Below are 57,671 nucleotides of genomic sequence, written 5' to 3'. Positions count from 1 at the left end.
CATGGGCATGGCACAGCGGCAGGCCGGACTGGGTCGTCCAGAATCCGTCCGGCCAGCCCTATTCCAGCCACTACGGCCCGATCGCCTTCACCAATGTCGCTCAGCCCGAGGTGCGCCGCTACAACATCGATCTCGCGGTGGAAGCGGCCAGGCTCGGTTTCGACGGCATCATGTACGACTACGTCCGCCGCCCGGACGGCAGCCTGTCCAGCATGCGTTTCCCCGGACTCGCCGACACGCCCACCGACGCGGTCGCGGGTTTCGTCGCCGAGAGCCGCTACCCGGTCCACGCCGCGGGCGCGCACCTGAGCGCCGCCGTGTACGGCATCGCCGCCACCCGCCCCGACCAGATCGCCCAGGACATCCCCCGCATCGCCCGCCACGTCGACTACGTCGCCCCGATGGTCTACCCCTCACACTGGAACCCCGGCGAATACGGCGTCGCCAACCCCAACGCCCAGCCCTACGACATCACCCTCGCCTCCCTCCGCGACTTCCAGACCACCACCGCGACCACCGGCGCGAAGGTCGTCCCCTGGCTCCAGGACTTCACCCTCGGCGTCCCCTACGGCGACAACGAAGTCCGAGCCCAGATCGACGCCACCCGAGCCGCGGGCATCGACAGCTTCTTCCTCTGGAACGCCGCCACCCACTACCACCCCAACGGCATCCCACCCGCCTGATCGCCGCTCAAGCCACCCAGGCGATGGCGTCGGGTTCGGCGGTGACGGGGAAGACGCGGATTTCGGCGGGGATGAGGAAGGCGAAGAGGTGGACGGCTTCGCCGAGGGTTTTGTGGTCGGTGACCAGGGCTATGCGGCCCCAGGCGCTGCGGGGGACCTGGACGAGTTTCAGGTCCTGCCACATCGCGTCGAGGGAGTAGCGGTCGAAGTCGGGGCCGAGGACGTAGACGACGTTCACCGGCTGCTGGTGCTCGAGGGCGGACTCGATCGCGGGATTCAGCTGGGTGGTGTAGTCCTCGGCGGTGACGACGCCGGACGCGCGGAAACCGATCGTCGCGGCGGGCAGGTCGGGGATCGGTGTCAAAGGCATGAGGCGACGGTAGGGCCGGACCGTCGGCGCGGCGTCATGCGTTGTGGGTGAATCCGGCGCGGGGAAGCGCCGAATCCGGTGCTACTTCGGGTCGCGCTCGGGCAGCGGGCGTTCGACGATGTCGGGGCGGCCGAGAGAGGTGCGGACGCGGCGCTTGGCGGCGGAGTACACCTGGGCGGTCTCGGCGGCGACCACGTCCCAGGCGAAGTCGGCGGTGAGCCGTTCGCGGGCGTTGAAGGCGCGGTCCTGGGCGGTGGCGGGATCGTCGAGGACGGCGCGGGCCGCGTCGACCAGGCCGTCGACATCGGCGGGTTCGAAGGAGGCGCCGGTGACACCGTCGATGACGGCCTCGCCCAGACCGCCCGCGGTGGAAGCGATCAGCGGCACGCCGGCGGCGGCGGCCTCGAGCGCGACGATCCCGAACGGCTCGTAGCGGCTCGGCAGCACGATGGCGTCGGCGCCGTGCAGCCAGCCGAGCAGTTCGGTGTGGCCGAGGCTGCCGACGAAGTTCACGGCCCTGGCGACGCGGTGCACCCTCGCGCGCTCACGCAACCACTCGAACTGGGTACCGACCCCGGCCACTGTCAGGGTGGTGCCGGGATGCGCGCGACGGATGCGGGGCAGTGCCGCGATCGCGTCCTGCACGCCCTTCTCGTACTCGAGCCGTCCCACGTACAGCAGCTTCGGCGGCCCGCTGCGCGGCGCGCGCGGCCGGAAGGTCCACGCGCCGACGTCGATGCCGTTGCGGATCACCGTGATCGGCGAGAGCTCGGGCCCGTAGAGCCGTTCCACCTCGTCCTGCATGGAGGTCGAGCAGGTGATGAGCTGATCGGCCTCGTTGCACAGCCACCACTCCACCGAGTGGACCTGCTTGTTGACCCGCCCCGACACCCAGCCGCTGTGCCTGCCCGCCTCGGTGGCGTGGATGGTCGCCACCAGCGGCACGTCGTAGAACTCGGCCAGCGCGATCGAGGGGTGCGCGACGAGCCAGTCGTGCGCGTGCACCACGTCCGGGGTCCAGCCCTCGCCCACGCCCGGCTTGCCCAGCGCGACACCGGCCCGCACCATCGCGTGCCCCATCGCCAGGGTCCAGGCGAGCATGTCCTCGCCGAAGTCGAAGCAGGGCGGGTCCTCGGCGACGGCGACGACGAGCACACCGTCGGCGACATAGGAGTGTGTGGGATGGGTGAGCGAGTCGGTGCCCGTGGGCCTGCGCGCCAGCACGACCACCTCGTGCCCGGCCGCGGCCAGTTCCACGGCCAGGTGGTGCACGTGCCGACCGAGCCCGCCGACCACGACCGGCGGGTACTCCCACGACACCATCAAAATCTTCATGCGAATCCTTAAGGGGCGGCCGACGGGACAGCCGTCGGCAACCGCCGCGCGTCCAGACCAGGGAAGAATCCGTCGGCCAGGCTCCATCCTGCCGCGAGACGGGTCGCTTTGGCGAACTGTCCGGCCCCGATGGCCTCGGCGAGTTCACGCACGGCGTGCGCGTGCTGGTGCGCGCGGTCGCGGGCGTACCCGGCGGCGGAGTCCTTGCTGACCATGAACGCCCAGTCGCTGGAGACGGTCAGGATCGCCTCGCGCAGCAATTGATCGGCCACCGGATCGCGCAGCGCGCCGTCGCGGCGGACCTTGTCCAGGGTGTCGAGCGCGAGCCGGACGACGTCGGCGTTGAGCGCCACGAGGTCGGCGACCTGGTCGCCCGCCCACACCCGCCAGTCCTTGCCCGAACCCCACGACGAGTCGTTGAGCTGCACGGGATCGCCCACGTACCCGTTGTCGCGGGCATCGGCGAGGGTGCCGACGGTGACGCCCGCCTCGGGCAGCGCGCGCAGCACCTGCTCGAGCCACTCGGGGCCCTCGTGCCACCAGTGCCCGAACAGTTCGGTGTCGAACGCGGCCACCACGAGGGCCGGTCGGCCGATCCGCGCCGACTCCTCGATGAGCCGGGTACGCACGGTCTCCACGAAGTCGGCGACGTCGCGGGTGATCGCGGTGGCGGCGAGCTCGGGATCGTAAGGGGCCTTGTCAGGTCCGGCGACGGTTTTGCCGGTGACGCGCGAGGGTTTGAGACCCGTCGCGTGGTCGTAGTGGTGGAAATCACGGTAGGCGCTCTGCCCGGGGTAGCCCTGTTTCGGCGACCAGACCCGGTAACTCACCTGCAGATCGCGGCCGAACGCGAGCACCTCGGAGTCGCGCACCGGCCTGCCGAGGGTGGTGTCGCCGCGCAGCGAGGGGCCGTCGACCATGAAATGCGTCACACCCGCGTCGTCGTAGCCGCGCTCCATGCCGGGGGTGTAGCCGCACTCGGGTGCCCAGATGCCGGTGGGCGTGGTGCCCCAGCGCTGCCGCGCGTCGGCCAGGCCCTCGGTGAGCTGGAACCGGCGCAGCCGCTCGTCCAGCAGCGGCTGGAACGGATGCGCCAGCGGGCCGCCGAGCAGCTCGATCGCGTCGGCGTCGATGAGCGAGCGCCACACCGGTGAGCCGCCGTGCCGCCAGTCGCGTTCGAATTCGGTCAAAGCCGTTGCGGCGAGCCGATGTTCGTGCCGGCCGAGGGCCACGTTGCCCGACATCGACGCCTCGTCGGCGCGCAGCTGCCAGTTGCCCAGCCAGTGGTGCATGCCGGCCAGGCAGTGCGGGTCGTCGAGCTGGGCGGCGAGCACGGGCGTGATGCCCAGGCTCAGCAGATGCGTACGGCCTTCGGCGGCAAGGTTTTTCAGCACTCGGACCACGGGCAGGTAGGAGGCGGCCCAGGACTGGTAGAGCCACTCCTCGCCGACCGGCCAGCGCCCGTGGTGGGCCAGCCAGGGCAGGTGGGAGTGCAGAACGAGCGTGAACTGGCCCGGCACGGCGCCGGACCGGGCGGAGCGGGAATCTGTCAACGCCGTGCCTTCTGCGCGATCGCGACCAGGTCCAGGCTCGCGTCGATGTCGCCTTCGCGCAGGTCGAAGTCGTCGATGGTCACGGCGGCGACGTCGGCGGTCAGGTCGGCGGGCCACGGCTCACCGGCCAGCGCGCGCTCGATCTGGGCGTCGATGAAGGACCCACCGTGCTTGGCGTCGAGCGCTTTCAGGCTCGCGCCGTGGTGCACGCCGAGCATCAGCTCGACGGTGAAGCCCGCCTCGACCAGCAGTTCGGTCAGCTCGGCGGCGTTGAGCTCGCGCGTGTGGAACGGGTTGAGCGGGGTGTCGCGGCCGGGGGAGAAGGTGATCCGGTTGGGGGTGCTGATCAGCAGCTGACCGCCGGGGCGGAGCACTCGCAGGCACTCCCGCAGGAACTGCGCCTGATCCCAAAGATGTTCGATCACTTGGAAATTCACCACGACGTCGACCGACTCGTCGTCGAGCGGGAGCGCGGCGAGGTTGCCCTGGATCATCTCCACCCGCGGGTAGCGCGCGCGCACGTGCGCGACGGCGCCCTCGTCGTAGTCGACGCCGACGACACGCGCGGCGACCCCGGCGATCATGTCGGCGCCGTAGCCCTCGCCCGAGCCCGCCTCGAGCACGGTCTTGCCGGTGCAACGATCGAGCAGGCGGGCATAGGCGATCTCGTGCCGACGGAACCAGTAGTTCTCCTCGGCGATGCCGGGCACGGTCCGCTCGCCGGTCAGCGGCAGTGGTTCATGTGTGGCGGCCACGGGTGCGGCAGGGATCACAGCCTCGCTCATTGCTCCGACGTTACTGGTACCGCCGGTTCGCGCAGGAGTCAGGGATCCCCTTGTCATGTAGGTTACCCACGAGTAACTTAGCGTAGGGTAGTGTTCCGCCCTGAGCAGTTTTCTCACACGGACGTACGGCCCAGCTCGTGCGGCCACCACACACGTGTACTCAGAAGGAGGTCGACGAAGACCGATGCCGAACATCGTCGTACTCATCAAGCAGGTCCCCGACACCTGGTCCGAGCGCAAGCTCACCGATGGTGACTTCACCCTCGACCGCGAGGCTGCCGACGCCGTCCTCGACGAGATCAACGAGCGCGCCGTCGAGGAGGCGCTGCTGATCAAGGAGGCGCAGGGCGGCGAGGTCACCGTGCTGGCCGCCGGTCCGGATCGCGCCACCGAGGCCATCCGCAAGGCGCTGTCCATGGGCGCCGACAAGGCCATCCACATCAACGACCCGGCGATCCACGGCTCCGACGCCGTGCAGACCGCGTGGGTGCTGGCCGGCGCGCTCGGCCAGGTCGAGGGTGTCGAGCTGGTCATCGCCGGTAACGAGGCCACCGACGGTCGCGCCGGTGCCGTGCCCGCGATCATCGCCGAGTACCTGGGCATCCCGCAGCTGACGCACCTGCGCAAGCTGACCGTCGACGGCGACAAGATCACCGGCGAGCGCGAGACCGACGAGGGCGTCTTCAAGCTCGAGGCGAACCTGCCCGCCATCGTCTCGGTGACCGAGAAGATCAACGAGCCGCGCTTCCCGTCCTTCAAGGGCATCATGGCCGCGAAGAAGAAGGAAGTCACCGTCTTCACGCTGGCCGATCTGGGCATCGACCCGTCGACCGTCGGTGTCGCCAACGCGGGCACCCAGGTCACCGGTTCCACCCCGAAGCCGCCGCGCACCGCGGGCGAGAAGATCGCGGACGAGGGCGAGGGCGGCAACCAGATCGCGTCGTACCTCATCGGTCAGAAGATCATCTGATCCGGCCGTCCGAGACTTCCCCAAGGAGAAAGAACAATGGCTGAAGTACTTGTGCTCGTCGAGCACGCCGACGGTGCCGTGAAGAAGGTCAGCACCGAACTGCTCACCGCCGCCCGCACCCTGGGCGAGCCCGCCGCCGTCGTCACCGGCCCGGCCGGTACCGCCGAGAAGCTGGCCTCCGCGCTGGCCGCCGCGGGCGCCGAGAAGATCTACGTCGCCGAGTCCGACGACGTCGACGGCTTCCTGGTCACCCCGAAGGTCGACGTGCTCGCCGGTCTGGTCGAGTCCGCCTCGCCCGCCGCCGTGCTGGTCGCCGCCACCGCCGAGGGCAAGGAGGTGTCGGGCCGCCTCGCCGCGCGCATCGGCTCCGGTCTGCTCGTCGACGTCATCGGCGTCAACGCCGACGGCTCGGCCGTGCACTCCATCTTCGGTGGCGCGTTCACCGTCGACGCCAAGGCCACCGGCGACGTGCCGGTGATCTCGATCCGTCCGGGCGCCATCGAGGCGGCCGCGCAGGCCGGTGCCGGCGAGCAGGTCACCGTGGCCGTGCCCGCGCAGGAAGAGGGCGTCGTCAAGGTCGTCTCCCGCGAGCCGATCGTCGCCGGTGACCGTCCGGAGCTCACCGAGGCCGGCATCGTCGTCTCCGGTGGCCGTGGTGTCGGTTCCGCCGACAACTTCTCGGTCGTCGAGGCGCTGGCCGACTCGCTCGGTGCCGCGGTCGGCGCCTCGCGTGCCGCCGTCGACTCGGGCTACTACCCGGGCCAGTTCCAGGTGGGTCAGACCGGTAAGACGGTCTCCCCGCAGCTCTACATCGCCCTGGGCATCTCCGGCGCCATCCAGCACCGCGCCGGCATGCAGACCTCGAAGACCATCGTCGCGGTCAACAAGGACGAAGAGGCCCCGATCTTCGAGATCGCGGACTACGGCATCGTGGGCGACCTGTTCAACGTCGCCCCGCAGCTGACCGAGGCCGTGAAGTCCCACAAGGGCTGATCGCTGCGGCGCTGAACGCGTAGGTGGCCCCGTCCGGTTCTCCGGACGGGGCCACTCACGTCTGGCGGTGGTCGGTGCCATATCCGGGTTCATTCGGAGCCCGCCCACGTGTCGCGCTCATTTATGATTGCGACATGTCCCTGCCCGGTATCGATCGTCCTGACCTGCCCGAATTCATGACGTGGGAGCAGTTGGCGGAACTTCCGGAGGAGATCGCCGAGCAGATCGAGCTGTGGGAGGGCAGGGTCGTCTGGTTACGGCGTGGCCCCGGCGAGCATCAGATCTTCACGCGCCGCCTGACCAATGCGCTGGAGCGGTCCGCGCGGGACGACATGACGGCACATCCCGACCGGTGCTGGGTGGCCAACCTCGAAACGAACGTCTTCCTCGGTGCGACCGGCAAATCGGATTTCGTCACCCCGGACTTCTTGGTCCACCGCTGCCTTGACGGCCCCTACCGCGATGTTCGTGCCGCCGACACCGTCATGGTCGGCGAAGTCCTGTCGCCATCGAATACCTCGGCCCTCATGCAGGCGAAACGAGCCCGCTACGCGGCGGCTGGGATCCCCTGGTACTGGGAGGTGATTCTGGAGCCGGACACCAGCGCGATCGCCGTCATTCAGGCGTACGGACTGGACACCGCTCCGGCGCGCCTGCCGCACGGGGTGAGTCCCCTGCACCCCGTCGACTACCGTCTTGTCGACGAGTGGATCAACGACGACGGCGCGGTGGTGGCGTTCCCCCAGCCCTTCTCGATCGAGATCCCCTGGTCCGCGCTCAGCTTCTGAGGGTGGCGCCCGTCATTACACTGCCCGCGTGGAAATCTTGTGGTGGGGGAGTCATCGCCGAAAAGCCTTCAGCGACGAGGGGATCGCCGGGGATCTCGTTCGCGGTGCGCCGGTTGACGTCACGAGGCAGCCTCGGCAGGGTGAGCGCATGACGCTGGGACGAATGCCGGTGGTGTTGCCCGCCGAGGTCGAGGACACCGTCCGGGAGGTCTTCGGTGAGCCGGGGGCGCGGTGGATCGAGGCACTGCCCGGGGTGGTCGCCGAGTTGGCCCGCCGGTGGGAACTGACGGAGTTCTCGGCGCCGTTCAGCGGCGGAACGCACGCCTATGTGGTGGCCGTACGGCGCGCGGACGGGTCGTGGGCGGTACTGAAGGTCCCGATGGTGGACGAGGAGAATCTCGCCGAGGCGAGCGCGCTGCACTGCTACGGCGGTGACGGCGCGGTCCGGCTGCTGGACTTCGATCCGGACAGTGGGGCGCTGTTGCTCGAATGGGCCAGGCCGGGAACGGAATTGCTGACTCAGCCGGGATTCCCGAGTCTCGAGGGCAGGCCGGAGAACCGCGACAAGGTGGCACTCGCGTGTGCCCTGTACCGCAGGCTGCGCCGTCCGGTGGTCGCGCTGCCGCCGAAGTTCCCTGCGTTCCCGCTCGCCACCGATCTCCCCGCCGGACTCCGCGAACGGCTCGGTGAACCGAATCATGAACTGGCACAGCTGCTCTCGACGCCCCTGCGGGACCTCGTCGAACACTGGTGTGGCGAACTGGCTGAACCCGACGGCCCGCCGCTGATCGTCAACCGCGACACCCACCTCGGCAATATCGTTGCCGCCGAACGGGAACCGTGGCTGCTGATCGATCCGAAACCCTGCCTCGGTGAGGCGGCGTTCGACGCGGGCTTCCTGCTCATGATCCAGGTGCAGTCCGACCCCACCCGCGAGCACGCGGACGCAGTCGTGCCCATCACCGCCGCGGCGCTCGGCGTCGATCCCGTCCGCGCCCGCGGCTGGGCGCTGGTCCGCGCGGTCGAGGAGATGACCTGGGCGATCGAGGACGAGGACCCCGAGATGCTCGCCCTGCACACCGCGGTCGCCTACGCCCTCGCCGACCTCCCGTTCGCCGACCGACCGCAATGACCGTCCGGTCACGCTGAGCACCCGGCCGGCCCACCGTCATCGCCGGTGCAATGCGTCCAGCAGCGTCTTCACGATCGGATTCTGGCGCCCGTCCTCGCGCAGCACGGCCGAGACCGGGATCCGGAGGCGGTGATCGGTGAGGTCGAGCGTGAGCAGACCTCGGGTCGGCCCCTCGTAGAGGATCGTCCAGGACTCCGGCCGGTTGAGCAGCTCCATCGTGGCGGTGTGATCGGGCGGGATCGGCGGGCCGAAGGTCGGGCCGGTCGGGAGGTCGGCGAAGGCGGAGCGGATCAGGGTGTGCAACAGCACCTGTTCCTGCTCGGGCGGAAGCAGCAGGGGATAGGGCGCCAGATCGGCGAGGGTCACCGCGCCGCGCCCGGCCAGGGGGTGACTGCTCGAGATCGCGATCACCAGATCCTCGACCCACAGCTGTTCCACCGCCAGGCCGGGCTGCTCGACGCTGCCGCGGATCAGCGCCAGGTCGCAGTCGCCGTCGGCCACCGCGGTGATCCGCTGCCGGAACGGTTTGATCACGTACTCGATCTCGGCGTCGGGGTGCGCGGCCCTGGCGGCGGCGATGGCCGAGAGCGAGCGCGCCGCGAACGACATGTTGGCGGCCAGTCGCACGCGCGGGCCGGTGGTGCGCACCGCCGCGCGGATCGCCGACTCGAGGCTGAGCATCTGCTTGGCCAGCGGGAGTAGGCGCAGGGTCGCGTCGGTGGGGACGACGGCCCTGGTGGTGCGCTCGAACAACTGGGCGCCGAGGTCACGTTCCAGTCGCGCGATCTGGTGGCTGATCGCGGATTGGGAGATGAAGCAGCGGCTCGCGGCGCGGCTGAAACTGAGCTCCTCACAGACCGCGACGAAGTAGGCCAGCTGGCGAAGTTCCACCAGGTCCCTCCTATTTATTAGTCATACAGATAAGAGTCATCTTCAGTATGCGCCCAAACACTGGAAACATCTACGTTCCGCATCGCGTTTACTCATATGAAAGGACTCATTACCCGATCTTGGAGCGCGCGATCATGGAACACACGGATGTCGTCATCGTCGGTTCGGGCTTCGGCGGACTCGCCGCTGCCAAGCAACTGAGCAAGTCACGAATCAACTACGTCCTGATCTCGAGCACGCCCGAGCACCTCTTCCAGCCCCTGCTCTACCAGGTCGCGACCGGGGTGCTCGCCTCGGAGGAGATCGCCCCGCCGATCAAGAACATCCTGCGCCGCCACGAAGGCGCCGACGTGCGACTCGGCAAGGTGACCGGGATCGACGCCGAGGCCGCCGTCCTCACCTACGAGACCGCCGAGGGTACCCGCCAGATCAGCTACGGATCGCTGATCGCGGCCACCGGCGCCAGCCAGAGCTACTTCGGTCGCGACGACTTCGCGGAGAAGACCTTCTCGCTCAAGACCATCGACGACGCCCAGCGCCTGCGCGACCAGATCGCCTCGGTGTTCGCCGCCGCCGAGCATGCCGACGCGGCCACCAGGCAGAAGCTGCTCAGCTTCGTCGTGGTCGGCGCGGGCGCGACCGGTGTCGAGGTGGCGGGCCAGATCAAGGAGCTCGCCAAGCGCCACTTCCACCAGGAGGTGTCGGTGACGCTGGTCGAGGGCGCCGGCGAGGTCCTGCCGCCGTTCGGCGGCGGACTCTCGGAGTACGCCAAGCGCTCGCTCACCGACAGCGGCGTCGAGGTGCTGCTCGGCACCTTCGTCACCGACATCGACGAGGGCAAGGTGACCGTGCGCGACCGCGACGGCATCGAGCGCGGCATCGCCGCCGAGACCGTGGTGTGGTCGGCGGGCGTGCAGGTCGGCGGGTTCGCGAAGCTGCTGGCCGAGGCCACCGGCGCCGAGACCGACCGCGCGGGCCGCATCCTGATCAACCCGGACCTGACCGTCGGCGGCCACGCCGACATCTACGCGATCGGCGACATGACCTCGCTCAACGGCTACCCGGGGCAGTCGCCGGTGGCCATGCAGGAGGGCCGCCACGCCGCCGACATCATCCGCCGCAAGAAGGACGCGGGCACCCCCTTCGTCTACTGGGACAAGGGCAGCATGGCGGTGATCAGCCGGTTCAGCGCGGTGGTGAAGCTCAACGAGCGCATCACCTTCCGCGGCACCATCGCCTGGGGGATGTGGCTGGCGGTGCACCTGCTGTACCTGGTGGGCTTCCGCAACCGCTTCGCCGCGGTGGCCTCGTGGCTGGTCGCCTTCCTCGGCACCGGCCGCCCCGGCTTCGCGGAGGTCCGCAAGGCCGCCCCGGCCCGCGACCGCGAATCATTGCCGCAAGCGGCTTGATCCGCCCCGACCCAACGGCCCGCCGGTGTTCCGGCGGGCCGTTCGCTGTCGTGGAAACAGCAAGTCCGCAGGTCGGCGAACGGTTCGCGGCCGGGTGGTGAACGGCAGGTGTGACCGAAGTCTCGTTCACCGAACCGGCATCGCGTCGACACTTCGCGGTCAGCCCGATGCCGATTCGGGCTGGCTTCATCAGGACCATGACAATTTCGTCCGTGTTGACCGCGCCGGCGCCGGACTCCGGGGTGGGGAAGTCTCGTTACTCGCTGGTCGTCGCGTCCGACGCCGAGCACCGGGAAGCCGCGCAGCGCTTGCGCTTCCAGGTCTTCGCGTCCGAGCCGGGATTCCAGATGCCCGACAACGGTACCGGCCTCGACGCCGACCGGTTCGACGAGCACTGCGATCACCTGCTCGTCCGTGACGAGTTCACCGAACAGTTCGTCGGCTGCTACCGGATGTTGCCGCCGGACAAGGTCGCCGCCGCGGGCGGGTACTACACCGCGACCGAATTCGATCTCGCCCAGCTCGATCCCGAGGGCCACCGGATCGTCGAGATGGGCCGGGCCTGCGTGGTGCCCGATCACCGCAACGGCTCGGTGCTCACCCTCATGTGGGCGGGCATCCTGCACTACATCCAGCTCACCGGCTACGACTGGGTGATGGGCTGTGTGTCGGTGCCCATGCAGGACGGCCCCGAGGACCCCGCCGGGGTCAATGTCCGCGGCGTGCGCGACCTGCTGCTCGGCCGCCACGCGTGCGATCCGGAGCGCCGCGTGCACCCCTACAACCCGGTCGTCGTCGACGGCCTGTCCCTCGACCAGCTGACCCCGCCGAGCCGCCCCAAGCTACCGCCGCTGCTGCGCGGGTACCTGCGGCTGGGCGCCGAGATCTGCGGCGAGCCGGCCCACGACCCCGACTTCGCGGTCGCCGACTTCGTCGCCCTGCTCGGCCTGGAAACCATCAACACCCGGTATCTGGAGCGGCTGCAGAGCGCGGCCGCCAATTTCGACGGGAAGTAACCGCCATGGTGTTCGACGCGCCGCCCGCCCCCCACTCGCACTCGTGGATGCCGTCGAGCCCCTGTGGTTCCGGCTGCATCGAACCGATCGACCAGGTCGGCACCGCCAGGATGTTCGCCCGCCTGGCCGGTGTGCTCGGACTCGTGCTCACCTTCCCGGTGCTCACCGCCGCGACCCCGAGGTCGCGCCGGGAGAACCTGCAGCGCCGCTACGCCAGGGCCGCGCTCGGCTGCCTCGGCATGCGCCTGCGCATCGTGGACAACCGCCCCCCGGAGCAGGTGTCGGCGGCCGGCTTCGCCGATTCCGGCACCGCGGTGATGGTGGTGACCGGCCACATCGGCTGGGCCGATGTAGTGGCGTTGGCGGCCGTGCAGCCGTGCAGTTTCGTGGCCCGCGCCGACATGGTCGAATGGCCGGTGCTCGGCAAGCTCGCCCAGCTCACCAAGGTGATCCCGATCGAGCGCGCCCGGCTGCGGGAACTGCCCGGCGTGGTCGGCCAGGTGGCGGGGCGGCTCGCCGAGGGCAACCGGATCGCGGTGTTCCCCGAGGGGACCACCTGGTGCGGGCGCGCCTACGGTTCGATGCGGCCGGCCATGTTCCAGGCCGCGATCGACACCACCACCCCCGTGCAGCCGGTCCGGCTGCGCTACCTCGACCGGCACGGAACGCCGTGTACCGTCCCCGGTTTCGTCGGCGAGGACACCTTCGCCGATTCGGCCGAGCGGGTGCTGCGCAGCAAGGGCATGGTTGTCGAGATCGTGCTGGAACCACACGAGCACCCCGGACTCGACCGCCGCGATCTGGCCCGCCGGTGCGAGGCGGCCGTGCGCGGCACCGACCGCTCCCGGCACGGCGTGCTCGACACCGAATGGATCGAGGCGGGTTCCACCCGCGTACAGGATCCGTCGGTGGATCAGCGGATCCCCGAGGCCGCCACGGCTACTGCCTGGTAATCGACAACAATTCGCAACCCTCCGGACCGGAGACCGCGTGACGTGGTCTCCGGTCTTTTCGCTTTCCGTGGAGTTAGCCGGAAATTCGCAGGTCATCGGCGGGGGCGTGGCAGCGCCGAAATGTGAAAAGCAACCGTCCGCTCGCGAGGTCGTTTCCCCTGCGTAAGAGGTGTCTATGACCTGGATTACATACTGAGCGGTTGGCTATACCCAATCCGTGGGATGTCAAACCTTCGAATTGCCCATGCGCCGAAATTGATGAGATATTTCCGGTACCGTCACGCAGGATTTTCCCGATACCCCGGTAGAGCCGAGAGTCCCGGCGACGTTCGAACAGGGCGAATGCCTGGGTTCTCCATGGTGAAGGGAAGCGTTACCGGTGTCCGAGCAAGCTTCTGGCGTCCGCCCTCCTGCCGTGCGCCGGGTGCGCCGCGTGTCCGGCGCTACCCTGCCCCGACTGCTGATGGCCGCCGTCGAGCGCGCCCCCGAATCGACGGCCCTCACCCACGCCGGACTGTCGTTCACCTACACCGAACTCGACCAGCAGTCCTCGCAGCTGGCCCGCGTGCTGATCGGGCGTGGCGTCGGTCCCGGCGACCGGGTCGTGCTCGCCCTGCCCAGGTCGACGGACGCCGTCGTCGCGCTGTGGGCGGTGGCCAAGACCGGCGCCGCGTTCGTCCCGGTCGATCCGCGCTACCCGGCCGAGCGGGTGGCCCACATGCTCGCCGATTCCGGCGCCGGGTTCGGCGTCGCACTGGCCGCCGACGCCGCCCGGCTGGACGCGGGACTGCGCTGGTTGGCCCTGGACTCCGCCTCGTGCCGCGAGGAGCTGGCCCTGGTCTCGGACGCGCCGCTGGCCGCGGCCGACCGCACGCGCAGGCTCTTCGGCGACGACATCGCCTACGTCATCTACACCTCCGGCTCGACCGGTGTGCCGAAGGGCGTCGCCGTCACTCACACCGGCCTGGCCGGGCTGTGCGCCGAGCAGGTCCGCCGGTTCGGCATCACCGGCGCCGCGCGCACCCTGCACTTCGCCTCGCCCAGCTTCGACGCCAGCATCCTCGAGCTGCTGCTCGCCGTCGGCGCCAGCTCGACGATGGTCATCGCGCCGCCCGACATCTACGGCGGCGACGAGCTGACCGAGCTGCTGCGCGCCGAACGGGTGACGCACGCTTTCATCACCCCCGCCGCGCTGGCCGGAGTCGACGGATCGGGGCTGCCCGACCTGGCCGCGATCGTCGTCGGCGGCGAGGCCTGCCCGCCCGATCTGATCGCGCGCTGGTCGCCGGGCCGGCGGTTCTACAACCTCTACGGCCCCACCGAGACCACGGTGGCGGCCTCCATCAGCGACCCGCTCGCCCCCGGTGATCAGATCACCATCGGCGCCCCCATCCCCGGCATGACGGCCCGGGTCCTCGACGCCCGGCTGCGCCCGGTGCCCGACCGGGTGCCCGGCGAGCTGTACCTGACCGGGCCGGGGACCGCGCGCGGCTACCATGCGCGCGCGGGGCTCACCGCGGCGCGCTTCGTCGCCGACCCGCTCGGCGAGGGCCGCCTCTACCGCACCGGCGACCTCGTGAAGTGGGACCGCGCGCCCGGCGGCGAACCGCAGCTGGTCTTCCTCGGGCGCACCGACGCCCAGGTGAAGCTGCGCGGCTTCCGCATCGAACTGGGCGAGATCGACGCGGTGCTCGGGTCCGACGAGTCCGTGCGCGTGGCCACCACGCTGGTGCGCACCCTGCCCAGCGGCGCCGACGCCCTCGTCGCCTACGTCGTGCCCGCCCCCGGCGCCACCGTCGATCCGGCGGCGCTCACGGCACTGGCCCGGCGGCGGCTGCCGCAGCACGCGGTTCCGGCGGCGATCGTGCCGATCGAGCGGCTGCCGCTGACCCCGGTCGGCAAGCTCGACCACCGGGCGCTGCCGGAGCCGGAGCTCACCGCCCGCGTCGTCGAAGCGCCCCGCGGCGACACCGAGGAAGCGGTGGCCGCGGTCTTCGCAGAGCTGCTCGGCGAAGACCGGATCGGCCGCGCCGACGACTTCTTCGCCCTCGGCGGCAACTCCCTGCTCGCCACCCAGCTGGCCGGGCGCCTCGGCGCGGTGACCGGCGCGCGGGTGCCCGCCCGCACGGTCTTCGAACACGGGACCGTGGCGGCGCTGGCCGACGCGCTCGACGCCCTCGTCGGCGACGCGGCCGCGCGCCTCCCGCTGACCCGGCGCGAGCGCGGCGAGCGGGTGCCGCTGTCCCTCGCCCAGCAGCGCATGTGGTTCATGGCGCGCCTCGACCCCGATTCCAGCGCGTACAACATCCCCGTCGCCCTGCGCCTGTCCGGCCCGCTCGACACCGCCGCGCTGACCGCCGCCCTCGACGACGTCCTCGACCGGCACGAGGTGCTGCGCACCGTGTACCCCGAGCGCGACGGCCAGGGCTACCAGCGGGTGCTGCCGGTGGCCGAGGCGGGCATCGACGTGGCCGTCACCGCGATCGCCGAGCGCGAGCTGCGCGGCGAGCTGGCCCGGCTCACGCTCGGCGGCTTCGACGTGTGCGCGCGAGTGCCGGTGCGCGCCAAGGTGTTCCAGCTGTCGCCGACCGAGCACGTGCTGGCGGTGGTGGTGCACCACATCGCCACCGACGGCTTCTCGCTCGGCCCCCTCACCCGCGACCTGATGACCGCCTACCTCGCCCGCGTCGGCGGCGCGGCCCCGGACTGGGCGCCGCTGCCGGTGCAATACGCCGACTACACGCTCTGGCAGCACGAGATGCTCGGCGCCGCGGAGGATCCCGACTCGCTGCTGGCGACCCAGCTCGGCTACTGGCGCGAGGAACTCGCCGGGGCGCCCACCCTGCTGGAGCTGCCCACCGATCATCCGCGTCCGCCGGTCGCGGGCAGTCGGGGCGCCGCCGCGCACTTCGCGCTCGACGCCGATCTGCACCGGGCGCTGGAGAGTCTCGCGCGCGAGCACAACGCCTCGCTGTTCATGGTGCTGCGGACGGCCCTGTCGGTGCTGCTCGCCCGGCTGGCCGGCACCGACGACGTCACGGTCGGCGCTCCCGTCGCGGGCCGTGGCGAGCCCGAACTCGACGACCTGGTCGGCATGTTCGTCAACACGGTGGTGCTGCGCACCCGCGTCGACGCCGCAGAGCCCTTCGCAGCCCTGCTGAGCCGGGTCCGCGAGACCGACCTGGCCGCCTTCGCCAACGCCGACGTGCCGTTCGAACGCCTTGTCGCCGAACTGGATCCGCCGCGCACCCAGGCCCACCACCCGCTGTACCAGGTGGCGCTGTCGCTGCAGAACTTCGGCGGCGTCCGGCTGGAACTGCCCGATCTGGTGGTGTCGGCGGTCGACCTCGGCGACGAGGTGGCCCCGGTGGACCTGCAGCTGACCGTCGTCCCGCACGAGGACGCCACCGGACCGGCGGGACTGCGCTGCTCGTGGCGCTACGCCGCCGACCTGTTCGACAGCTCGACCGTCGCCGCGCTCGGCCTGCGCCTGGGCGCCCTGCTCGAAGCGGCCGTCGCGGCGCCGCACCGGCCCGTCGGCGACCTGCCGATCCTGCTCGACGGCGAGCTGGTCGAACCGGCCGGCGCGCTGTGCCCGGTACCGGACCCGACGCTGCTCGACGCCTTCCGCGCGCAGGCGCTGCGCCGCCCGGACGCGCCCGCGGTCACCTTCGGCGACCGCACCCTCGGCTACGCGGAGCTGGCGAGCCGGGTGAACCGGTTGGCGCGCTTGCTGATCGCCACCGGCGTCGGTCCCGGCTCGACGGTCGCGGTGGGGATCAAGCCGTCGATCGATCTGGTGGTCGCGATGTACGCGGTGTTCGCCGCGGGCGGCGCCTACGTGCCGATCGACCCGGACTCGCCCGCCGAACGCCGGGCCGACATCCTGGCCGCGGCCGGTCCCGTCTGCCTGCTGACCACCGCGGCCGACGCCGTCACGGCCGACGGATTGCCGGTCGTCTCGGTGGATCTGGTCGCGGATTCCGGTGCGCTGTCGGCCTTCTCGGACGCCTGGGTCACCGACGCCGATCGGCCGCGCCCGCTGCGCGCGCTGGATCTGGCGTACGTGATCTTCACGTCGGGCTCGACCGGCAAGCCCAAGGGCGTCGGGGTGCCGCACGCGGCGATCGTCAACCAGGCGGCGTTCATGGTCGGCGAATACGGGGTGGGGGAGAACGACACCGTCCTGCAGTCGATTCCGTTCACCTTCGACGCGTCGATGATCGGGTTCGCGACGCCGCTCCGGGCGGGCGCGCACATGGTCGTGGCCGCCGCGCACGGCCTCACCGACCCCGCCTACCTGGCCGACCTCATCGCCCGGCACCGCGTCACCGGCACCACGATCGTGCCGTCGGTGTTGCAGATGCTGCTCGCCGACGCCCCGGAGGGCGCGCTGCGCTCGGTGCGCGCGGTGTGGGTCGGCGGTGAGCCGCTGCCCAACGCCACCATCGCCCGCTTCGCCGCCGCCACCGCGGGCAGGCTGCACAACCTGTACGGGCCCACGGAGGCCACTGTCTCGATCACCGGCGCCGACGTGACCGAGGTGGGTGCCGGCGTCGTCCCGATCGGTAAGCCGCACTGGAACTCTCGCGCCTACGTGCTGGACGCCCGGCTGCGCCCGGTGCCCGCGGGCACGCCCGGCGAGCTGTATCTGGCCGGTGCGCAGCTGGCCCGCGGATACCTCGGGAGCCCGGACAAGACGACCGAGCGCTTCGTCGCCGATCCGTTCGCCGACGGCGGTGAACGCATGTACCGCACCGGCGATCTCGTGCGCAGGCTGCCCGGCGGGGACCTGACCTACCTGGGCCGCACCGACGTCCAGCTCAAGCTGCACGGTCTGCGGATCGAGCCGGGCGAGATCGAGGCCGCCCTGCGCACCCATCCCACCGTCGCGGGCGCGGCGGTCGCGGTGCACCACGAGCAGCTGATCGGCTACCTCGTCCCGGTGGCAGGCGCGACGATCGACCTCGCCGACGTGCACGCCGCGATCCGTACCCTGTTGCCGCCGTACATGATTCCGCACCGGCTGCTGGTGCTCGACGAGTTCCCGCTCGGCGCCACCGGCAAGCTCGACCGCAAGGCGCTGCCCGCCCCTGCCGTCGAGGTGCGCGAGTACCGCGCGCCGGCCACCGCCGACGAGCGCGTCGTGGCCGAGGTGATCGCCGAGGTGCTCGGGCGCGACCGGGTCGGCCGCGACGACGACTTCTTTGTCCTCGGCGGCACCTCGCTCTCGGCCATCCGGGTTCGCGCGGCGCTGGCCGAACGACTCGACCTCGAGGTGCCGCTGCGTCTGCTGTTCAGTTATCCGCTGGTCAGCGATCTGGCGCTGGCCGTGCGCGACGAATCTTCGGCTGCGGCGAGCGGGCCCGACCCCGCCGCCGACGCGATCCTCGACGCGTCGATCGATCCCACCGGGTGCGCGCCCGCGCGTCCCGGCGACCCGGCGACGGTGTTGCTCACCGGCGCCACCGGTTTCCTCGGCAGCTTCCTGCTGCGCGAGCTGCTCGAGCAGACCGGCGCCGTCGTCCACTGCCTCGTGCGCGCCACCGACGACGCGGGCGCGGTGGATCGCGTCGTGCGCACCGCCGCGAGCTACGCCATCGACCTGCGCCCCTACGCGGACCGGATCGTCGGCGTCCCAGGCGATCTCGCGCGGCCCCGGCTCGGACTCGACCCGGCGCGCTTCGCCGAACTGGCCACCGGGATCGACGCGATCTACCACAACGGCGCGCTGGTCAATCACCTCGAGCCGTACGCCAGGATGCGCGACGCCAATGTCGGCGGCACCACCGAGGTGCTGCGCCTGGCCACCACCACCCGGCTCAAGCCGATCCACTACGTGTCCACGCTGTCGGTGCTGGCGGGGATTCCGCAGGCCGACGGTGTGCCCGCCGGGCTACCCGGCTACGCGATGACGAAGTGGGTCGCCGAACAGCTCGTGCACACCGCGATCGAGCGCGGCGTTCCCCTCGCCGTGTACCGGCCGGGCCTGATCACCGGTGACTCGCGCACCGGCGTCGCACCGGCCGAGGACGCCTGGTGGACCATGCTGCGCGCCATGCTGGTGCTCGGCGTCGCCGTCGACGTGCGCGCGGTCGGCATCGAGATGGCGCCCGTCGACCATGTCGCGGCGGGCATCGTCGGCCGTTCCCGCGATGCGGGAGCACTGGGCACCATCTATCGCGCGGCGGGTGCGCAGGTGCCGCTGCAGGTGGTCTACGAGGAGATCGTGCGCAGGCACTACCGCTTCGATTTCATCGACCCGATGGAATTCGGCCTCGCGCTCACCACCGCGGCCGAACGCGTCGACGCCGACCCGATCCTGGCGCGTGCCTCGGCGCTGAGCGGCAACTACGCGGCCGCCATCGCCAAGGCCGACCCGGCCACGGTCCTGAGCGCCGTCGAAGCGGCCGCGCCCACCGAGCCGTTCCGCGGCGTCCCGATCGAACTGCCCCCGGTCGACGCCACGGTCATCAGTCGCTACTTCGACCACTACATCGACACCGGGTTCTTCCCGGCTCCCGGGGGCAGCCTCACCCCGGCGTGACCCGATCCCGCGGGAGCCGGTCGACGGCTCCCGCGGCCGGACTCACTTGGCGTAGTCGTAGAAGCCGCGGCCGGACTTGCGGCCGAGGCGGCCCGCGTCGACCATGCGGCGCAGCAGGGCGGGCGGGGCGAGGTGCGGCTCGGCGAACTCGGCGTAGAGCGATTCCGAGGCCGCCAGGGCGATGTCGAGGCCGACGGTGTCGAGGAGGGTGAGCGGGCCCATCGGGTAGCCGCAGCCGCCCTTCATGGCCGCGTCGATGTCCTCGGCGGTGGCGTAGCCCGACTCCAGCATCCGGATCGCGGAACACAGGTAGGGGATGAGCAGCGCGTTGACGATGAAGCCGGAGCGGTCGCCCGCCTGCACGGTCATCTTGCCCAGGGTGTTCTTGGCGTAGTCGGTGACGGCCGCGGCCGCCTCCGGCGCGGTGACCAGGGTCGAGATGATCTCGACCAGCGGCATCACCGGCACCGGGTTGAAGAAGTGCACGCCGACGACCCGCTCGGGGCGCTGGGTCGCGCCGGCGACCTTGATCACCGGGATCGAGGAGGTGTTGGTGGCGAGGATGCCCTCGGGCTTCACGATCTTGTCGAGCTTGCCGAAGATCTCGTACTTCAGCGACTCGATCTCCGGCGCGGCCTCGATGACCAGGTCACGGTCGGCGAACTCGTCCATGTCCAGGGTGACGCGCACGCGCGCGATGGCGGCGTCGGCCTCTTCCTGGGTGATCTTGCCGCGGGCGACGCCCTTGCCGATCGATCCGGCGATGCGCTGCTGCGCGGCGTCGGCGAACTCCTGCTTGGTCTCCAGCACGAGGACCGAGCTCCCCGCCTTGGCGCACACCTCGGCGATTCCCGCGCCCATCGTGCCGCCACCGATTACACCGATCAACTCCACTGGAGAACTCCCAACATCGCATTACCCTGGCTGTCCCGGGGATTATTTCACCCGGGCTGGCACTCAGTGCCACAGGCTGCCGGAACGGGCGTCGGCGCACCACCCCGGCATGCCTCTGGCCAGGCAATTCGTTGGGCTTCCCGGCCTACTTCGCCGCCGGGTACACCGCGTCGACCTCGACTTCGACCAACCAACCCGGCACCGGCAGACTCGCTACCTCAAGGGCGAAGCGGCTCGGCCGGGCCGCGTTGCGGACCAGCGGCGCGGCCGGCGCCGCGGTACCGAGGGGAACCAGCTCGGTGTCGCCGGAGACGAGGTTCGTATTGGCGAAGAACTGCCGGTAGGCGCGGTTCCAGCCGGCGTAGTCGGCGCGATCGGTACCGGGGGCGTTGTCGAGGAACACGCGCATCGAGACCACGTTGTCCAGGGCCAGGCCCTGCGCTTCGAGGTTCTCCCGGATTCTGGCCAGCACCGACATGCCCTGCGCTTCGGTGAGGGTGACACCGGCGGGCAGCTTCGCGTCCGCGAACTGCTGGGTGTCGATGAAGGACTCGGGGCTGCCGGTGGGCGCGGCCTTGTTGGTGGCGGTGGGCCCGAGGCCACTGCTCTTGTAGACGGTGGCGTCGGCGGCGATCGTCACGCCCTGCGCGATCATCGGATTCTCCTGTCCCGCCTCGAGAACCGGGGTACTCGGCGCGGCGGACGGCTTCGACTCGACCGCGTCGGCCGAACAGGAGGTGAGGGCCAGCGCCGCGAGGGTCGCCACGGCCAGCGTGACAGTCTTCTTCATGATCGATACTCCTTGTCGGGTGAGGGACTCAGGCCGCGACGCGCGCGTGCAGCGCGGTCACCACATCGCGGGCGGAGGTGAAGGCGCCGTGCTGCCAGGCGATCGCGTTGGACAGGTGGTCGCCGGCGAAGTAGATGCGCTCCACGGGGGCGAGCAGTTTCGTGTATTCGGGGGTGGCCTCGCCGCCGTGGGAATCGCTGCCCGCCCAGCCGACCCACGCGCCCTCGGAGTACTTCGTCCGCCGCCAGCTGCCGGAGAACGACGAGACGATGTCGCGTCGATATTTCTCGCCGTGAATCGCCGCGCCTTCGTCCACTGCCTTCGCCACCCGTTGCCGGTGCGTGAGTGATTCGAAGGCTTGATGGCGTCTGCCGGTGTTGTAGTAGCCGACCACCACGCCGCGATCGCCGTGATAGTGGTCGTACGGGAACATGATCTGCGCGATGTCCTTGTCGGTATTGCTCGCGCCGCCGTAGATCCGGTCCTCGAGCTCCCACCAGCGGCGCGAGTATTCGATGCCGAGCTTGCCGGAGGACACCGGGATCGCGGCCTTCAGCGCGGTGAGCACGTCGGCGGGCAGGTTGTTGGCCAGGCGACCGACGAGATTGGGCGGCAACGTGCAGATGCAGTAGTCGGCGTCGAGGGTCTTCCGCGCGCCGTCCTGGGTGTACTCGACCCGCACGCCGTCGGGGGTGTTCCGCATCGCCGCCACCTCGGCGCCGAAATGGATTCGCTGCGTGCCGATTTCACGCTGGAAAGCGGCGTAGATGCGGTCCATGCCACCGACCGGGGTCATCATCATCATGGCTTGGTCGTAGCCGAACTCGAAGCTGAAGTTCCGGCCGAGGCCGCTGCGGATCGTGTCGGACATCGGGAACGGTGCCGGGTGTTCGCCGAAGTTCAGCCCGGCACCGGGTTCGGCGGTGTAGCCGCGCCGAGTCGAGCCGAGGTAGCGGCCGTCGCTGGACAGGTCGCCGAAATCGCGCAGGAACGACGACAACGCTTCCTTGTCGTCGCGGGTCAGCACGTCGTCGAGGGCGCCCCGCGACGCGGCCTTCTGCAGCAGCTCGGACAGGTAGCCGTACATGTCGGCCTTGGCCGCGCGGTACTGCACCGACGTCCCGGAGATCGAGGTGGCGCTCTGATAGTTCACCAGGGTGTTGGCGTTCTGGTTGCCGAAGGGCTGCACCTCGACGCCGAGCTCGCGACAGTAGTCGAGGGTGATGTGGCTCTGCGGAATGCGCGTGGCGCCGAGGTTGAAGTAGTGCCCGTCGGCGAAGCTGCAGCTCTGGGTCTCGCCGTTGAGATCGGTTTCGGTGGTGCCGTTGCGCACCGACCACACGCGCCCACCCACCCGCCTCCTGGCTTCGAGCACGGTCACGTCGTATCCGGCCTTGCCCAGTTCGTAGGCCGCGCACAGCCCCGCCGGTCCGCCGCCGAGGATCGCGACCTTGGCCGCGCCGTCGACCTTGCCGATGAGGTCGCCCATGGCGGGCGAGCGAAACGACACCTGCGCGGTGGCGGGTGCCAGGCCGAGAGTCGACATCGCGCCGTAGGCGAGGCCCGCGCCACCGGTGATGCCGAGACTCTGCAGGAAAGATCTTCTGGTGACTGCCATGGGTAGCTCCGTCCGCCGCGATATCCGTTCTGCGACAGCGTCCGTCGACGGTGGGTCGGCGCCGCTACGCCGCGGAAAACGTTCACCGGTCGGCGAGTGGGATCGGCCGCCGTCACTTTCTCGCTCGGTGTCCACCGGTCGACTCGCGCCCGCAATATCGCCGAAACCGGGTCTGGATATCCTCGCCCGCACCGACAACGCTGGGAGGTGTGTGGTGACGGCACTGGCCGAGGCGGTCGCGCGGTCGTTCGCGGTGGGAGAGCCCGAGCGACCCGCGGTGTCACCGCTGCGCGCGCTGGGGCGCGGACAACTCTCGGGGCCGGCGTTGCTCGGGCAGTCGATCGCCACCACGGCGCCGGCGGCGTCCATGGTGCTGTTGCCGGTCACGATGCTCACCCACAACGCCCTGCTACCCGGGCTGGTGACGATCGTCGTCGCGACCCTGGTCAGCACGCTGATCGCCTACTGCGTCGCGCATTTCACCCGGCGGCTGTCCGCGGCGGGCGGCCTCTACACCTTCGTCAGTCATGGCGCGGGGCCACGCGCGGCGCTGACGTGTGGTGTCGGAATGCTGGTGAAATACCTGGGCAGTGCGTCGTTGACGATGTATCACGGGTCGCAGACCGCGCTCGCGTTGGCGGCGCAACTGGGAATCACGGTGCGCGGTTGGCAGATCGGCGCCGTCTGTCTCGGCATCGCGGTGCTGATCGGGGCGGTGCTCGTGCGCGGCGTGCGGTTCGCCGCGATCGCGATCCTGGTGGTCGAGGCGTGCTCGCTGGCCTTCATCATCGGCCTCATGCTGGTCTCGGAGCCCGCGGTCGCCGTCACCCCGGCCGCGCCGGATGTGCCCGCGGTGCTGGCGATCGCGATGTCGGCGCTGTTCGCGCTCGCCGGCTTCGAGAGCGCCACCTTCTTCGCGCCGGAGACGCGGCGTCCACTGGTCACCGTCACCCGCACGGTGCTGGTCACCCCGGTGCTGTGCGGGGCGCTGTTCATCTTCGCGTCGTGGGCGGCCTGGTCCGGGCATGCGGGGGCGGTGGTCGACGCGTACCTGCACGGGACGGCGAGCGGGTCGAGTCTGCTCGTGGTGATCCTGCTCGACGCGGGCCTGACGTGCTCGTGGCTCGGCTCGTCGATGGCCTCGTCGAACGCGGCGTCGCGGCTGATGTATTCGATGAGTGTGGAAGGGGTGCTGCCCCGGGTTCTCAGCCGGGTCGGCACCGTGTTGCGGACGCCGCATGTGGCGTTGGTGGTGATCATCGGCGTCGTCGCGACCGTCGGTGCGGGCTTCGTCGCCCTCGACGGTGTGCCCGCGGCGGCCAAGACCGTCATGCGCACGGCGCTCGCGCTGTCCTACATCCTGGTCGCGGTGAGCGCGGTGCTGTTCCTCGGCCGGATCCGCGAGCTGCGCCGGGTCGATCTGCTCGCGGGGTGGATCGGCAGTGGCGTGCTCGCCGCGGTGCTGGCCTGCCTGACGGTGTCGGACGCGAGCGACGGGGTGCTGGTCGCCCCCGCGACAGGTCTCGCGGTACTGGTGGTGGGCGCGGCCTGGTACCGGTACCTGCGGGACACCCGTCCTCGAAGTCTCACGGCCATCGGCATTTTCGACAGTCCCGAGTCCGCTGACGTGCTGCCCGGTGCCGGGGTGTTCGCCGTCAACGCCCGTGGCGCGATGGCCCTGGTGGGGGCGAACCGCGGCGAACGGTGACAGCGACCACCCGCCGCGACGGCCCGACCGGGCACGAGCCGAGGGCTGTCCAGAAGGCCCTCGCCCTGCTCGAAGCGGTGGCGCGCCTCGGCTCGGGCGCCACTGCGAAGGACATCGCCGCGCAGACCGGCATCGCGCCCGCCACCGCGTACCGCCTGCTGAATCTGCTGGTCGCCGACGGCTACCTGGTGCGGATCGAGGATCTTTCCGGCTTCGCACTGGGCCGCCGCACCCGCGAACTGGCCGGGGCGGCCGAGCCCGGCTCGGGCAATTCCCGGATCCTCGGCGAACTACGCGCCCAGCTGCGCTTCGGCATCCACCTCGCCTCGTTCGCCGACGGCCGGATCAGGATGATCGACAAGGACCCCGACCACGAGCTGACCGGTGAGAAGGTCCTGGTCAGCTGTCCGCACGCCTCCGCGATCGGCAAGATCCTGATGGCGCGCCACCCCGAACTCGCGGTCGACGCGACACTGCGCAAGGTGACGGCCTTCACCCTGACCACACCCGCCGACCTCGCCGCGGAGCTGCGCCGCGTGGCCGCGGACACCGTCGCGGTCGAGGTGAACGAGTGCCGCCTCGGCCGCAGCGCCGTCGCCGTCCCGGTTCGCACCGCCGACGGCACCGTCACCGGTGCGCTGGCCGCGATCGGCAAGACCGGGCGCCTGCCCGTGCACGATCGCGACCTGATCGATCTGCTCACGTCGGCGGCCGATCAGCTGACACTCTGAGGACACGCGCGAACCCGGCGATCAGGGATCGCCGGGTTCGACGGGTGAGGTGGGCGCTAGTGAACCGGCGTCAGCTCCGGTTCCGGGGCATCCGGTTGCCTGCGTCCCAGGATCGAGTGCCTGCGCCCGTAGACGAAGTACACGACGACACCGAGGGCCATCCAGATCACGAACCGCAGCCAGGTCTCGATCGAGAGGTTCAGCATCAGCCACAGGCAGGCCAGCGCGGCCAGGATCGGCACCACCGGGACGAACGGCACGCGGAAACCGCGCTGCAGGTCGGGGCGGGTCCGGCGCAGCACCAGCACGCCGATCGACACCAGCACGAACGCGACGAGGGTGCCGATGTTGACCATCTCCTCGAGCGTGCCGAAGTCGACGAAGCCGGCCAGCAGCGCGCACACCACGCCGACCAGCACGGTCAGCCGGACCGGCGTGCCCTTCTTGCCGGTCTGCGCCAGCGAGCGGGGCAGCAGCCCGTCGCGGGCCATGGCGAACAGCACCCGGGTCTGGCCCAGGTACATCACCATCACCACGGTGGACAGTCCGGCCAGGGCGCCGATGGCGATGATGTTCTTCACCCAGGTCGCGCCGTGGATGGCGAAGGCCGTGGCGAGCGTGGCGTTGCCGTCGGCGAGTTCGGTGTAGGACACCATGCCGGTGAGGATCAGCGAGACCGCGATGTAGAGCACCGTCACGATGGCCAGCGAACCGAGGATGCCGCGCGGGACGTCACGCTGCGGGTTGCGGGTCTCCTCGGCGGTCGTGGCGACCACGTCGAAGCCGATGAAGGCGAAGAACACCAGGCTGGCCGCCGCGAGCAGGCCGTACCAGCCGTAGCTGGTGCCGCCGGAACCGGTGAGGAAGGCGAACAGCGACTGGTGCATCCCCTCGGCCTTCTCCGACGGCTGCGCCGGCGGGATGTAGGGGGTCAGGTTCGACGGCTTGAAGTAGGTCGCGCCCACCACCAGCACCAGCGCGATCACGCCCAGTTTGATCGCGACCGCGATCGCGGAGACCCGCGAGGACAGCTTGGTCCCGGTGGCCAGCAGCACACCGACGATCGCGATGATCACCACCGCGCCCCAGTCGAAGGTCACCGAGCCGAGGTGCACGACCGGTGCCGACGAGCCGAGCACTTCGCCCAGGTATTGCGACCAGCCCTTGGCGACCACCGACACCGCGAGCGCGAACTCCAGGATCAGGTCCCAGCCGATGATCCAGGCGATCACCTCGCCGAAGGTGGCGTAGGCGAAGGTGTACGCGCTGCCCGCGACCGGCACGGTGGAGGCGAACTCCGCGTAACACAGCGCCGTGAGGCCGCAGGCGATCGCCGCGAAGACGAAGGCCAGTGAGACGGCCGGCCCGGCGACCGTGCCCGCGGTGCGCGCGGTCAGGGTGAAGATGCCCGCGCCGATCACCACCGCGACGCCGAAGATCGTCAGGTCCTTGGCCGTCAGGTCCTTGCGGAGCTTGGCATCGGGATCGTCGGTGTCGCGGATGGACTGCTCGACGGACTTGGTGCGGAACAGGCCGCTCGTCTTGATCATCACAGTGCTCGCGGAATGGCGTCGAGACGGCGTTCGGCGAAGCGGTTGGCGGCGGCGCCGGTGCCGATGCCCTCCGTCGTCGCGTCGGCGATGATGTCGCGGCAGCGGCGGTAGATGCCCTCGACCTCGAGTTCCACCTCGGCCGGGGCCGCGCCGCGCAGCTCGCCCGCGACCTGGATCAGGCCGCCCGCGTTGGCGACGAAGTCCGGCACCCAGGTGATGCCGCGCGCGGTGAGCGCCTGCTCCACCTCGGGCGTGGCCAGCTGGTTGTTGGCGGCGCCGCAGATCAGCTTCGCCTCGATCGCACGGGCGCTGGACTCGGTGAGCGTGGCGCCCAGCGCGCACGGGGCGTACACGTCGACGGGCGCGGTGGACACGGTGGAGAGCAGCCGCACCGCGGGCAGTTCGTCGGCCACGCGGCGCAGCGCCGCCTCGTTCACATCGGTGACGCAGACCTCGGCGCCGTCGGCCAGCAGCAGCGCGGTGAGCTCACGCCCGACCTTGCCGACCCCCTCGACGCCGACCGTGCGGCCCGCCAGTGTCGGGGCGCCCCACAGGAATTCGGCGCCCGCGCGCATCGAGTGGAAGACACCGAGCGCGGTGAGCCGGGCGCTGTCCCCGCTGCCGCCCGCGGCGACGCTGCGGCCGGTGACGTAGCGGGTGTGGCGGCCGATCACGTCCAGGTCGTCGGTGTTGGTGCCCACGTCACCGGCGGTGATGTAGCGCCCACCGAGGGTCTCGACGAAGCGCGCGTAGGCGGCGAGCAGTTCCTCGCTCTTGAGCGTCGCCGGGTCGCCGATGATCACCGCCTTGCCGCCACCGAGGTCGACACCGGCCGCGGCGGCCTTGTAGGTCATGCCCCACGACAACCGCAGCACGTCCTGCAGCGCCGCCGACTCGTCGGCGTACGGGTAGAAGCGGGTACCGCCGAGGGCGGGACCGAGCGCGGTCGAGTGGATGGCGATGATCGCCTTCAGGCCCGACTTGTCGTCCTCGCAGAACACCACTTGCTCGTGGGCGCGGGCACTGAGTTCGTGCGATCGGCCGAAGACGCCTGCCTCGGTGTGCACAACGGTCACTGTCGATTTCCTTTCGGGTTCCCGCCTTTCCGGGTTGTGCCCGGGGTGGCGGTGTCGTGGTGCCGCAGGTCAGCGGCGGTTCATCGGTGCCGCTCGGTGCGGCGACGTGTGGGTGGGGCCGGGGTCAGTTCTCGATCCCCAGCTCACGCAGTCCGGCGCGATACAGCTCGACATTGCCGAGCTTGATGTCCTCGTAGCCGCGCACCACATCGGTGAGCGCGGCGGCCGCGGTCGCCGTGTCGTAGTTCCCGGCGGTCAGGCCCTCGGCCAGCCGCCGCACCATCGCGGTGTAGTCGGCCAGCAGTTCCCGCTCGACCCGGCGGACGTGCGCGTAGCCGAACGGATCGAGCTTGGTGCCGCGCAGGAACTTGCCCTTGGCCAGCATCCGCAGCGCCACATGCGATCTCGGCCGCAGGCCGATCTTCTTCTCGCGGCCCAGCGCGCGCAGCACCGGCGGATGCAGCTTGTAGGTGAGCTTCTCGCCGCCGGGCACCTGGGACTTCACCTCGGCCAGGAAGTCCGGGTCCACCAGCAGGCGTGCCACCTCGTACTCGTCCTTGTAGGCGGTGAACTTGTACAGCCCGCGCGCCACCGCCTCGCTGAACTCGGTGCGCTCGGTGACCGAACGCTCGGCCGCCCAGACGAATTCGACGGTGTCGACGTAACGGCGGGCCACCTTGGCGTTCTGGTAGCCCACCAGGTTCGCCGCGCGCAGTTCGACCAGCCTGCGCACCTCGCCCTCGAAGCTGGTGTGCGCCAGCAGTTCCGCGGGCGCCACCGGCGGGGTGCGCCGCGGCCGCCCCTCATCGACGGCCGCGGCGAACGCCGCCGGATCGGCGACGGCGACCCGGCCCCAGCGGAACGCCGCGACGGTGGCGTCCACCGCGACCCCGTTGATCCCGATGGCCTCCTCGATCGCCGCGGCGGGCAGACGCAGCCCGCCGGCCTGCACGGCGGCGCCGACGATCAGGAAATTCGCCGCGGCGGTGTTGCCGAACAGGGTCTCGGCCGCCGCCAGCGCGTCGAAGTGCGCGATCGACTTCGTCACGGCGGCAAGGCGTTCCAGCAGGGTCTGGGTCTCGGGGTAGTCGACCGACTTGTCGTAGACCATGTCGCCGGTCGGGGTCTGGCTGGTGGAGGCCACGCCGAGGGTGCTCGCGGCGTCGCCGTACTGGAGGTAGCGGGGATCGGTGGCGGTGAGCAGGTCGACCGCGAGCAGGCAGTCCGCGCTGCCGGGGGTGAGCCGGTTGGACGGCTCCAGCGCGGTGGTGGAGAAGCGCAGGTGCGAGACCACCGGACCGGCCTTCTGGCTCAGCCCGATCTGGTCGAGGCTCTCGACCTCGTAGCCGGCGCGCAGGGCGGCGGTGGCCAGCACCTGGTTCACGGTCACGATGCCGGTGCCGCCGATGCCTGCGATGAGCACGTTCTGGGTGCGTTGCGGCGCGGCAACGCCCGGATCGGGCACCGCGGGCGGCTCGGCGACCTTGCGCCGGGCGCCCTTGCTCGCGGCCGGGTCGACCTCCACCGTCACGAACGAGGGGCAGTCGCCGTCGAGGCAGCTGTAGTCGGTGTTGCACGAGGTCTGGTCGATCCGGGTCTTGCGGCCGAACTCGGTCTCGACCGGCTGCACCGACAGGCAGTTCGACTTGGCGCCGCAGTCGCCGCAGCCCTCGCACACGGCCTCGTTGATCACCACGCGGGTGTTGCGTACGGGCAGCGCGCCGCGCTTGCGCTGCCTGCGCGCGTCGGCGGCACAGTGCTGGTCGTAGATCAGCACGGTGACGCCCTCGATCTCGCGCAGCACGCGCTGCGCCTCGTCGAGCCGGTCGCGATGCCACAGCAGCGTGCCCTTGGCCAGCGCCCGCTTGTTGTGCCGCTTGGGCTCGTCGGCGCAGATGATGATCTGGCGGACGCCTTCGGTGGTGAGCTTGTGCGTCAGCTGCGCGACGGAGAGTCCGCCCTCGACGTCCTGGGCGCCGGTCATCGCGACGACCTCGTTCCAGAGCAGCTTGTAGGTGATGTTCACCCCGGCCGCGACACAGGCCTGCACCGCCAGCTGGCCGGAGTGGAAGAAGGTGCCGTCGCCGATGTTCTGGAACAGGTGCGGGACGTCGGTGAAAGGCGCCTGCCCGATCCACTGACTGCCCTCGCCGCCCATCTGGGTCAGCCCGGTGACGGCGCTGTCGGTGCGCCCGGACATGGTGACCAGCGTGTGGCAGCCGATGCCACCGCCGCCGATCGAGCCCTCGGGCAGGGCGGTGGAACGATTGTGCGGGCAGCCGCTGCAGAAATAGGGCGTGCGCTTGGCCGAGAGCACCTCCAGCGGAAGAGCGGGCGGGGCAGCCCTTTTCAGCTCGACGTGGCCGCGCAGTACGCGGCGCAGCGGAGCCAGCAGCCTGCCCGCGGTGAGCTCGCCGTCGACCGGCATCAGCCTCGCGCCGCGCTCGTCCTGCTTGCCGAGCACGCGGGGTGCGTCCGGGGTGCCGTAGAGGATCTCGCGGACCTGGGTCTCGAGGAACGCGGTCTTGTCCTCGACCACGACGAGCTGGTCGAGCCCGCGCGCGAACTCGGTGAGCGCGGCGGAACCGAGCGGGTACGGCATGCCGATGCGCAGCAGACGGATGCCGGCGCGGTGCATCGCCGCCTCGTCCACGCCCAGGTCGAGCAGTGCCTGGCGGACCGCGTCGAAGGTGGTGCCGGTGGCCGCGAGGCCGACCTTCGCCGCTGGCGGGTTCACCTCGATCACGTCGAGCGCGTTGGCCGCGCCGTAGGCGTGCACGGTCGCCCAGCGCGGGCCGTAGAGGTCGGCCTCGGCGAGCACGCTGTCGGTCGGCGCGGCCATCGGGCGCTGCCGGTACACGAAAGGCTTTCCCTCCCACTGCACTTCGGGGACGGTCACGGCCAGGTCGGCGACGCTCGCGTCCACCGTCCACGCGCCGTCGGCGACATCGGCGACGATCTTCAGCGCCACCACGCAGCCCGAGGCCCGCGACAGCGCGATGCCCTGCATGCCCAGCGTGATGATCTCCTCGGCGTTGCGGGGGAACAGCACCGGCACGCCCATGGCGGCCAGCGAACGCTCGCTCACCGCGGGCACGGTCGAGGACTTCGACGCCGGATCGTCGCCCACCAGCAGCAGCACGCCGCCGCGCGGGTTCACGCCGTACATGTTGGCGTGCCGGATGGCGTCGGTCGCGCGGTCGACGCCGGGGCCCTTGCCGTACCAGACGCCGACCACACCGTCGTGGGTCGGCTTGCCTGCGGGCAGATCGGCCTGGCTGCCCCACACCGAGGTGGCGGCCAGCTCCTCGTTGTACCCGGGCACGAAGGTGATGTCGTGCTCGGTGAGCACCTCGGGCATGCCGAGCAGCATCTTGTCGACGCCGCCGAGCGGGCTGCCCTGGTAACCGGAGACGAAGGTCGCCACGCGGCGACCGGCACGGATGTCGCGCACATGCTGTTCCACCAGCAGCCGGGCGATGGCCTGGACCCCGGTCAGCAGCACCGGGCCCGCGCCGGAGCGGTAGCGATCGGCGAGGTCGTAGGGGGCGGCCGGGTCGGCCAGCGGTCGGGCGGTGGAACAGACGACGCTGGTCATGATCACCTCACTGCGCGAAGGAACTTGCTATCGGTGCAGCGAAATGTGCCGGGGAGGGGTGATCTGTGTCAACAGTCGCCGAAAAAGTTGATCAGACTGCTCAAAAGTGATCTAGGCCACTGGGTCGAATGAGTCAATCTGCTCGAGCGCGGAGACCTAGGTCACATCGCGGGTGCTCGTCAGGTGCTCGACCAGCGGCAGGCTCCGGTAGCCGATCGGGGTGGCCAGCGCGAGCATCGTCTCGGTGTGTTTCACGCCGTCGATCGCGTGCACGCGCTGGATGATCTCCAGCAGGTCCTGCTGCGATCGCGCGGCGATGCGGACCAGCAGGTCGGCACGGCCGGTGGTGGCGTGCACCTCGAGCACGTGCGGGAACCCGCGCAGCGTCTCGATGATCGGATCCATCTTGTTCTGATCGAGTTCGATGCCGAGGAAGGCGTGCACGGCGTAGCCGATCGCCTGCACGTCGATGTCGGGCGGATAGCCGCGCACCGCGCCCGAGGACTCGAGCCGCCGCATCCGCGCCTGCACGGTGTTGCGGGCGACCCCGAGCCGCTGGGCCAGCTCGAGGATCGGCGCGCGCGGGTCGCGGGCCAACTCGGCCAGCAAGGCGGCATCGAGTGCGTCGAACTTGATGGTCATGGCCGCATTGTGACACGACGTCACCGGGTCGGCGCCGTGCTCGGAACGGACCGGCAGGCGCGTTCCCGCTCAGCGGTCGGCGCCATTGCGGGTGCCGCGCGGGTGTTGGGACTCTCGCCCGATGAACACGCCGACACCCGAGAGTGCGAATCCCCTTGGCCCGCAGGGTGCCGACGCGAGCCTACGGCGGCGCGCGGCGTTCTCCAGCCTGCTGGGAACGACGATCGAGTACTACGACTTCATCCTCTACGGGACGATGGCCGCGGTGGTGTTCGGGCCGCTGTTCTTCCCCGGGTCGAATCCCGCGCTGAGCACGATCGCCTCGTTCGGCACCCTCGCCGCGGGCTATGTCGCCCGGCCGCTGGGCGGAGTGATCTTCGGGCACTTCGGCGATCGGCTCGGCCGCAAATCGATGCTGCTGATCACCATGATCATGATGGGCGCCGCGAGCGCGCTGATCGGTCTGCTGCCGACCTATCACACGATCGGCGCCGCCGCGCCGGTGCTGCTGGTGCTGCTGCGGATCGTGCAGGGCCTGGCCGTCGGCGGGGAGTGGGGCGGCGCGGCGCTGATGGTGGTCGAGCACGCCGACGCGGGCCGGCGCGGGCGCTGGGCCGGAATCATGCAGCTCGGTACGCCGTTCGGGTTCCTGCTGTCCACCGCCGCGGTCGCCGTGGTGACCCAGCTGCCCGAGGACGCGTTCCGGTCCTGGGGCTGGCGGCTGCCGTTCCTGCTGAGCGCGGCCCTGCTGGTCCTCGGCCTGTACGTGCGGCTGCGGGTGGCCGAGAGCCCGGTGTTCGCGGCCGCGGCGGCCGAGCCGCGGCGTCCGTCGACTCCCGCACTGGAGGTGCTGCGCACGCCGCGCCCGCTCGTCCTGGCAGTGATCGCCGGGATCGCGCCCTTCGCGCTGACCGCGCTGACGAGCTCGCACATCATCGCCTACGCCACCGGAATCGGTTACGCGGTGGGCGATGTCATGCGCTGCCTGCTGTTCGTGGTGGTGGTCTCGATCGTGGCCATCCCGCTGTGCGCGGCGCTGTCGGACCGGCTGGGCAGGCGGCGGGTGATGATGGCCGGTGCGGTCGGCGCGATCCTGTTCGCCTTCCCGCTCTACGCCACGATCGACACCGGGTCCCTGGTGATCATGACCGCGGGCCTGATGTTCGCGCAGTTGCTGCAGAACGCGATGTACGCGCCGCTGACGCCGCTGCTGTCGGAGATGTTCCCGACCCACATCCGCTACAGCGGTGTCTCCATCGCCTACCAGAGCGCCGCCCTGATCGGCGCGGGCTTCACCCCGATGATCGCCGCCAGCCTGCTCGCCGGCTTCGGCGGCTCGAGCGTGCCGCTGAGCGTCATCATCGCCGCGACCGCCGCCCTGGCCCTGGCCGCCCTCGCCTTCACCGCCGAGACCAAGGGCCGCGACCTGCGCTCGACCACCGTCCCCTCGATCGGATCGGCGCCCGTCCGGGAGCGGTGACGACCTCGGCCGCGGACCGGCCGAGCGGACTCGTCACGGCCGGTCGCAGAGCGCGTGGGTGAGCAAGGCACGGATGTCGACCGTGGTCGGCGCGCCGGTCACGGAGAAGGTGACCGCGCGACCCGTCGTGGTGGCGCCGGAGACGGTGGCGAACCCGTGGACGCCGCCGACGTGGCCGAGATAGCCCGCACCGCAGGGCAGTTCGGTGTTCGCGAGGCCGAGCCCATAGGAGAATCCGTCGCCGGCGCCCATGTCCGAGCCGTCGAGCATCTGCGCGAGCTGGGCGGGCGGCACCACCTGCCCGGCCGCCAGCGCCGTGAAGAACCGGTTCAGGTCGGCGCCGGTGCTGACCAGCGCTCCCGAGGTCCACGGCAGGGAGGGCTCGATGCGCGTCGCCTCCGTCACCCGGCCCTCGACGGTGGCGTAGCCGGTCAGGTGCGGGTCGCGCAGGCCGGTGTCGCCGGTAGCGGGCAGGTAGGTCCACGTCAGGCCGAGCGGAATCAGGACGCGGTCGCGCAGTTCCTCGGCGTAGGGGCGCCCGGTCACCGCTTCGATGAGCATCCCGGCGACGATGTAGTTCACGTTGTTGTACTCGAACCGCGCGCCGGGAGCGAACCGGGCCGGCTCCCGCAGGGCGAGGGCGATCTCCTGTCGCGGGGTGAAGGTGACACCGTCGCGGGCCGCCGCGGCCTCGTTCAGTTCCGGCGTCGGCGCCGGACTCGGCAGTCCGCTGCGATGGCCGAGGATCTGACGCACCGTGATGGCCCGGCCGTCGACGCCGTCACCGGCCAGCAGGCCGGGCAGGTAGGTGTCCACCGGCTGGTCGAGGTCGAGCTCGCGCTCGGCCGCCAGGTGCAGGGCGACCGCGGCGGTGAACGACTTGGTGATGCTGCCGACCCGCACGTGTAGCGGGTGGTCGGTGGGAATGGGCGCTCCCGTCGCGAGGTCGGCGTGCCCGGCGGCGAGGACGGTGGTGACCCCGTTCTCGGTGAGCGTGGCGAGTGCTCCGACCGCACCGGCGCGCACGAGCGCGTCGAGGTCGGCGCGGACGGTGTCGTGCGGTGGCGTCGACGTGGCCGGGCCCGCGGTGCCCGCGGTCAGGGTCACGGCTGTGCAGATCGCGAGGGTGAGAAATCGATGGCGCATGCCCCGACGGTAGGAATGCGCTGTGCCACAACACATCCGACTGCGGTACGGGTGGGATGCGACCCCGGTATCAGAGTCGGTGCGCCGCAGGTTGTGAATCGAAATCGCATCGTTAAGGCGATTCGGGCGGCAGACCCGCGGCGGTCGCGCAGAACTGCCACAGGTGCTCTCGCTCGGCCGCCGACTCCCGGGTGCGTCGCGTGTAGTGCTCGGGTCGCGGTCTGCGGTCGTGCCAGAACCGGCCGGACGGGAGGTTGTCGGTGGCGGCGAGCCAGACGGCGGTGTCCGCGCCCTCGGCGGGGGCGCGCAGCAGGGGGTGGGTGAGGGCGCGGAACCTGGGCAGTGAGGTGGCTACGCCAGGGGTGTCGACCCAGCCGGGGTGCATGCTGTGCACCGCGATGCCCGCGGCGGCGTAGCGGTCGGCGAGGACGGGGGTCAGCGCGACCTGCATCCGCTTGGACCGGGCGTAGGCGGTGGCGCCGCGGTAGTCGCCGTCGCGGTATTCCGGATCGTCGAGGTGCAGCCGCTGGGTGTACATGCCGCCGGAGGACATCAGGACCACCCTGGCGTCGGTGAGCACCGGGGCGAGCAGGTCCGTGAGCAGTATGGGTCCGAGAACGTGTGTGGCCAAGCACAATTCGTGACCCTGGGGGCTCTCGGTGCGCGTCGCGGGCAGCACTCCCGCGTTGTGGACCAGCACGTCGACGCGGCGGGCCCTGCCGGTGAACTCGGCGGCGAATTCCCGCACGCTCGCCAGGTCGGCGACATCGCACCGCGCGACCTCGACCAGGGCGCCGGGCACCCCCGCGGTGATCTCCGCGGCGGCGGCCTCGCCACGTGCGCGGTCGCGCACCACCAGGCTCACCGATGCGCCGAGGCGGGCGAGCCCGGTGGCGACGGCTTTGCCGATGCCGGAGTTCGCGCCGGTGACGAGGGCGGTCCGCCCGCGCAGGGTGTCGGCGGGCAGTGGCGGCCACCCGCGACTCCGTAGCTGGAAGCCGACGCGGCTGTACCCGGGGGCCACGGCGCGGTCCAGTGCGGTGTCGAGTGCCGTCGGAAGCTGAGTGGTCATCGAATCCCTCTGCTTAGCTCTCCCGAAATGATGCATCGTTTGTGCATCAATTGCATGATAGCGTCGATGGTGCGCGCCGGACAGTGGACCGGCCCGAACTCCGGAGGACGCCATGATCGACAACCGGCCCAGCGGGCAGACCGCCGCCGAGCACGGGCGCAGGCGGATCGCGGTGATCGGCAGCGGGGTCGCCGGTCTCACCGCCGCCTGGGTGCTCGCCCGCACCTGCGACGTCGTGCTCTACGAGGCGGACACCCGCCTCGGCGGCCACGCCCACACGCACCAGGTGAACTCCCGCGCCGACGGCACCGGCGATCGGCTGGGTGTCGACTCCGGTTTCATCGTGCACAACGACCGCACCTATCCCACGCTGCTGCGGCTCTTCGACGAAGTCGGTGCGCGCACCCAGGATTCCGACATGTCGATGTCGATCCGCTGCGACGGCTGTGGGCTCGAATACGCCGGGGCCAAGGGCCTACGTGGTCTCTTCCCGCGCCCGGGGGCCGCGCTGAACGGACGCTATCTGCGGATGTTCGCCGAGATCGGCCGGTTCCACCGCCTGGCCCGCGCCGAACTGGACTCCGCCGGTGACGACGCCAGGACCCTCGGCGAGTTCGTCCGTGCCGGCGCCTTCTCGGCCTACTTCACCGCACATTTCCTCGTCCCGCTGGTGGCCGCGGTCTGGTCCTGCCCGCCGGACCTCGCGCTGCGCTATCCGGCCCGCTACCTGTTCACCTTTCTCGACCATCACGGCATGCTCACCGTCTTCGGTTCGCCCACCTGGCGCACCGTCGTCGGCGGCTCGGCCACCTACGTGCGAGCCGTCGCCGCCGGTGTCCAGGAGGTGCGGGCGGGGACGCCGGTGCGGACCGTGCACCGCGGCGGCTCGTCGGTCACCGTCCGCGACGACGCCGATCGGGTGGACGAATTCGACGCCGCGGTGATCGCCACCCACCCCGGTCAGGCGTTGCGGCTGCTCGACACCCCGACCTGGACGGAGTCGAGCATCCTCGCCGCGCTCACCTATTCGACCAATCACACGGTCCTGCACACCGACGAGTCGGTGCTCCCGCGCCGCGCGGCCGCGCGCGCCTCATGGAACTACCGTCTGCCGCAGTGTGATTCGTCTCCCAACCGCGTCCTCGTCAGCTACGACCTGAGCCGGTTGCACCGCCTGCCCGCCACCGCAGATCGCCGGTTCCTGGTGACCCTCGGCGACGGTGACCGGGTGGCCCCCGACGCGGTCCTGGCCACCATGACCTACGAACACCCGCAGTACACCCCGGGTTCCATGACCGCCAGGCGCCGCCTGCCCGAGATCGGCGACCGGGTCGTGGCCTTCGCGGGCGCCTACCACGGGTGGGGATTCCACGAGGACGGCGCGTTGTCCGGGCTGCGCGCCGCCGAACGCGTCGGCGGCCACTGGCCCGTGCGGCCCGCGCCCGTCTCGGTCGGGGTCGAGGTGGCGACATGACCCGAGCCCGCCTGGTGCGCACCGTGATCCGGCACTCGCGTCGCGAGCCGGTCCGGCACCGGTTCGTCTACCGCAGCTACAGCTGGCTCGTCGACCTCGACGACCTTCCGCGCCTGCCCTGGCCGTTGCGCCTGGTCGCCGGGTTCTCCGCCCGCGATCATCTCGGCGATCCGGCGGCGACCCTGCGCGAGAACGTGGTCGCTCACCTCACCGGGCACGGCATCGATCTGCGCGGCGGCCGAATCCTCATGCTCGCCAACGCGCGCGTGCTCGGCTATGTCTTCAACCCGCTCACCGTGTTCTGGTGCCACGACGAGACCGGCGCGTTGCGCTGCGTGCTGGCCGAAGTGCACAACACCTACGGCGAACGGCACCGGTACCTTGTCCCGCCGGTACCGGAACCGGTTGTCGCCAAAGGGTTCTACGTCTCGCCGTTCAATCCCGTCGCCGGGCACTACCGGCTGCGGCTTCCCGTTCCCGGCTCCCGCCTCCAGCTGGCGATCGCGCTCGAGGAACCGGACGGGCGGACCCTCTTCACGGCGACCGTGCGCGGTCTCGTCCGGCCGGCGAGCGGCAGCGCGGTGCTCGCCGCGGCGCTCGCGCATCCCGTCGAGACCTGGCGGATCGCCGCCCGAATCCGTTGGCAGGGCCTGCGTCTGTGGCGCAGGGGACTACCGATCCTGCCACGCACCCCGCATCTCTCCCAGGAGGCTCTGCCATGACCACCCTCTCTCCGTGCGGCCCGCGGCCCGTCACCGCGCCGCACGTCGACCGCTGGCCGGACCTGGCCGCAGTACCTCGCGGGATACGCGCCGATGCCGGCCGCCTGGTCGCCTCGGCGCTGTTCCGCCGCGCCGTCGGGCGGCTCCCGGTCCGCGTCGAATTGCCCGACGGCACGATGTTCGGCGGTGGGGTCGACGACCCGACGACACCGCGGATGGTCCTGCACGATCCGGACGCCTTCGCCACCCGGCTCGGCGTCACCGGGCTCATCGGATTCGGCGAGGCATACATGGCAGGCGACTGGTCGGCCCCCGATCCCGCGGCGGTCCTCACCGTGCTCGCGGCGCACATGGGCGAGCTGGTCCCACCGACACTGCAGGCCCTGCGGACGCTGCTCCTCCCGCGGCAACCCGCCCTGACCAGGGCGACGCCGGACGGTGCCCGGAGCAACGCCGCCCACCACTACGACCTGTCCAACGACTTCTTCGCCACGTTCCTGGACGAGACGATGACGTACTCGGCGGCGCTGTTCGATCGGCTGGAGCCCGCTCCGGAGTGGGCCGACCTCGCCGCCGCCCAGCGCGCCAAGATCGACCGTCTGCTCGACGCCACCGAGGTCGGGCCCGGGTCCACCGTGCTCGAAATCGGCACCGGCTGGGGCGAACTCGCCATCCGCGCGGCGCGGCGGGGCGCCACCGTGCACTCGGTCACCCTCTCGCGGGAACAGCGGGAGCTGGCTCGTCGACGGGTCGCGGCGGCCGGGCTCACCGACCGCGTGACCATCGAACTGTGCGACTACCGCGATGTCGAGGGGCGCTACGACGCCGTGATCTCGGTGGAGATGATCGAAGCCGTCGGCTACGACTTCCTCGCCGAGTACCTGACCGTCCTGGAGCGTGCGCTGACGCCGGGCGGCCGGATCGGCCTGCAGGTCATCACGATGCCGCACGACCGGATGCGGGTCAGCCGTACCACCCACACCTGGGTGCAGAAGTACATCTTCCCCGGCGGCTTCCTCCCCTCGGAGGAACTGCTGACGGGTCTGCTGGCGCGACACACCGGCCTCGACACGGTGGATCGCGCCACCCTGGGACAGCACTACGCCCACACGCTGCGATTGTGGCGGGAGCGCTTCACCGCCGCCGAGGACCACGTCGCCGCCCTCGGTTTCGACGAGGTCTTCCGGCGCATGTGGCTGCTGTACCTCGCGTACTCCGAAGCCGGATTCCGCTCGGGGTATCTCGACTGCCTGCAGCTGGTGCTCCGGCACGCCGAGCACAAGATCGATGCGGAGGTGTCGCGATGAGCGCCACGGTGCCGTCGCGCCTCCTCGGGGTGGCGACCGCCGCCTACGGTCTAGCCGTCGCGATCCGGCCCGAAATCCTGCTGCGGCCCAGCGGGCTCGGCACCGGCGCGGAGCCGGGGCTGCGCACGCTGGCCCGCTCGGTCGCGTTGCGGGACGTCTGCTCCGGGGTGGCGCTGGCGACGGCGACCGGCTCCCGGGCGCGTACGGTGGCCGCAGCCGTCCGGATCGGATCCGACGCCGCCGACACGGCGGTGTTCGCACATGCGTTGCGGGGCAGGCCCGAGCGGGGCAAGACATTGATGGTGACCACGGCGTGGGGCCTGCTGTGCTCGGCGGCCGCCGCCTACGAATTCGTCGGACAGGAGTGAATCCCCATGCGCTGCGTGGTATTCGGCGCCACCGGCTACATCGGTGGCCGACTCGTTCCGGAACTGCTGGCGGCCGGGCATTCGGTCCGGGTGCTGGCGCGTGATCCGGGCAAACTCGTCGAGGCGACCTGGCGCGACAGCGTCGAGGTGCTGCGCGGCGACGTGACGCGCGCGGAGGACGTGCGCGCCGCGCTGGCCGGACAGGATGTCCTCTACTACCTCGTGCACTCGCTGGGTCGCGCGGACTTCGAGGACGTGGACCGCGCGGCGGCGAGCCTGGTCGCCGCGGAATCCGCGCGCGCGGGCCTGACCAGGGCGGTGTACCTCGGCGGGATCACGCCCGCGGGCCAGGAATTGTCCCGGCACCTCGCCTCACGCGCCGAGGTGGGCGACATCCTGCTGCGGGGACCGACGCCCGCGGTGGTGTTGCGCGCGGCGGTGATCATCGGGTCCGGCTCGGCCAGCTTCGAGATCCTGCGCTACCTCACCGAACGGCTGCCGGTCATGGTGACGCCGCGGTGGGTGCGCAGCCGGGTGCAGCCCATCGCGGTCCGCGACGTCCTGCACTACCTGGTGCGCGCGGCGGAGCTGCCCGGCGCGGTGAACGCCGCGTTCGACATCGGCGGGCCCGACGTGCTCACCTACGAGGGCATGATGCGTGGCTACGCCGCGGCCGCCGAGCTGCCGCGCCGGGTGATCGTGCCGGTCCCCGTGCTCACGCCGTGGCTGTCGGCGCAGTGGGTCAATCTGGTGACGCCGGTGCCGCGCGCCATCGCCGTGCCGCTGATGGAGTCGCTCGTCAACGATGTCGTGTGCGCGGATCACCGGATCGCCGAACACATTCCGGACCCGAGCGGCGGGCTCACGAGCTATGCCCGCGCGGTCGGCCTGGCACTGCGCCGGGTCCGCGATCGAGACGTGCCGACCCGCTGGTCGGACGCCGGTTTACCCGACGCACCGTCCGATCCGCTGCCCACCGACCCGGACTGGTCGGGCGGATCGCTGTACTGCGATGTGCGCGAACGGGACACGCCCGCCGACCCCGCCACGCTCTGGAGCGTCCTCGAAGCCGTCGGCGGCGAGCACGGGTGGTACTCGTTCCCGCTGGCCTGGTCGCTGCGCGGGTGGATCGACCGGCTCTCCGGCGGCGTCGGACTCCGGCGCGGCCGCCGCGACCCGCACCGCCTGCACGTGGGCGAAGCACTGGACTGGTGGCGGGTGGAGCACCTTGAACGCGGGCGCGAGCTGCGCTTGCGCGCCGAGATGCGGGTGCCGGGCCGTGGCTGGCTCGAGCTGTCGGTCACCCCGGCGGCCGACGGCGGCGCGCACTACCGCCAGCGGGCCCTGTTCGAACCGCGGGGACTGGCCGGACATCTCTACTGGAAGGCGCTCAGCCCGTTCCACGCCGTCATCTTCGGCGGCATGGCCCGCAACATCACCGGCGCGGCCGAGGGCACCCGCCCGTGACGCCGCTCGGGGCTGGGCCTCGGCCGCTGCTCAGCGGCCCACGCAGTCGATGATCGGCTCGGGATACGTTGCCGGATCGACATTCTCGCGCCAGGGGCGGTGAATGCGCGCGCCCGGCAGGTGGGCGAGCTCGGGCAGCCAGCGCCGCACGTAGGTCCCGTCGGGGTCGTAGCGGTCGGCCTGGCGCACGGGGTTCAGGACCCGGTTGGGCCGGGTATCGGTTCCGGTGCCCGCCGCCCACTGCCAGTTGAGCTGATTGTTGGCGACGTCGGCGTCGACGAGCCAGTGCAGGAAATGCCGGGCGCCGAGCCGCCAGTCCTGGCGCAGCGACTTGGTGAGGAAGCTCGCCGCGATCAACCGCGCCCGGCCGGGCAGCCAGCCCTCGGCCCGCAGTTGCCGCATCGCCGCGTCGACGATCGGATACCCCGTGCGACCGTCACGCCAGTCGGCGAAGACTCTGTCGTCGGCCGGGCCGAGCGGTGCGCGCCGCCGATAATCCGACCAGGCGGCGTCGGGCCGCGCGGCGAGGACCTGATGGTGGAAGTCCCGCCAGGCGAGCTGGCGGGCGAAGGCGAGTCCGCCCTCGGTCGTCGCGTCGACCCGGCGCACGACCTCGGTGGGGGACAGGCAGCCGAAATGCAAGTGCGCCGACAGCCGGGAGGTCGCGTCGGCGCCCAGATCGTCGTTGTCGCGGGCGTAGTGGTCGATCGGCCCGTCGAGCCAGTCGTCGAGGAGCGCACGGGCGGTCGTCTCCCCGCCGACTGTCAGCTCGGGCGAGGGCTCGCCGGAGCTGAGATCGCTCCCGGTCGGCACGGGGTCGCTGCCGACCGACGGCACGGAGAGTGCGCGCGGTACCGGCAGCGGACTGCGCCGGTGCACCTCGATCCAGCGCCGGAAATACGGCGTGAACACCGCGAAGTGATCACGCCCTGTCGACGGCGCGAGTTCGGTGGAGGTGGCGGTGACGGAACCGGCGTGGCAGTGCACGGCGCCGCCGAGTCGTTCGCGCAGCGCTCGTTCGCGCTTTCCGCTGTAGTAGCTGACGTCGTCGGCCAGGTGCACGCTCGTGGCGCCGGTCTCGTCGACCACGCGCGCGACCTCGTCGATCACCGATCCGCGGCGCACGACGAGCGCGCCGCCCCGGTCGCGCAGCGCGGTGTCCAGCTCGGCCAGTGCCGCCGCGAGGAAGTGCGCGCGGTTGGGCGGGCACCGATCGGGCACCAGGGCCTCGTCGACGACGAACAGCGGCACGACCTGGTCGGCGGCACGGGCCGCCGCTGTGAGCGCGGGGTTGTCGTGCACCCGCAGGTCACGGGTGAACAGGGCGACGGCGACGCTCATCGCGCGCAGAGCGGTCGCGGCTCGGCGCGGCCGCCGGTCGTGGGCGAGACGAGATACACGCACGGGTCCTGGCCCGCCGACCTGATCTCGTCGTCGATCCGGCGCCAGGTGGCTTCGTCCAGCGCGGGGGTACGGGAGAGTACGAAGCCGGACAGCCTGCTGGGGGAGGTGACCAGGGCCCACTCGTAGTCCGGGCCGAGCGCGGTCACGATGTAGTTGGTCGCCCCCGCACGCTCGCCCTGGCCGGGAACGCCGGGGAAACTCACGTGCAGTTGCGCGTTGGTGACCGGATCGTTCACCGTCGCGGTCCCGCGGATCTCCGTCGTCCCGCCCGCCCAGTTCTGGCAGCGGTTGTGGACGCCGATATCGCCCCGCGGGTCGAGGGTGTACGTGGCCGTGGTGTCGCGGGCGCACTCGAGGTTGAACACCTGCGGAATCGCCGCGAGCTGGCGCCACTCGCCGAGATAGCGGTCGAGATCGAGCCGGGGGACCGGCGCCGGCGGCGCGGCGTGCGCGGCGCCCGCGCCGAGCAGGGTCGCGGCCACGGCGACGACCAGGGCGGTGGTTCTCGGGATACGTCGAACGCGCACGGAAACTCCTCGAGATCGTTGGTCTGGCCACGGTACCACTAAACGATGCACAATTGATTCATGGCGAGGGTGGTGGTGCAGGGCGCAGAGCGGTCGGATCGAGGCGCGGGCCGGGCGCGCCCGACGCGCGCGGGTCCGGCCGCGTCCCCGGTGTGGGCGACGGCGGGGCAGAATGGCACGATGCCCGCCGGTTCCGCTCCCGTCTCCGCCGTGGCCGGGTACACGGTGCGCTCGGTGGCCGAGCGGCTCGGCATCCCCACCGCCACGCTGCGCAGCTGGAATCGCCGCTACGGAATCGGCCCCGCCCAGGACCGGCCCGGCAGGCACCGCCTGTACTCCGATGCCGACATCGCCGTGCTGGAGCACATGCTCGAACTGATCGGCGGCGGGGCGAGCCCGGCGAGCGCCGCCGCCGCGGCCCGCGGCCCGGCGCCCGCGCTCGGCGATCGCACGGCGCTGCTTGACGCCGCGTTCGAGCTGGACACGGCGGCCGCCTGCGCCCAGCTCGAGGCGCACGTGCGGGCCTACGGCGTCGTGCGGACCTGGGATGCCCTGTGCCGCCCCGCCTTCGCCGACATCGTCGCGCGTCAGGGTGCTGGTGAGCGGTGCATCGACGTCGAGCACCTGCTGTCGTGGTCGATCGCGGCGGTCATGCAGCGGGTGGCGTCGGTGCCGAGCGCCGCGCCCGCCCTGCTGGCGTGTACCAGCGGCGAGACGCATTCCCTGCCGCTGGACGTGTTGCGCGCCGGCCTGGCCGAGGCCGGGGTCGGCGCGCGCATGCTCGGCGCGGATGTGCCGACCGAGGCGCTCGCCGGCGCGCTGGCCAGGCAGGCGGGCGCGTCGCCGGTGCTGCTGTGGTCTCAGCGCGAGTCGACGGCGTTGACCTCGGCGGTGCTGGCCTGCCGTGAGGCCGGGGCGCGGGTGCTGGTGGGTGGACCGGGCTGGGACGTGGTGCTGCTGCCGGAGGCCGTGGAGCGGGTCGACGGTCTGGCTGCCGCGATCGACGCCCTGAGCTGAGAAGCGATGCGCATTCGATGCGCCACTGTGGGGGTGGACCCTCAGCTTCGATCGTGTTGCGCGACCGCCCGGTTCGGGCCTAAGGGCCGAGCAGGGTGACGGCTTGGAGCGCGAGATGGAGTTCGGCCGAGTGCACCGGGTCGGCGGTGTCGCGACCGGTGAGGTCGCGGATCTTGCGCAGGCGATAGCGCACGGTGTTGCGGTGGCAGTGCAGCGCGTCGGCGGCCGCCGCGGTCGAGCCGCGGTAGCGGTACCAGGCGTCGAGCGCGGTGATCAGATCGTCGCGCTCGGGCGCGGGCAGGCGCAGGACCGGCCCGAGGATCTGGGCGGTGGCCCGCCTGCTGGCCTCCGGCACCGTGACGAGCAGATGCGCGACGGGCACGCTGCCGAACCGCACGACGGTGCGCGCTCCCGGCCGGGCACTGCGCGCGGCCAGCCGCGCCTCGGTCAGCGCGCCGGGAATGGCGGTCGGGCTGGTGAAGGCGGTGCTGAGGCCGATCCGGCCGTCGACGAGCTCGACCAGCGCGGCGGCGGCGCGCTCGATCGCGACCGGGTTCGCCGCGGTGAGCAACCCGGTGTGCGAATCGATCTGGGAATCCCACACCGACCTGGCGCCGAGATCCTTCAACGCGCCGATCAGGCCCGCGGGCAGCGCGGCGCCCGGATCGGCGGTCTCGATCGACACCACCGCGAAGGTGCCGTACTCGGAGAGCCCGAGGGTGCGCAGGGCCGACAGGGTGCGCGCGGGATTGTCGGAGTGATCGTCGAAAAGCGTACGGATCAAACGGCTCTGGGCCTGGGCGTCGACATGGGCGAGCATGACCTCGGTCTCGCGATAGGACTCGACCGCCGCGTCGGAGAAGGTGTCGATCAGCTCCCACAGCCGGGTGGCGAGATCGTGCAGCCGTGGATCGCCGGGGCCGGTGGAACGGGCGGTGAGTTCCTCCCAGGTCAACCGGCCGCCGAGGCGGTAGGCGTGCAGCAGCGCCGCGATCGGGACGCCGCGTTCGGCCTTGAGCCGGCCGACGGCCCGCGCGTCCTGCAGGCGCGTCGGCTGGGTGCCCGCGAGGGCGCTGATGATCGCGGTGAGATTGGCCAGGCAGGCCCCGCGCAATTCCGCGGCCGTCAGCAGGCCCGCGTCGGCGTAGGAGCGGTCGGTGTCGACGATGCGGATGACGAGTTCGTCGGCCATCGCCGCCACCGAGTCGAGCACGGTCGCGGCCAGTCCGAGCGACGGCGCGGAGACGGTCGGTGGTGGTGCGGTCACGGCTCCACCCTAACCGGCGCAACGTGACCGGCGCCACCCTGCCATTGTGCATGCGCACATCACGCTGTGCGAGCGATCGGAGAGATCATGCTGGTGTTCCCACTGATTGCGAGGATCGTGCAGGACTCGCAATGGCTCACGTCACCTCACGATTGTGCACGAGCACAAAGGCGGCCGGGGTCGATCCGCAACGTGGGCACATGGTGCCCAGCCCCTCGCCGTGGCCAGAATCGATTCACCTCGTCCACCGCGCCCCGTGGACCGCCCCAACAGTTGTGGAGGATCGCATTGGTCACCAAGAAGGCAGACCCCGCCCTGGACGCCGTGGACGCCGCGTTGTCCGACCTCGTCGAGGGCGAGCGGAAGTGGGCGGCGACCTCGCTGCGCGAGCGCCGCTGGCTGCTCGACCGCGTCCGTGAACTCACCGGGCGCCACGCGCAGGACTGGGTCGACGCGGCCGCCGGTATCAAGGGCCTGCCCGCCTCCTCGCCGCTGGTGGGCGAGGAATGGATCTCGGGACCCTACGTCATGGCCGCCGCGCTCGGCGCGCTGGCGAACACCCTGGAAGCACTCGCGCGTGGTGAGAGTCCGCTCGACAAGGCGCGTTTCGGCGTCGCGGGCGACCGGGTGACCGTCGACGTGCTGCCCGCGAACGCGTTCGACGCGCTGCTGCTCAACGGGTTCAGCGCGCAGGTGTGGCTGCGGCGCGGCATCAGCAGCGCGGCGGCCAAGGCCGAAGCCGGTCTCGCCCAGCGCGATCCGGCCCGCACCAACGGGATCGGGGCGGTGCTCGGCGCGGGCAACATCACCTCCATCGCACCGCTGGACGTGCTCTACGAACTGATCGCGCACAACCGGGTCGTCGCGTTGAAGCTCAACCCGATCACCGATCCGATGCTGCCGGTGTTCGCCGCGATCCTGGCCCCGCTGATCGAGCTCGGCGCGGTGCGGCTGCTGACCGGCGGCGCCGAGGTGGGTGGTCACCTGGTCGGCAACGATCTCGTCGACCACGTGCACATGACCGGCAGCGCCCGCACCCACGACGCGATCGTCTGGGGCACGGGCGCCGAGGCGGCCGAACGCAGACGCGCGGGTACACCGAAGCTCACCAAGCCCGTCACCAGCGAACTCGGCGGCGTGTCACCGACGATCGTGCTCCCCGGCGAGTGGAGCGAGGCCGACATCGCCTTCCAGGCCGAGCACGTCGCCACCCAGCGCCTGCACAACGGCGGCTACAACTGCGTCGCCTCCCAGGCCCTGATCCTCTCCGCGGACTGGCCGCAGAAGGAGCAGTTCCTCGCCGCGGTGCGCGCGGCGTTCGCCAAGGCGCCCGCCCGCCCGGCCTACTATCCGGGCAGCGACGAGCGCGTCGCGGGGGCGCGCACGAGCTACCCCGGCGCCGAGCGGCTCGGCACGAACGGCGAACGTCTGCTCGTCACGGGGATCGCGCCCTCCCCGGCCGAGCCGCTGCTGGCCGAGGAGTACTTCGCGCCGGTGTTCGGCGTGGTCGAGATCCCGGGCACCGGAGCCGAATTCGCCAGGGCGGCGACGCGGACCGCCAACGACGCCTTCGCGGGCACGCTCGGCGTGAACGTCATCGCCAAGCCGGAGACCATCGACGAACTCGGCGCGGCCTTCGACCTCATGGTCGAGGACCTGCGCTACGGCACGGTGGCGATCAACGCCTGGACCGGCGTCGGCTACCTCACACCCACCGCGTCCTGGGGCGCCTTCCCCGGCCACACCATCGAGGACGTGCAGAGCGGAATCGGGGTGGTGCACAACGCCTGGCTGATCGACGGGGTGGAGCGCACCGTCGTGCGTGGCCCGTTCCGGCCCGCGCCGCGGTCGCTGCTGCGCGGCGAGCTCGCCCTCTCGCCGAAGCCGCCGTGGTTCGTCGGCAACAAGACCGCCGCGAGCACCGGCAGGCTGCTCGCGGGATTCGCCGCCGACCCGGGCTGGCTGCGCCTGCCCGCGATCTTCGCCTCCGCCCTGCGCGGCTGAGCCCTACCCACCCGGGAGAATCAGATGAACACCAGCACCGCCGATTACGTCGTCGTCGGGACCGGCTCGGCGGGCGCGGTGCTCGCCGCGCGCCTGAGCGAGCGGTCGGGCACCAGCGTGATCGCCCTCGAGGCCGGACCCGAGGACAAGAACCAGGCCGTCCATATTCCGGCGGCCTTCTCCAAGCTGTTCCAGACCGACCTCGACTGGAACTACCTGACCACCCCGCAGCCCGAACTCGGTGACCGGCGCGTGTTCTGGCCGCGCGGCAAGATGCTGGGCGGGTCGTCGTCGATGAACGCCATGATGTGGGTGCGCGGATACGCCGCCGACTACGACGAATGGGCCCGGCTGGCGGGCCCGGACTGGTCGTTCGCGAACGTCGTCGAGTACTTCAAGCGCATCGAATCCGTCGAGGGCGCCGCCGAATCCGACGAGGGCCGCTCCGGACCGCTGCGGATCGCGCACCAGCGCAGCGCGCGGCGGTGGACCGAGGACTTCCTCGCCGCGGCCGAACACGCCGGCTTCAAGCGCGAGCGCGCGAATCTGCCCCAGCCGGAAGGCTTCACGCAGACCATGGTGTGTCAGAAGCGCGGCGCGCGCTGGAGCACTGCCGACGCCTACCTGAAGCCGGCGCGCAAGCGCGCGAACCTGACCGTGCTCACCGGCGCGCAGGCGACCCGCGTCCTGTTCGAGGGCACGCGCGCCGTCGGGGTCGAATACCGCAGGGACGGCAGCACACACACCGTGCGCGCCGCCAAGGAAGTGGTGCTGTGCGGCGGCGCGATCAACAGTCCCCAGCTGCTGCAGGTCTCCGGCGTCGGCGATCGGGAAGAGCTGCGCCGCCACGGCATTCCGGTCGTGCACGACCTGCCCGAGGTCGGCCGTAACCTCACCGATCACCTGATCTCGCTGCTCGGCTTCGCCGTCGACTCCGACACGCTCTTCGACGCGGAGAAGCCGCTGGAGCTGCTCAACTATCTGGCCCGGCGCCAGGGCATGCTCACCTCCAATGTCGGTGAGGCGTACGGGTTCGTGCGCAGCAGGCCCGAACTCGAACTGCCGGACCTGGAGATCATCTTCGGACCCGCCCCGTTCTACGACGAGGGGATCGGCGTCGCGCCCGGCCACGGCATCGCCCTCGGCCCGATCCTGCTCCAGCCGCGCAGCCGCGGCACCGTGACGCTCGCCTCCGGCGATCCGCTGGCCAAGGCGGTCGTCGACCCGCGCTACCTGTCCGATCCCGACGGGGCCGACCGCGCGGCGATGCTCGCCGGGCTGCGCATCGCCCATCGCATCGTGACCGCCGAACCGCTCGGCTCCCGGATCGGCCGCTTCCTGCAACCGAAACGCGAGCAGCCCACCGTCGAGGACACCCTCGAGGACGCTCTCACCTGGCACTCCCACACCCTCTACCACCCGACCGGCACCTGCCGGATGGGTACCGATCCGGCCAGCGTCGTCACCCCCGAGCTGAAGGTGCGTGGCCTCGACGGCCTCCGCGTCGCCGACGCCTCGGTCATGCCTGCCATCATCCGCGGCCACACCCACGCGCCCGCGGTGGTCATCGGGGAGCGGGCGGCCGACCTGCTGCGCTGACGTCGCGGGCGCCCACGGCGCCACGCCACCGGGATTCGTCGCTCGAGTAATCGCGCGGGAATTGGGCATTCAGGTGAGCGTGGGCCGTGGGCCCCTGTTCGGTGTAGGCGGCAAGAGGAATCCCGAGGGTGATGATGAGGCGCGCGATAGCGATGGTGGCAGTGGCTGTTCCGGCGACGTTCGTAGTCCCCGGCACCGGTTCCGCGCAGTTGCCGATGTGTTCGGCCGACATGCTGAGTGCGACCACCCGGCAGGACGCGGCCCCCACCGGACAGAACAAGCTGCGGGTGGTGCTCACGAACACCTCGTCGGGAAGCTGCCTGGTCCAGGGCTATCCCGGCATCGACCTGACCGGTCCCGATCACCCGGCGTTCGGCCCGACCTTCTCGGTGCCCCGCCAGGAGACCGGCACCGTCCCGATCACCGTCGCCCCCGGCGCCGCCGTGAGCAGCGAACTCACCTATCTGCCGGACGGGCCCGACGGCTGGGCGCCCACCACGATCGTGGTCACCCCGCCCGACACCGACACCTCGCTGGAAGTGCCGTGGCCCCAGGCGGGCAGCGTCGCCCGGCAGGACGCCGCCGCCCATCCCGGCACCTTCATCAGCCCGCTCCAGCTGGTCTGAGGCGCCCGCGGGCCCGCGCCGCTCAACCGTCGAGCAGGTGGGGCAGGCCCGCGCGGAAACGGTCGGCGTCGAGGGCTTTCGCGGCGGCGAAGGCGGGGAGTGAGACCAGCGGGAAGATCTGGGCGCGCGGCGACGGGTCGTCCGCGGCGTCGAGGATGGCGTTGGCGGCGGCGCGGCCGGATTCGTTGGCGCCCTCCATGGTGGCCAGGTCGATGTGGCTGCGGACGTGGTCGCCGCCGAAGTACAGGTTCGGGATCGCGCAGTGCGCCTCGGGCCGGTGGTCGTAGGACCCGACCGTGTTCACCAACAGCGGCGTCGCGTTGTGGATGCCGTCACCGGACCAGGTGATCCCCGGATCGAGGTGCCAGGAGTGGATGTCCTCGGCGCGCAACCATCCGGTGCCGGTGTTGAGCCACGCTTCGAGCTGGGCCCAGGTCTCGATGGCGATCTCGGCCGCGCTGCACTCCTTGGCGGTGCGGCCGAAGCGGATTCCCGGTGTGTCCCAATCGGAGATGTCGACCGAGAGACACTCCTGCACCGAGCCGTCGCCGTAGGTGGCGGGGAAGTCGCCCACCCACATCGGCGCCTGCCGCAGCGCGGTGAGCGCCCACGGCGAACCGAGCGCGGCGATGTGGCCCTCCGGGATCTCGGTGGGGCGCCGCAGGTAGTACTGGATCCCCACCATCCAGTCGGTGACCAGCTCGCGCATTCCCGCCAGGCGCGGATCGGCGTCCAGGATGGGGCCGTCGAGCAGCCGTACGGCGCGCTCGACGGGCATGGCGCACACGTAGTGGTCGGCGGTCACCGTGGCTCCGCCGGACATCGTCGCCGAGCTGATCCGGCCGCCCGAGAGGTGCAGCGCGGTCGCGCCCTGCCCGAGCACGAACCGCACGCCGAGCGAACGCAGGTGCTCCACCCACGGATCAATCCAGGCGCTGTTGGTCGGCCGGTTCAGGATCCGGTCGACGCCGCCGGCGAACTGCGGGATCGCGCCGGAGGCGGCCAGCACGAGCGCCTCGCCGATCGTGCCGATGGTGCGGGCCGAGCTGGTCTGCGGTTTCGCGGCGACGGTGATCCGGGTGAGTGCGTTCACCAGATACTTCCGGTACGCGGGGGATTTTCCCTCGGCCTGCATGATCTGTTCCCAGGTGACGTATTCCCACTGGCCGAAGCGGCGTTCGGTGCTGGAGGTGAACCAGACCAGCATCTGCTTGGCGAAGAAAGCGAGTTCGTGCGGCGGCAGGTCGGGCACGAAGCCGAGGGCGCCGATGATGCTGTTCTGCAACAGTTCCGGCGTCAGCTGGCCGAGGCCGCCGAGTTCCACGGGGGTGAAGATCGGCGGCAGCCCCTCGAACCCGGCGACGGTGCCCTCCACCCGCACCAGGTTGTCCAGCACGCCACGGGGGTTGCCGGGGAACGGGATTCGGCTCATCGTGTCGGGCACGTGCTGATAGCAGCCGGGGAAGAACCGGAACCCGTGCTCGCCGGGCAGTTCCGCCCGCCCTGCCGAGGCCGTGCCGGGCACTCCCATGCTGCGCGCCTTACCGCCGAGGTACGCCGGTTCGTACACGGTGACGTCGTATCCCCGCTCGGCCAGTTCGTGTGCCGCGCTCAGCCCCGCCATGCCGCCGCCGAAGACGGCCACGGACTTGCCGCCGGTGCGCAAGGCGGGCGAGCGCGGCGCAGCGGCGGCGAGCGGGGGAGCGACGGCGAGCGCGGTGCCCGCGGCGAGCCCGGCTCGGAGGGCGGTGCGCCGGGTGATCGGTGCGGACGACGGTGTCGGCTGATCAGGCATGGTGTTCTCCTGGACCTGCGGTGGTGAGCGAAGAGCGCGGCTTCGGTGCCGCGCCGCGGGAGCTCTTGCCACGCAAAGTCGTTCGCGTGGTGTGCCGGTCGCGGGCCGCGTCGCGGAGTTCGCGCGCCAGGTCGGCGAGGACGGCGGGGAGGTCGTCGCGCTGATGACGCAGCGCCCCGGCGGCCAGGCGCAGCGCCCTGGCCGGGGTGTACAGCTCGGCCGGCCTGCGGGTGCGGGCGAAGATGCCGGTGGTGAGCCGCGCGAGATCCGGATCGTCGACGGCGGCGCGATACAGCTCGATCTCCAAGGGCCGCATGGCCTCACCGCGCGCGAGCCGGTTGGTCCAGTGGAAGATCTCTCGGCATTCGACGATGCGGCGGCGTTCCCACTCCGTCAGTACCGCGTCGAGCGCGACGGGGTCGTCGAGAACGTCGGCGACCGCCTCGCCGAGCGTGCGACCGTAGTGCAGCGCGTCGCGGATGCCCTGCGCGGTGACGGGATCCTTGAAGTGACCGGAGTCGCCGGGCAGTGCCCAACCGGGTCCGGTGGAACGGCGGAAGTAGGAGGCGATCCCCGTGGCTGACCTGACCCGGCCCACCCGCTCGCAGCCGCGCAGCCGTTCGGTCAGGGGCGGAATCCGTTCCAGCGCTGCGGTATAGCGACGTTCCGCTTCGCCGGGACCGCGGCCGCCGCCGGTCTCCACCGGCGGCTGGACCAGGCTCAGCACCAGCCCGTCGTCGCAGGGGAAGGCGGTCCCGAGGTCGGCGCCCGCCCGCCACTGCGCGGCGACATGGCGCGCGGCGTCCGGCGCGTCGCGCCAGTACGCGAAGTAGCAGTCGCGCCCACTGGGCACGGTCAGGAACGGCTCGTCGGCGCCCACCGCCCGCGCGACGGTGCTGCGCCGCCCGTCCGCGCCGACGACCAGCTTCGCCCGGATCTCCCCGATCCTGCCCGCGGCGTCGACGTAACGCACACCGGCGCAGCGATGCCCGTCCCACAGCACCGCGGTGACCCGGCGGCGTTGCCGCACCTGCGCGCCCGCGGCCACCGCCGTGCGCGCCAGCGCGTCGTCGAATCCGGTGCGCCGCACGCACATCGAGTAGTCGATGCCGTCGACCGCGGGGAAGGCGGCGCCGACCCCGTATCCGCCGCCGTGCGCGAACGCCTCCGTCAGCCGGGGCGCGCCGAGTGCTTCGACGGCGGCCAAGGCGCCGAGCCTGCCCAGCTCGGCCAAGCCGGCCGGCCAGAGCAGGTGGGTCGACAGCGTGTCCGACGGGAGTGTGGCCGCGTCGAGGACGACGACGTCGCGGCCCGCCGCCGCCAGCGCCGTCGCGGTGGCCGAGCCGGCGCAGCGCGCGCCGACCACGACGACGTCGGCCCATTCGAGCGCGGTGCCAGGGGAATCGACCATGGGAACCGCCTCGGTCAAACAGTCTCGGACAGTGTGTCCGATTGATGATGGGGCCGTGCCGGGGAGGTGTCAACTACCGCTTCGCGCAACAAGATCGGGATCCCGCGCGCCGCAGGCGATCCGTCGTCCCGGGCTGCGGGCACAATGGGTCGCATGGTCTACGTCATCGCCTCGGCCGCGACGCCGGCGCCGGATCCCCGATGCCGTCGCTGACCCGCGTCCCGCGATCGGCGCGCAAACCCCCCGACGACCGGCGCGCCGAGTTCGAGCGCCGGGTGCTCGCGGCGGTCGAGGACCTGCTCGCCGACGGCACGCCGTTCACCGAGATCGCCGTGCAGAAGATCGCCGCGGCCTCCGGCTCGGCCCGCTCCACCTTCTACCGCTATTTCCCGGACAAGAGCAGGCTGCTGATCCGGATGGCGGAACTGGCCACCACCGACCTGTTCGCGGCGGCCGAATCCTGGTGGGGCGCCGAGCACACCGATCAGCAGGCCGGTGTCGTCGCGGCCATGCGCGCGATGATCGGCGGCTTCCGTGACCATCGCTACCTGCTGCTCGCGCTCAGCGAAGTCGCCTCCTACGACCGGGAAGTCGGTGCCTACTGGCGCGCGCGGGTGGCCACTTTCCTCGAGCTGGTGCGCGCGCGGCTCGAGGCCGAACGCGCGGCGGGCCGGGTCGGGCCGCGGCTCGATCCCCAGGCCACCGCGCTGGTGCTCACTTCGATGGTGGAGCGCACGATCTCGGTGGCCTTCGCCGTCGACACCGGGATCGACGACGAGGCGCTGGCCGAGTCGCTGGGTCGCGCGATCTGGCTTGTCGTCTACGGCGACGCGCCGCGGGCCTGACGGCGGCCGGTCTCAGCGCCGGGCCAGGCGGACCTCGGGATCGGGAGCGAACGAGGTCAGCCCGACGTCGCGGTACTTGGTGACCAGGCGCTCGTACTTGCGCCGGTTCCGCGCCATCGGCGAGTCGGTGACCGCCGCGGGCAGCCGCTGGTAGGCGACGCGCAGCAGCGCGGTGAGCACGCGGAACTCGATGTCCTGCCTGCGATTCCAGCTGATCGGCATCTTGGCGCGGACCCCTGGGTGCATGATGCCGCAGCCCAGGATCATCGCGAGGTGGCCGAAGGTGGGCGCGCCGAGACGCCACAGCGGACCGGCGGCGGCGGGCAGGAAATCCGGCCGGGGCGAACGCCGAACAGTCCTGGTGGCCGCCTCGAGCGTCGGGGTGACACGCAGTTCGGTGATCATGCGCTCGTAGTGGTCGACCAGCTCCGCGTAGTCGGCGATGGGCGCCGACTTGCCGGGCAGGTGCAGGCCGCTCGTCTTGTGCAGGTAGTGCTCCCAGATGGCCTGGCTCTCCGCGGGCGTCGGGGTGTCGCCGGTGAGCGCGAGGTAGGCGCCGCGCTGGACGAAGAAGGTCGAGTAGAGAATCCAGTTCCACGACTGCGGATTGAGCGCCGAGTACCGTTCCCCGTCCGGGCCGACACCCTTGACGTCGCGGTGCAGCAGCATCAGCCGCCGCGACTCGGCGTCGCGATCGGCGTCCTCGCCGTGGTAGATCAGCTGGTCGGCCGCCGCGGTGCGGATCGCGCGCCGCCACGGCTCGTCGCGGGTGCGCCCGGTCGCCTCGAGCGCGGCCGAGACCGGCGGCAGCATCGGCTGATCGAAGAGGGCGACGCCGAACAGTCCGAACAGTATCGATCCGCCGACGTTCTCGAATCGTTCGACCGCGCCGGTGGTGGCCCGGGTGGCGTCGAACGTGCGCTCCTGGTGCGGCACGGGACAGGTCATCGGTGAACTCCTTTGTTCCGCCTGCGGCTGTTCTGGTGCTACGTGACACCAAAACCAGTCTGGTGTCAGAGTGCACCAGAATTGACGGATGGTCAAGAGTGCTCGGTGGGCAACCTCCATTACTCTGGTGCAGTGCAGCACCACAAACTTCGGTGGGCATCGGATCGGGAGGTGGCCCATGGCTGAGCAGCCCAGCACCGCGGCGGCGCGAGCCTACGGGGGAGTCGCCGCCGAGGAGCGCCGGTCCCGCCGTCGCGACGCGCTTCTCGACGCCGCGCTCGATCTGCTCGCCGAGGGCGGCGCGCCCGCGGTCACCAAGCGGGCGATCTGCGCCAGGGCCAAGCTCAACGACCGCTACTTCTACGAGCACTTCGCCGACCGCGACGCCCTGCTCACCGCGCTGGTGGAGGAGCACACCGCGCTCGGCATCGTCGAGGTCGTCGCCGCCGCCCACGCGGCGGCGCCCGACATCCACAGTCAGGTCTACGCCGCCGCCGACGCCGCGATCGGCTTCCTGCTCGCCGACCCCCGGCGCCCGGCTCTGCTGCTCAACGCGCACAGCACCGAGTCGCTCCAGGCCGCGCGGCTCACCACCCAGCACGCCATCGCCCGCGCGATGTCGGCCGTCGCCCGCGAACTCGTCGCCGAACCCGCCGACCCCCTCGACTCCGACCTGGCCGCCTACGCCGTCGTCAGCGGCAGCCTCGAACTGGTCGCCGCCTGGATGCGCGACGAATTCCCCGCCACCCGAGCGCATCTCACCGATCTCATCGCCCGGCTCCTCCTGATCACCGACAACTCCGGCGTCCTTCAGGTGGCGGGCGCCAAGCCCGCGCGCTGACGCCTCGCCTACTGCTCGTCCACGCCGGGCGGGGGGATCGGCGCGGTGCGGTCGCCGAACAGGTAGTCGTGGAAGGCCTGGAGGTACTCGACGAGTTGCTCCTGGTCGGCGAACCTGGCACCGATCGGGTCGAACCATTCGTCGGGTGTCGGACGCTGGGAGATCATGTGGGCGAGGGCTTCTCGGAGCAGGTCGCCGTGGCGCGGATCCTCGGCCGCGAGGATCCGCGTCATATCGACACTGCTATCCCACTTGTCCCGGCCGAGCTTCGGCTGATGGATCCACATCAGTGGCGTTCCCAGCCGCCCGATGTGCGGGATGTCGTCCCACCAGGTCCGGGAGAGGCCGGTCACCGGCGTCGGGCGGCCGAAACGCGCGGCGCGCTCCTCGGCAGGCGCGACACCGTGGGGTCGCCACGTCGGACCGGTCCGGAGATTGTCCGGCGGAAACCACACGCCCCGCCACACGGGGACGCCGAAATAGGGCGGGCTCAACGGCGGCAGGTCGGCCAGGGAGATATCCGGCGTGATCCGCTGAACGGGCGGCAGCGGCTCGTCGCCCGGCAGCATGTCCGCCACCATCGACAGGGCATCGCGCTCGTCGAAGCCGGTGACGCCGACGCCTTGATACAGCCGCACGACCGGCCCGTCGGGTAGCGGTCCGGATCTGTCGAACGCGAACTCGATCCAGAATCGACGCACCGTGGACACCTGCTGACCTCCTGGTCGCGAACCCGCTGATTCGCGCGGGACGCGTCCAGCGTTCCACGAACGACGGGCGGAGTCCTCCGTGATCAATCGATTTCGGCCCGGATCGCGGAGAGCATGATCGTCCGTACCGGTAGGGGCGGGTCGTCGGTGATCCGGGTGATTCCGGCGAGTCCGACGCCGAGCATCAGGAGGCGCCCCGCCGCGGCCCGCGCGTCCGTGTCGCCCGACAGGACGGCGGTGAGGACGTCGGTCAGTTGAGCGAGGGTCTCGACGTAGCCGACCGCGATGGGGCCCCGGATCTGGGCGTGCGCACCTGCCTCGGCCCACCGGGCCAGCGCGTGCCCCTCGACGTCGCCCTCGCCGACCAGGTCGGAGAAGAACAGGGTCAGCGCGGTGTACTGGTCGAGGTCGACGATCGCGCGCTGATAGGCCTCGATCTCGCGGGCCGCGTACCGCCGCCACGCCTCGGCGGCGAGTTCGTCGGTGGAGGCGAAGTGATGGTGGATCTGCCCCGGTGAACCGCCCAGTTCGCTCGCGACCGTGCGCGCCGTCACCGCGCTCAGCCCCGCCCTGGCCACCACCGTGGCAGCCGCCTCGACGATCGAGTCGCGGCGCGCGGCGCGGGCCAGGTAAGCCATCGATCTCTCCCTCGCCCTCGGACACCGAACGTCAGGGTGTGATCGTACGCGGCCGGAAATCGGCTGGACACCAAATTTGTACATGGGTACAAATTGGTCATGCCCGTCTCCATTCGCCCCCTGTCCACAGCGGACCTCGATCGCGCCGCCCAGATCCTCGGCGCGGCCTTCGCCGACTACCCCTGGACGAACTGGTGTGTCGCGGAAGACGCTCACCTGGAACGCGTCTCGGCCCTCCAGCGCCTCTACCTCGAGCACATCGCACTGCCACACGGCCGTGCCTACATCGACAGCACACGCAACGGTGTGCTCGCCCTCCTCCCGCCCGACGCGCCCGCCCCGGCCGCGGAGGTGTCGGCCAGAATCGCCGAACTACACGGCGACCGCCTGGATCGCCTGATGGCGGCCGAGGAGCGGATGTCGACCCTGCCCGTCCCCGACGGCGCCTGGCTCCTGGCGACCATCGGCACCACCCCACAGTCCCGGGGAACCGGCCTCGGCACCGCCCTGATGAACCACGGCATGGCCGACCTCGACCGAGCAGGCCACCCCTGCTGGCTCGACACCTCGACCGAACGAAACCTCCCGCTGTACCAGCGTTTCGGCTTCACGATCGCCGACCACCTCACCTACGACGGCGTCCCCGTCTGGCGGATGCACCGTCGCGGACGATAGCCGCAGCGGGCGAAGTCATCGGCCCATCACGTATTCGACCGTCGGACCCGCAGTCGAGGTACGGCCGAAAGCGCAGTCGGTCGGCCGTACCTCTTTTTCTGGGCCACCTCAGGCGGCGAGAGCGGCGGTGATCTTCGCTGCCATGGCCGTGACGGCAGGGCTCGGCTTGCCGGCGTGGGTGGCGGCGTCGACCGCGAGCAGGACCGTGGCGCGGAAGTCGGCGGCTTCGGTGGGTTGGTCGGCCAGCAACGTCATGGCGGCGGTGAGGGCGGGCAGGACGTGGTCGGCGAGTT

46 protein-coding genes and 1 pseudogene (1 of these 47 running past the window's edge) are annotated in these 57,671 nt (G+C 71.1%); 24 read left to right on the top strand and 23 right to left on the bottom strand.

What is annotated here, in order from left to right:
• Positions 1 to 683, top strand: the 3' portion of a protein-coding gene (locus DFR69_RS04630) for a putative glycoside hydrolase (RefSeq protein WP_244198092.1). It extends 655 nt beyond the left edge of the window; 683 of the gene's 1,338 nt are visible here — the last part of the coding sequence; its start codon lies off the left edge, out of view; the stop codon is at positions 681 to 683.
• A 7-nt stretch (positions 684 to 690) separates the two neighbouring features.
• Here DFR69_RS04630 and DFR69_RS04625 read toward each other — a convergent pair whose 3' ends face one another.
• The 4 genes from DFR69_RS04625 to DFR69_RS04610 all read right to left on the bottom strand — a co-directional run bounded on the left by DFR69_RS04625 (position 691) and on the right by DFR69_RS04610 (position 4,726).
• The gene (locus DFR69_RS04625; RefSeq protein ID WP_110036197.1) at positions 691 to 1,053 is read right to left on the bottom strand and encodes a SpoIIAA family protein; all 363 of its coding nucleotides are present in this window, start codon (positions 1,051 to 1,053) and stop codon (positions 691 to 693) included.
• Between the two features lie 81 nt (positions 1,054 to 1,134).
• Positions 1,135 to 2,388 (bottom strand): glycosyltransferase family 4 protein, encoded by a 1,254-nt coding sequence (locus tag DFR69_RS04620; protein WP_110036196.1) that lies wholly within the window; start codon positions 2,386 to 2,388, stop codon positions 1,135 to 1,137.
• An 8-nt stretch (positions 2,389 to 2,396) separates the two neighbouring features.
• Complete coding sequence (locus tag DFR69_RS04615) at positions 2,397 to 3,941, bottom strand: 1,4-alpha-glucan branching protein domain-containing protein (protein WP_110036195.1); 1,545 nt, start codon at positions 3,939 to 3,941, stop codon at positions 2,397 to 2,399.
• Entirely contained in the window at positions 3,938 to 4,726 is a 789-nt protein-coding gene (locus DFR69_RS04610; protein ID WP_110036194.1) for a class I SAM-dependent methyltransferase, read from the bottom strand. Before DFR69_RS04610 ends, DFR69_RS04615 begins: the two co-directional genes overlap by 4 nt.
• 184 nt (positions 4,727 to 4,910) lie before the next feature.
• Here DFR69_RS04610 and DFR69_RS04605 point away from each other — a divergent pair, with 184 nt between their 5' ends.
• From DFR69_RS04605 to DFR69_RS04590, 4 genes are all read left to right on the top strand, one after another.
• A complete protein-coding gene (locus tag DFR69_RS04605) occupies positions 4,911 to 5,696 on the top strand; it encodes an electron transfer flavoprotein subunit beta/FixA family protein (protein ID WP_110036193.1) in 786 nt (261 codons plus the stop codon).
• A gap of 36 nt (positions 5,697 to 5,732) precedes the next feature.
• Positions 5,733 to 6,689: an electron transfer flavoprotein subunit alpha/FixB family protein gene (locus DFR69_RS04600; protein WP_110036192.1), complete on the top strand. Its 957-nt coding sequence runs from the start codon at positions 5,733 to 5,735 to the stop codon at positions 6,687 to 6,689.
• Between the two features lie 134 nt (positions 6,690 to 6,823).
• On the top strand, positions 6,824 to 7,477 hold the full coding sequence (locus tag DFR69_RS04595; protein ID WP_110036191.1) for a Uma2 family endonuclease: 654 nt from the start codon (positions 6,824 to 6,826) through the stop codon (positions 7,475 to 7,477).
• A 148-nt stretch (positions 7,478 to 7,625) separates the two neighbouring features.
• Entirely contained in the window at positions 7,626 to 8,609 is a 984-nt protein-coding gene (locus tag DFR69_RS04590) for an aminoglycoside phosphotransferase family protein (protein WP_244198091.1), read from the top strand.
• Between the two features lie 36 nt (positions 8,610 to 8,645).
• On the opposite strand, the gene DFR69_RS04585 is transcribed toward DFR69_RS04590, so the two are convergent.
• The gene (locus DFR69_RS04585; protein ID WP_110036189.1) at positions 8,646 to 9,500 is read right to left on the bottom strand and encodes a LysR family transcriptional regulator; all 855 of its coding nucleotides are present in this window, start codon (positions 9,498 to 9,500) and stop codon (positions 8,646 to 8,648) included.
• Positions 9,501 to 9,634: 134 nt separating this feature from the next.
• Here DFR69_RS04585 and DFR69_RS04580 point away from each other — a divergent pair, with 134 nt between their 5' ends.
• The 4 genes from DFR69_RS04580 to DFR69_RS04565 all read left to right on the top strand — a co-directional run bounded on the left by DFR69_RS04580 (position 9,635) and on the right by DFR69_RS04565 (position 19,425).
• Complete coding sequence (locus DFR69_RS04580) at positions 9,635 to 10,909, top strand: NAD(P)/FAD-dependent oxidoreductase (RefSeq protein ID WP_110036810.1); 1,275 nt, start codon at positions 9,635 to 9,637, stop codon at positions 10,907 to 10,909.
• A gap of 197 nt (positions 10,910 to 11,106) precedes the next feature.
• A complete protein-coding gene (locus tag DFR69_RS04575) occupies positions 11,107 to 11,925 on the top strand; it encodes a GNAT family N-acetyltransferase (protein ID WP_110036809.1) in 819 nt (272 codons plus the stop codon).
• A 5-nt stretch (positions 11,926 to 11,930) separates the two neighbouring features.
• On the top strand, positions 11,931 to 12,878 hold the full coding sequence (locus tag DFR69_RS04570) for a lysophospholipid acyltransferase family protein (protein ID WP_110036188.1): 948 nt from the start codon (positions 11,931 to 11,933) through the stop codon (positions 12,876 to 12,878).
• Positions 12,879 to 13,311: 433 nt separating this feature from the next.
• Positions 13,312 to 19,425 (top strand): non-ribosomal peptide synthetase, encoded by a 6,114-nt coding sequence (locus tag DFR69_RS04565; protein ID WP_146229191.1) that lies wholly within the window; start codon positions 13,312 to 13,314, stop codon positions 19,423 to 19,425.
• Between the two features lie 42 nt (positions 19,426 to 19,467).
• Here the strand turns inward: DFR69_RS04565 and DFR69_RS04560 are convergent, their stop codons facing one another.
• The 3 genes from DFR69_RS04560 to DFR69_RS04550 form a co-directional block, all read right to left on the bottom strand.
• On the bottom strand, positions 19,468 to 20,319 hold the full coding sequence (locus DFR69_RS04560) for a 3-hydroxybutyryl-CoA dehydrogenase (RefSeq protein WP_110036186.1): 852 nt from the start codon (positions 20,317 to 20,319) through the stop codon (positions 19,468 to 19,470).
• Between the two features lie 145 nt (positions 20,320 to 20,464).
• Positions 20,465 to 21,109 carry a Rid family hydrolase gene (locus DFR69_RS04555; RefSeq protein WP_110036185.1) on the bottom strand — a complete coding sequence of 215 codons (645 nt, stop codon included), beginning with the start codon at positions 21,107 to 21,109 and terminating at the stop codon, positions 20,465 to 20,467.
• A 28-nt stretch (positions 21,110 to 21,137) separates the two neighbouring features.
• Complete coding sequence (locus DFR69_RS04550; protein ID WP_186817389.1) at positions 21,138 to 22,727, bottom strand: flavin monoamine oxidase family protein; 1,590 nt, start codon at positions 22,725 to 22,727, stop codon at positions 21,138 to 21,140.
• Between the two features lie 214 nt (positions 22,728 to 22,941).
• On the opposite strand from DFR69_RS04550, the gene DFR69_RS04545 reads away from it, so the two are divergent.
• Positions 22,942 to 24,435: an APC family permease gene (locus tag DFR69_RS04545; RefSeq protein WP_110036807.1), complete on the top strand. Its 1,494-nt coding sequence runs from the start codon at positions 22,942 to 22,944 to the stop codon at positions 24,433 to 24,435.
• Positions 24,432 to 25,166: an IclR family transcriptional regulator gene (locus DFR69_RS04540; protein ID WP_110036184.1), complete on the top strand. Its 735-nt coding sequence runs from the start codon at positions 24,432 to 24,434 to the stop codon at positions 25,164 to 25,166. Before DFR69_RS04545 ends, DFR69_RS04540 begins: the two co-directional genes overlap by 4 nt.
• Before the next feature lie 56 nt (positions 25,167 to 25,222).
• Here DFR69_RS04540 and DFR69_RS04535 read toward each other — a convergent pair whose 3' ends face one another.
• From DFR69_RS04535 to DFR69_RS04520, 4 genes are all read right to left on the bottom strand, one after another.
• Positions 25,223 to 26,716 (bottom strand): APC family permease, encoded by a 1,494-nt coding sequence (locus tag DFR69_RS04535; RefSeq protein ID WP_110036183.1) that lies wholly within the window; start codon positions 26,714 to 26,716, stop codon positions 25,223 to 25,225.
• Entirely contained in the window at positions 26,716 to 27,795 is a 1,080-nt protein-coding gene (locus DFR69_RS04530) for a Glu/Leu/Phe/Val family dehydrogenase (protein WP_110036182.1), read from the bottom strand. Before DFR69_RS04530 ends, DFR69_RS04535 begins: the two co-directional genes overlap by 1 nt.
• A gap of 124 nt (positions 27,796 to 27,919) precedes the next feature.
• A complete protein-coding gene (locus tag DFR69_RS04525; RefSeq protein WP_110036806.1) occupies positions 27,920 to 31,393 on the bottom strand; it encodes an indolepyruvate ferredoxin oxidoreductase family protein in 3,474 nt (1,157 codons plus the stop codon).
• Positions 31,394 to 31,549: 156 nt separating this feature from the next.
• The gene (locus DFR69_RS04520; protein WP_110036181.1) at positions 31,550 to 32,035 is read right to left on the bottom strand and encodes an Lrp/AsnC family transcriptional regulator; all 486 of its coding nucleotides are present in this window, start codon (positions 32,033 to 32,035) and stop codon (positions 31,550 to 31,552) included.
• Positions 32,036 to 32,156: 121 nt separating this feature from the next.
• Between DFR69_RS04520 and DFR69_RS04515 the strand changes: the two genes are divergently transcribed.
• A complete protein-coding gene (locus DFR69_RS04515) occupies positions 32,157 to 33,515 on the top strand; it encodes an MFS transporter (RefSeq protein ID WP_110036180.1) in 1,359 nt (452 codons plus the stop codon).
• Positions 33,516 to 33,548: 33 nt separating this feature from the next.
• Here DFR69_RS04515 and DFR69_RS04510 read toward each other — a convergent pair whose 3' ends face one another.
• Entirely contained in the window at positions 33,549 to 34,661 is a 1,113-nt protein-coding gene (locus DFR69_RS04510; protein ID WP_244198090.1) for a serine hydrolase domain-containing protein, read from the bottom strand.
• 112 nt (positions 34,662 to 34,773) lie between these two features.
• Entirely contained in the window at positions 34,774 to 35,733 is a 960-nt protein-coding gene (locus DFR69_RS04505; protein ID WP_110036178.1) for an SDR family NAD(P)-dependent oxidoreductase, read from the bottom strand.
• Between the two features lie 112 nt (positions 35,734 to 35,845).
• Between DFR69_RS04505 and DFR69_RS04500 the strand changes: the two genes are divergently transcribed.
• Genes DFR69_RS04500 through DFR69_RS04480 form a run of 5 tightly spaced genes read left to right on the top strand, consistent with a single transcriptional unit; the run spans position 35,846 to position 41,071 of the window.
• A complete protein-coding gene (locus tag DFR69_RS04500) occupies positions 35,846 to 37,207 on the top strand; it encodes an NAD(P)/FAD-dependent oxidoreductase (RefSeq protein ID WP_110036177.1) in 1,362 nt (453 codons plus the stop codon).
• A complete protein-coding gene (locus DFR69_RS04495; protein ID WP_110036176.1) occupies positions 37,204 to 37,929 on the top strand; it encodes a DUF1365 domain-containing protein in 726 nt (241 codons plus the stop codon). Before DFR69_RS04500 ends, DFR69_RS04495 begins: the two co-directional genes overlap by 4 nt.
• On the top strand, positions 37,926 to 39,236 hold the full coding sequence (locus tag DFR69_RS04490; RefSeq protein WP_110036175.1) for an SAM-dependent methyltransferase: 1,311 nt from the start codon (positions 37,926 to 37,928) through the stop codon (positions 39,234 to 39,236). Before DFR69_RS04495 ends, DFR69_RS04490 begins: the two co-directional genes overlap by 4 nt.
• Entirely contained in the window at positions 39,233 to 39,604 is a 372-nt protein-coding gene (locus DFR69_RS04485) for a hypothetical protein (protein WP_110036174.1), read from the top strand. The genes DFR69_RS04490 and DFR69_RS04485 overlap by 4 nt, the downstream gene beginning before the upstream one ends.
• Before the next feature lie 6 nt (positions 39,605 to 39,610).
• A complete protein-coding gene (locus DFR69_RS04480) occupies positions 39,611 to 41,071 on the top strand; it encodes an SDR family oxidoreductase (protein WP_110036173.1) in 1,461 nt (486 codons plus the stop codon).
• A 30-nt stretch (positions 41,072 to 41,101) separates the two neighbouring features.
• On the opposite strand, the gene DFR69_RS04475 is transcribed toward DFR69_RS04480, so the two are convergent.
• Together DFR69_RS04475 and DFR69_RS04470 are read right to left on the bottom strand one after the other, a co-directional pair.
• Complete coding sequence (locus DFR69_RS04475; protein ID WP_308633276.1) at positions 41,102 to 42,475, bottom strand: cryptochrome/photolyase family protein; 1,374 nt, start codon at positions 42,473 to 42,475, stop codon at positions 41,102 to 41,104.
• Positions 42,409 to 43,002, bottom strand: a complete 594-nt coding sequence (locus tag DFR69_RS04470; RefSeq protein WP_244198089.1) for a lipocalin family protein — start codon at positions 43,000 to 43,002, stop codon at positions 42,409 to 42,411. The genes DFR69_RS04475 and DFR69_RS04470 overlap by 67 nt, the downstream gene beginning before the upstream one ends.
• Before the next feature lie 180 nt (positions 43,003 to 43,182).
• On the opposite strand from DFR69_RS04470, the gene DFR69_RS04465 reads away from it, so the two are divergent.
• Positions 43,183 to 44,019, top strand: coding sequence for a MerR family transcriptional regulator (locus tag DFR69_RS04465; protein ID WP_110036804.1), 837 nt, complete (start codon positions 43,183 to 43,185; stop codon positions 44,017 to 44,019).
• A gap of 79 nt (positions 44,020 to 44,098) precedes the next feature.
• Here the strand turns inward: DFR69_RS04465 and DFR69_RS04460 are convergent, their stop codons facing one another.
• Complete coding sequence (locus DFR69_RS04460) at positions 44,099 to 45,286, bottom strand: PucR family transcriptional regulator (RefSeq protein WP_244198088.1); 1,188 nt, start codon at positions 45,284 to 45,286, stop codon at positions 44,099 to 44,101.
• A gap of 288 nt (positions 45,287 to 45,574) precedes the next feature.
• On the opposite strand from DFR69_RS04460, the gene DFR69_RS04455 reads away from it, so the two are divergent.
• The 3 genes from DFR69_RS04455 to DFR69_RS04445 all read left to right on the top strand — a co-directional run bounded on the left by DFR69_RS04455 (position 45,575) and on the right by DFR69_RS04445 (position 49,515).
• Positions 45,575 to 47,290, top strand: coding sequence for an aldehyde dehydrogenase family protein (locus DFR69_RS04455; RefSeq protein WP_110036171.1), 1,716 nt, complete (start codon positions 45,575 to 45,577; stop codon positions 47,288 to 47,290).
• 24 nt (positions 47,291 to 47,314) lie between these two features.
• Complete coding sequence (locus DFR69_RS04450) at positions 47,315 to 48,889, top strand: GMC family oxidoreductase (protein WP_110036170.1); 1,575 nt, start codon at positions 47,315 to 47,317, stop codon at positions 48,887 to 48,889.
• Positions 48,890 to 49,119: 230 nt separating this feature from the next.
• Positions 49,120 to 49,515: a DUF4232 domain-containing protein gene (locus tag DFR69_RS04445; protein WP_244198087.1), complete on the top strand. Its 396-nt coding sequence runs from the start codon at positions 49,120 to 49,122 to the stop codon at positions 49,513 to 49,515.
• Positions 49,516 to 49,537: 22 nt separating this feature from the next.
• Here the strand turns inward: DFR69_RS04445 and DFR69_RS04440 are convergent, their stop codons facing one another.
• Together DFR69_RS04440 and DFR69_RS04435 are read right to left on the bottom strand one after the other, a co-directional pair.
• Positions 49,538 to 51,310 (bottom strand): hydroxysqualene dehydroxylase, encoded by a 1,773-nt coding sequence (locus DFR69_RS04440; protein WP_110036168.1) that lies wholly within the window; start codon positions 51,308 to 51,310, stop codon positions 49,538 to 49,540.
• A complete protein-coding gene (locus DFR69_RS04435) occupies positions 51,303 to 52,721 on the bottom strand; it encodes an NAD(P)/FAD-dependent oxidoreductase (protein ID WP_110036802.1) in 1,419 nt (472 codons plus the stop codon). The genes DFR69_RS04440 and DFR69_RS04435 overlap by 8 nt, the downstream gene beginning before the upstream one ends.
• Before the next feature lie 200 nt (positions 52,722 to 52,921).
• On the opposite strand from DFR69_RS04435, the gene DFR69_RS04430 reads away from it, so the two are divergent.
• Positions 52,922 to 53,566 carry a TetR/AcrR family transcriptional regulator gene (locus DFR69_RS04430; protein WP_110036167.1) on the top strand — a complete coding sequence of 215 codons (645 nt, stop codon included), beginning with the start codon at positions 52,922 to 52,924 and terminating at the stop codon, positions 53,564 to 53,566.
• A 12-nt stretch (positions 53,567 to 53,578) separates the two neighbouring features.
• On the opposite strand, the gene DFR69_RS04425 is transcribed toward DFR69_RS04430, so the two are convergent.
• A complete protein-coding gene (locus DFR69_RS04425) occupies positions 53,579 to 54,514 on the bottom strand; it encodes an oxygenase MpaB family protein (RefSeq protein ID WP_110036166.1) in 936 nt (311 codons plus the stop codon).
• A gap of 178 nt (positions 54,515 to 54,692) precedes the next feature.
• On the opposite strand from DFR69_RS04425, the gene DFR69_RS04420 reads away from it, so the two are divergent.
• Positions 54,693 to 55,355 carry a TetR/AcrR family transcriptional regulator gene (locus DFR69_RS04420; protein ID WP_167456153.1) on the top strand — a complete coding sequence of 221 codons (663 nt, stop codon included), beginning with the start codon at positions 54,693 to 54,695 and terminating at the stop codon, positions 55,353 to 55,355.
• Positions 55,356 to 55,363: 8 nt separating this feature from the next.
• Here the strand turns inward: DFR69_RS04420 and DFR69_RS04415 are convergent, their stop codons facing one another.
• Positions 55,364 to 56,065, bottom strand: a complete 702-nt coding sequence (locus tag DFR69_RS04415) for a hypothetical protein (protein WP_110036164.1) — start codon at positions 56,063 to 56,065, stop codon at positions 55,364 to 55,366.
• 83 nt (positions 56,066 to 56,148) lie between these two features.
• A complete protein-coding gene (locus tag DFR69_RS04410) occupies positions 56,149 to 56,703 on the bottom strand; it encodes a TetR/AcrR family transcriptional regulator (RefSeq protein ID WP_110036163.1) in 555 nt (184 codons plus the stop codon).
• A gap of 99 nt (positions 56,704 to 56,802) precedes the next feature.
• Between DFR69_RS04410 and DFR69_RS04405 the strand changes: the two genes are divergently transcribed.
• Complete coding sequence (locus tag DFR69_RS04405; protein ID WP_110036801.1) at positions 56,803 to 57,378, top strand: GNAT family N-acetyltransferase; 576 nt, start codon at positions 56,803 to 56,805, stop codon at positions 57,376 to 57,378.
• A gap of 108 nt (positions 57,379 to 57,486) precedes the next feature.
• Here DFR69_RS04405 and DFR69_RS04400 read toward each other — a convergent pair.
• A pseudogene (locus DFR69_RS04400) lies at positions 57,487 to 57,671 on the bottom strand (hypothetical protein); the annotation flags it as partial.

This window comes from Nocardia neocaledoniensis (genome assembly GCF_003182135.1).
GTDB classification, from domain to species: domain Bacteria; phylum Actinomycetota; class Actinomycetes; order Mycobacteriales; family Mycobacteriaceae; genus Nocardia; species Nocardia neocaledoniensis.
This window is presented reverse-complemented; position numbering and strand designations above follow the sequence as displayed.

Bases quoted from the DNA above. Each gene is read 5' to 3' on its own strand.
- DFR69_RS04625 (WP_110036197.1), bottom strand. From the start codon at position 1,053: ATGCCTTTGACACCGATCCCCGACCTGCCCGCCGCGACGATCGGTTTC.
- DFR69_RS04620 (WP_110036196.1), bottom strand. From the start codon at position 2,388: ATGAAGATTTTGATGGTGTCGTGGGAGTACCCGCCGGTCGTGGTCGGC.
- DFR69_RS04610 (WP_110036194.1), bottom strand. From the start codon at position 4,726: ATGAGCGAGGCTGTGATCCCTGCCGCACCCGTGGCCGCCACACATGAA.
- DFR69_RS04605 (WP_110036193.1), top strand. From the start codon at position 4,911: ATGCCGAACATCGTCGTACTCATCAAGCAGGTCCCCGACACCTGGTCC.
- DFR69_RS04600 (WP_110036192.1), top strand. From the start codon at position 5,733: ATGGCTGAAGTACTTGTGCTCGTCGAGCACGCCGACGGTGCCGTGAAG.
- DFR69_RS04595 (WP_110036191.1), top strand. From the start codon at position 6,824: ATGTCCCTGCCCGGTATCGATCGTCCTGACCTGCCCGAATTCATGACG.
- DFR69_RS04590 (WP_244198091.1), top strand. From the start codon at position 7,626: ATGACGCTGGGACGAATGCCGGTGGTGTTGCCCGCCGAGGTCGAGGAC.
- DFR69_RS04580 (WP_110036810.1), top strand. From the start codon at position 9,635: ATGGAACACACGGATGTCGTCATCGTCGGTTCGGGCTTCGGCGGACTC.
- DFR69_RS04575 (WP_110036809.1), top strand. From the start codon at position 11,107: ATGACAATTTCGTCCGTGTTGACCGCGCCGGCGCCGGACTCCGGGGTG.
- DFR69_RS04570 (WP_110036188.1), top strand. From the start codon at position 11,931: ATGGTGTTCGACGCGCCGCCCGCCCCCCACTCGCACTCGTGGATGCCG.
- DFR69_RS04555 (WP_110036185.1), bottom strand. From the start codon at position 21,109: ATGAAGAAGACTGTCACGCTGGCCGTGGCGACCCTCGCGGCGCTGGCC.
- DFR69_RS04550 (WP_186817389.1), bottom strand. From the start codon at position 22,727: ATGGCAGTCACCAGAAGATCTTTCCTGCAGAGTCTCGGCATCACCGGT.
- DFR69_RS04535 (WP_110036183.1), bottom strand. From the start codon at position 26,716: ATGATCAAGACGAGCGGCCTGTTCCGCACCAAGTCCGTCGAGCAGTCC.
- DFR69_RS04525 (WP_110036806.1), bottom strand. From the start codon at position 31,393: ATGACCAGCGTCGTCTGTTCCACCGCCCGACCGCTGGCCGACCCGGCC.
- DFR69_RS04520 (WP_110036181.1), bottom strand. From the start codon at position 32,035: ATGACCATCAAGTTCGACGCACTCGATGCCGCCTTGCTGGCCGAGTTG.
- DFR69_RS04515 (WP_110036180.1), top strand. From the start codon at position 32,157: ATGAACACGCCGACACCCGAGAGTGCGAATCCCCTTGGCCCGCAGGGT.
- DFR69_RS04510 (WP_244198090.1), bottom strand. From the start codon at position 34,661: ATGCGCCATCGATTTCTCACCCTCGCGATCTGCACAGCCGTGACCCTG.
- DFR69_RS04505 (WP_110036178.1), bottom strand. From the start codon at position 35,733: ATGACCACTCAGCTTCCGACGGCACTCGACACCGCACTGGACCGCGCC.
- DFR69_RS04500 (WP_110036177.1), top strand. From the start codon at position 35,846: ATGATCGACAACCGGCCCAGCGGGCAGACCGCCGCCGAGCACGGGCGC.
- DFR69_RS04495 (WP_110036176.1), top strand. From the start codon at position 37,204: ATGACCCGAGCCCGCCTGGTGCGCACCGTGATCCGGCACTCGCGTCGC.
- DFR69_RS04490 (WP_110036175.1), top strand. From the start codon at position 37,926: ATGACCACCCTCTCTCCGTGCGGCCCGCGGCCCGTCACCGCGCCGCAC.
- DFR69_RS04485 (WP_110036174.1), top strand. From the start codon at position 39,233: ATGAGCGCCACGGTGCCGTCGCGCCTCCTCGGGGTGGCGACCGCCGCC.
- DFR69_RS04480 (WP_110036173.1), top strand. From the start codon at position 39,611: ATGCGCTGCGTGGTATTCGGCGCCACCGGCTACATCGGTGGCCGACTC.
- DFR69_RS04465 (WP_110036804.1), top strand. From the start codon at position 43,183: ATGCCCGCCGGTTCCGCTCCCGTCTCCGCCGTGGCCGGGTACACGGTG.
- DFR69_RS04450 (WP_110036170.1), top strand. From the start codon at position 47,315: ATGAACACCAGCACCGCCGATTACGTCGTCGTCGGGACCGGCTCGGCG.
- DFR69_RS04445 (WP_244198087.1), top strand. From the start codon at position 49,120: ATGCTGAGTGCGACCACCCGGCAGGACGCGGCCCCCACCGGACAGAAC.
- DFR69_RS04440 (WP_110036168.1), bottom strand. From the start codon at position 51,310: ATGCCTGATCAGCCGACACCGTCGTCCGCACCGATCACCCGGCGCACC.
- DFR69_RS04435 (WP_110036802.1), bottom strand. From the start codon at position 52,721: ATGGTCGATTCCCCTGGCACCGCGCTCGAATGGGCCGACGTCGTCGTG.
- DFR69_RS04430 (WP_110036167.1), top strand. From the start codon at position 52,922: ATGCCGTCGCTGACCCGCGTCCCGCGATCGGCGCGCAAACCCCCCGAC.
- DFR69_RS04425 (WP_110036166.1), bottom strand. From the start codon at position 54,514: ATGACCTGTCCCGTGCCGCACCAGGAGCGCACGTTCGACGCCACCCGG.
- DFR69_RS04420 (WP_167456153.1), top strand. From the start codon at position 54,693: ATGGCTGAGCAGCCCAGCACCGCGGCGGCGCGAGCCTACGGGGGAGTC.
- DFR69_RS04410 (WP_110036163.1), bottom strand. From the start codon at position 56,703: ATGGCTTACCTGGCCCGCGCCGCGCGCCGCGACTCGATCGTCGAGGCG.
- DFR69_RS04405 (WP_110036801.1), top strand. From the start codon at position 56,803: ATGCCCGTCTCCATTCGCCCCCTGTCCACAGCGGACCTCGATCGCGCC.